Genomic DNA, 46336 nt, shown 5'->3' on the forward strand with positions numbered 1-46336 from the left:
ACCGCATACGCACCGAAGGCATCGAGAAGAACACCCACGACAACCCCTTCGGCGCCGTCCTCTCCTTCCGCGGCACCGTCACCGACACCACCGTCAAGCACGCGCTCTCCGGCAAGGTCATCGAGCTGACCGACACCTTCCCGGTCCCCGACGCCAAGGCGTTCGAAGTCGGTCAGTGGTGGGCCGTCCAGGTGGACCCGGTCGCGGGCGGCGGCGGTGACGAGCGCGAGCTCCAGAAACTCGTCGAGATCACCGAGATCATCGACGCCGGACACATCCGGATCGGCTACCTCAACGGCTGGGAACTCGCTGCGGGCCGCACCCTGACCTGGACCCGCATCGAACCGGTCCGGGGCACCCACATCCGCAACATGGTCTTCGAGGGCGCCGGCCCCGACGAGTACACCGGCTCCCACCCGGTCAGCTTCGAGTACGCCGTGGGCTGCGACGTCTCCGGGATCCACGCCACCGGTACCTTCTGGCCGGTCATCATGCGCCGCTGGTGCACCCGTTTCCGCACCGAGGACTGTTCCCTGAAGAACCCGCCCACCGTCGAGTACGGCGGCGCGGGCTATCTCACCCAGCAGATCTACTGCCTGTACGGACGGGTCGCGGACTGCACGACCAGCAATGTCCGCCATCTCAACGACCTCACCGCCTCCGCCTACTGCACCGTCGTGAACTGCCACGGCGACGGCGACGACGCGGGCGGCAACCCCTTCACCACGCACGGGCAGTACGAGCACGATCTGCTCTTCGACGGCAACTCCGGGCTGATGGACATCGCCAACTCCGGTGCCCAGTGGGGGATTTCGGCGAAGCGGATCACGGTGCGCAGACATGTCTGCTCCTGGTTCACCGCCAACACCAAGATCACCGACCTGACCCTCGAAGACATCACGGTGATCGCCCGCCCCACCTTCGACCAGGCCGGCACCCTCACCGTCAACGCCGACGGCGCCCAGGTGCGCGGCTGTACCGCGAAGACCTTCGCGGTCGCCCAGCGCTCCGCCCGTTCCACCCGGCCCACCACCATCAGCGACTGCTCCTTCGAGCCGCCCGCCGGAGCCGTCCTCGTCCAGACCCCGGTCACCGCGCCCGTGCACTTCGTACGCTGCACGTTCAAGGGTGTCGACGGCGCGATCCTGCGCGGGGCGGGCCCCGTCCGCTTCACCGACTGCACGGTCACCGGCGCCGAGAACGCGGCCCCGCTCTCGGTCGGTTCGGCGGATCTGCGGATCGACGGCGGCAGCTACGAGAACACCGGCATCGAACTCAGCGCCGTGCGCGACCAGCGGATCACCGTCACCGGCGGCGCCCGCCTCACCGGCAGCAACAAGGCCAAGGCCCTGCTCGGCCGGGCCGCCGGCGAGGGGCGGACCACCTGGGACATCAACGGTCTCAGCAGCTCCGCCTCCGGCCCGGACACCGCCCATGTCCGCATCGCCGACGGGACGAACCACTACGCGGCGACCGGCAGCCGCTTCACCGGCGGCGCCCTCCACCTCGCCCCGGACGCCCTGGCCTCGGTCCTGCACACCACATGCGTGGAGGACGGCACGAAGCGCAGCGCGATGCCGGCCAACGGCGACAAGGCGCGCACGGACGGGAACCTGACCCTGTGACCGCCACGATCCGCACCGCCACCCCGGCCGACGAGCCGGCGCTGGCCGCCCTGTGGCGGCGCTGTTTCGACGCCCCGCAGATCGCCGGCCTGCACGCCCTCGATCCGGACCGCCACCGCCACACCTTCGTCGCGCAGAGCGCCGAGGGGGAGGAGATCGACGCGGTCGTCGTCTACGTACCGAGGCTGATCCGCGACGCGGACGGCACCCCGCAGCGGGTCGGCGGCATCGGCAGCGTCGCCACCCGCCCCGAGGCCCGCGGCCAGGGGCTGGTGCGCCGGCTGCTGGAGGCGGCGGAGCACACCATGACGGCCGAAGGGTGTGCCTGGTCGCTGCTGTTCACCGGCACGCCGGGCGTCTACCGGGGCTCGGGATGGCAGGAGTTCGGCAGTACGTACACCGAGGGGACACTCGCGCCCTCGCAGCCCACCGGGGAGTTCCGGGTCCGCCCGGCCACCGTGCGGGACGCCGCCGAGGTGGCGGCCCTGCACCGCGCGTACAACGCGGACCGTCCGCTCAGCTCGGTGCGGGCGGCCGAGGACTGGGCGGTGCGGGTGCCCGCCTGGTACGGGCCGGTCGAGCGGTCGCTGGTGGCCCAGGACCCCGCGTCGGGGGCGCTCGCCGGCTGGCTGGTGGCCCAGCACCAGGGGGAGTACCTGGAGGTTCGGGAGTTCGCGGGCGCCCCCGAGAGCCTGGGCGGGCTGTTCGCCGCCGCCGGCGAACGGGGCCGGGCGGCCGGGCTGAGCCGGGCCCGGGTCCGGCTCCCCGACGGTCCCGGGATCCGGGCCGCGCTGCCGGTACTGCTGGCGGACACCTGGCGGGTGACCGAACGTGTGGGCATGGCACGCCCGCTGCACGCCACCGAGGAATCGGTGCGGGCCACGGTCACGGCACCCGGCGCGGTCCACTGGTACGGCGACTGCTTCTAGTTCTAGGAGGGGTGTACGGCGACTCCTTCCGGAAGGGGCCCGCGGTCAGCGGCAGGGGGTGAGCAGAAAGCGCCCCACCAGCCCCGCCCCCGCGTCCAGCCGGCGGCGGAACTCCTCCGCGAGCAGCGGCACTTCACGCAGCCGCCAGAGGACCAGCGCCGTCGACCAGGCCGCCTCGCGGGCCCGTTCCAGACTCCACGAGCCGAACAGATGGGTGAGCGGGTCCGCCAGTTCCAGCAGATCGGGGCCCGGCATCAGATCTTCCCGGATCCGTTCCTCCAGCATCAGCAGGAGATCGCCCACCCGGTCGAACTCGTCCTCCAGATCCGGCGGGGCGCAGCCCAGCGTGCGGCAGGTGTCCATCACGGCGAGCGGCAGGTCGTGGCCGATGTGCGCGTTGATGCCGGACAGGGCGAACTGCAGTGGCCGTACGCCCGGATGGTGCCGGTACTGGAAGAGCGGATGCCAGCAGTCGGGCGTCCGCTCTCCCGCCGCCGCGGCGTCGACCGCCGACAGGTAGCGCTCGGCGAACCGCACGTCCAGCGTGGCGGCGGCCGGCCGGTCCGGGAACGCACCGCCGTCGATCTGCCGCCGGACGGTCTCGGTGACCGTCAGATAGATGCGGTTGAAGACCGCCACCCCGTCCTCGGCCCCGCCCGTCGGCGGCCGGGCGGAACTGAACGCGCGCATCCGCTCGATCACGGAGGCGATGCCGGGGACGGAGCTGTGCAACTGCTCGAACTGCGCCATGGGTGCAGCGTCCCAGCCCCGGGACCGGGACGGTGCCGACGGGCCCGGGGTTCATCGGAATGGGCGAACGGCCGCGACACATATCCCCTGTCAGCCACCGCCGCCTCGGCCCCCGGGCCGGCACGACTACTTGGCCAGCTTGCCGTTGGGCCGCACGGTGAACCAAGTGCCGTTCACGCCATGGCCGTTGGTGTCACCCGGCTGCTCGTCGCCGGTGTACCAGTAGAGCGGCCAGCAGTCGATGCTGAGCTGCTTCGTACCGTCGGAGCGGGTGTACGGGCTGAGCAGCTTCGGGTCGATGCCCTTGATGTTCTTCTTGTCGACGAGCCCGGCGGGCTTCCACTTCTCCAGACAGGCACCCCGGCAGTTGGACTTCATCGGCCAGGCGGTGTCCTCGGTGAAGCGGTAGAGCGTACGCCCCTTGCCGTCGCGGACGATCGTGCCGCGCTCCTTGTCGTCGACCGTGGACAGGGCGGGCAGGTCCTTCGACTCGCTCGGGGCCTCCTGCGCCTGTGCCTTCGCCTTCGTACCGTCGGGCGCGGCCGAGAACCACGTGCCGCCGACGCCCTGCCCGCGGGTCTGCCGGGGCGCCGTGTCCTGCGCGTAGCGGTACAGCGGCCATCCCGCCAGCGTCAGCTGCCTCGTGCCGTCCGCGCGCTTCACCGAGCCGAGCAGCCCGGGGTCCACGCCGCGGCCCGCCTTCGCACCGTCGGCGAGCACCGGCGGCCAGGCCGCGGCGCAGTCGCCCGAGCAGTTGGAAGCGGGCGGCTTCGCCGTGTCCTTGTCGAAGCGGTAAAGGGTGAAGCCCGCGCCGTCCGTCACGACCGGGCCCAGCTGCCGGCTCTTCCAGACGCTGAGGCGGCCCGCCTGCGAGGGCTGCGCACCGTTGCCCGTCGCGGCGGCGCGCCCGGCGGAGCCGGTGGTGGTCGCCGCCGTGCCCTGGGAGCTCGTGCAGGCCGCCGTCAGCATGACCGCGGCGACGGTGAATACGACCGGGACGTAGGTGAATTTACGCATGGGTATCCCTCTTTCGGAATTCTTGGGAACTTGATTTCGCTGAAGTGCTGAGGTGCTGAAGTGCTGAAGTAATGGCCCGCCCCGGCAGCAGGGGAGGAGTCGGCCGACTGCCGGGGCGGAGTTTCTGGTCCCGGAATTCCTTCTGGCCGGGCAGCATCGCTGTGAAAACGGCCGCTGTGGCGGGGAGGTTCAATTCCCGGGAGAATTTTTTTACCGGGTCGCGAGCCGTCAGACCCGCCCCGTGCCGGCCCCTGCCGACGTCTGCGTGGGAACGACCACCCGCAGGCCGAGTACGCCCAGGTCGACGCTGCCGTCGTTCTCCGCGTACCACCGCCAGTGCGCCCCCGGTACGTCGCCCACCGTCAGCACGATCCAGCCGCCGCCCTCGGACCCGGTGAGGTCCGCGAGCGCCCGCGCCTCCTCGGCGGTCGGCGCGTCCTGGAGGACGACGAACCCGGTGACCTCGCCCGTACGGGCGGCGCCACGCACCAGGCCGACGCCCAGTTCCTCGGCGGAGTTGAGGATCTCCTCGGGGGCCTTGCCCGTAACCTCCGACACGGAGCGGACCCGGACCAGACCATTGAGGCCGGGCAGGGCGCTCGCGCCCGGGTCCACCGAGACCACCACCGTGCTCTGCCGCGGCAGTTCGAGCAGCCCGCGTACCAGCGCCGCCACGGTGTCCTGGGCGACGACGAGGTCACCGCTGACGCTCAGCGCGCCGTTGATCTGCCCGAGGTCCACCATGACCTGCGCGCCCCGCTCGCTCACTCCGATCCGGGCGAGGTGCGGCAGCGCGAGCGTCACGTCGGTCGCCGGGTCGCCCTCGATGACGGAGGGCAGTCCGGTACGCTCCCAGCGATTCGGTTCGAGTGCGGTCCACGGCACGGGTGCCGTGTGCGCCCCCGACACCGACGCGAGCAGCTTCGTGGGTTCGGCGAGGACGCTGTAGACCCGTACCGGACGCTCCGCCCCCGCCGCGTCGGCGGGGATCAGTTCGCGCAGCGCCTGCCGCACCACCACCGGTGTACGGGTGTCCGCCGCGAGCCGCCGCGCGAGCGCCCCCCGCCGACGCCGCCGCAGCGCGAGCGCCAGGCCGCGCGGCAGGCGCGGCCGCAGCACCCGGGCGGCCCGCGCGATCCCGGAGCCGGTGGCGCGCACGGCCCGGCCGATCGGACGCCGCGCGACGATCACCACGGTCAGTACGGCGACGCCGGCGACACCCCCGATCAGCCAGGGCGACCCGACCCGGTCGCCCAGCCCGGCGAACGGTCCCGGGCTCCGGCCGGCCGCGGCGCGCGGCGTGGGGGAGGCGCTGCGCGCGGGGAGCTTCGCCGCGTCGGCGTTCTCCTCGGGCAGGACACCGAACTCCACGCCGGCCCCGTCCGCGTCCTCCGGCAGGATCAGCGGGAAGCCCGGGGTCAGCTGGTCGGGACTGACGAAAGCCGAGCCGTCCGGCAGCTGGCGCCCGCTGTTGAGGACCAGGATCTCCTCGAACCGGTCGCCGTCGCCGAGGGTGCGCTGCGCGATCCCGAACAGCGTCTCCTGCTCGCCGCCGTTCTCCTGCGCGGACTTGACCACGTAGTACTTCGTCACCTCGTCGGCCCGCAGCGCCCGGGAAGGCTGCGCCTGTACAGCGGCCGGAGCCGGTGCGGAGTCCAGAGCCCGTACGGATTCCGGAGTCCGTACGGACCCCAGGGCCTGCGCCGGTGCGGGCAGCGCCAGCCAGGTGACGGCCACCAGGCCGCACACCGCCGTCACCCGTGCCGTCGTGCGCCACGGCGCCGGCCGCCGCACTTCGTTCGTCGTCCTCGGGTCATCGCGCATCCTTCTCGTCCTCCTCCGTACGGGGCCTGGTGACGCGCACTGCTGATGCGTCGGCCGTCACACGCACGGAACCCCGGGGCGGTTCAACGAGCTGAACCGAAACGCCGACCACCCCGTTAGGAGGTGCCGAACGGGCTTGTAGCCGGGAGGAGTTGGATATGGCGCGTCGGCATGCCACGGGCTGGGAGGTGCTCGGGTTCGGGGAGGATCCGACCCCCGGGAACCCGGAGGCGATCAGAACACTTGCCAAGACCTATCAGGAGCTGAGCGACGGGGCGGGCGAGGCGGTCGAGCTGCTGCGCGACGACGGGGCGCTGCGCCGCGGCAAGGGCCAGGCGATGGACGCCCTGAAGACGCGCATCACCAAGGACCTGCCGGGGCTCCTGGAGAAGACCAGGGACTCCTTCCGCACCGCTGCGGGCGCCTACGACGAGTACGCGAACACCCTGACCACCGCCCAGGACCTGCTGGACCGGGCCATCGACCAGGGCCAGGAGGTCGCCGCCACCGCGAAGACGGAGGTCCCGGCGCTCGCGGCGGACGCCACTTTGGAGCAGGCCGAGACACACCAGGCGCAGCAGGGCGAGGTGAACGCCGCGAAGGAGGCGCTGTCCGCCGCCGAGGAGCTCGGCCGCATGGCGCAGCGGGTGCGCGAGGCGGGGTCCGAAAGGGCGACGATCATCCTCGACGACGCCGCCGAACAGGCCATCCCCGCACGGGACTTCGTGAAGGCTTTCGGTGACCTCCTCGCGGACAACCCGCTGGTGGAGATCATCGCCGGTGTCATCATCGGCATCGTCGCCGTGTTCTTCCCGGTCGTGGGTCTCATCCTGGGCGCGATCCTGTTCGCGGTGTCGGTGATCCGGATGGTGTCGCAAGGCAAGATCGACGCCGGTGAGATCATCATCGGCCTGCTCACCCTCGTACCCGGTGGAGTGCTGCTCGGCGGGCTCGGGAAGATCGTCGGGGCGGCGGGCAAGCTGGCGAAGTTCGCGCCGTTCCTGGCCAAGGTGGGCAAGGGCGTCGGGACCGCTTCGGGAGCGGTCTCGGCGGCCCTGAAGAACTCGACGTTCATCCGCAAGACCATCGACCCGCTGGCCAAGGGGCTCGTGGGTCTCAAGTCGTCCCCCGGTCTGGCCCTCGGTGCCAAGTTCGCGATCGACGTGACCACCGAGTTCAGCCTCGGCTTCCTGGCGAGCGGGCTCACGGCGTGGATCGACGGGAAGAAGTTCGACGCGGCCTCGGCCGCCAAGGGCGCCGCGCTCGGCGCCGCCACGGCTGGTGCCCTCACCCTGTTCGGCGGGACGAAGTTCGCCACCAGCATCAAGGACGCCTTCACCACCAAGGGCAAGTTCAAGAGCAACATCGACAAGGCGTTCTCCGTGAACAGCCTCGGTGTGGTCGACGGCAAGTTCAAACCCGGCAACGTCCTGTTCAACGACACCAAGGGCGGGCAGAAGACCGGCTTCCACGGCATCAACGGCACGACCAAGTCGGACCCCACCACGGGCGAGGTCAAGACGAAGGTCACGACCCCCGACGGTGCGAAGACCGAAACGAAGATCACTCCGCCCGGTCCCAAGGCCGACCAGGTCGAAGCCCCCGACGACCTGCCCTTCGGAGTCCCGGGGCCCGCGACATCGACGACCACCACGACACCGGACGGGTTCACGTCGACGACCGCGAACGGCACGAACACCATCAAGAGCCCGGACGGGGACGTCATCACCTCGAACGGCGACACGACGACGATCAGCACCCCGGTTCAGGGCCCGACCACGAAGGAGCAGGTCCTCGGCGGGCTCGGCGGTGAGTTCGCGCCCGCGCAGTCGGAGAAGCCCGCGCTCTCCACGGAACTGGGCCCGAACGGCGGTTTCACGACCTCGGGTCCGTTCGGCCAGGTCTCCAAGGGGCCCGACGGCACCACGACGTTCAGCTCGCCCGGCGGTGACGGCGGTGGTCCCACACCGGAGTTCACCGTGAACAACAACACGATCTCCACCCCGAACGGCCTCACCCTGACCGACAACGGCGGCTCCACGACGGTGGGCGGTGGCGGTCTCACCACGGACAACACGAACGGCGTCAACTCGGTCTTCAACGGCCCCCAGACGGGCCAGCCGGTGGCCACCCACAACCCCGCCGACGGCAACGTCGACATCAACTTCGGCAACACCACACTCAACGGCAACACAGGGAACCCCGGGGGTGGATTCGCCCTGCCGGACGGCACACAGACCAGCGTCGGCAACAACGGCAACGTCAGCGTCGTCAATGGCGACGGTGGCGGCCAGAACGTCAACCTGCCCCCGGCCAACGCGGGCGGCCCGGTCACCTTCACCGACACCAATGTCAGCACCAGCATCCCCCCGGCCGGCGGCGCCACCATCACCACGCCGGGCGGCCCCGCCACCACGCTCGACCACACGGGGTTCACGGTGAACACCGGTGGTCCCACCCCCGACACGGTGCAGTTCAACGGGCCGGGCAACTCGCTCGACGTGACGCCGCCCGGCGGCCGGCCGCAGGTCTCGGTCGGCCCGGACGGCTCCATCACCACGGGCAACATCAACACCGACGGGGGTGGCGGCGGTACGGCCACCGGCGGCGGGGGGAACGTGGAGTTCTCGCCGCTCGACATCAAGTTCAGCACGCCCGACGGCGGGACGATCGCCGTCAGCCCGCAAGGCCAGTTCGATCTGAGCCCCTCCGGCACCCAGCCGCCGGTCACGGTCAACCCGGACGGGGACATCGCCGTGGGCCCGTCCGGCGCGGCCCCGGTCACCTTCAACGGCCCCGACGGCACTGCCGTCACCACCAAGCCGGGTGGCGGCCTCGACGTGACGCCGCCCGGCGGCCAGCCGCAGGTCTCGGCCGGCCCGGACGGCGGTGTCTCCGTCAACGGGATCACCACGGACGGCAACGGCGGCGGCACGGCCACCGGCCCCGGCGGCAAGGTCGACTTCTCGCCGCTCGACATCAAGTTCAGCACCCCGGACGGCACGACGTTCACCATCAACCCCAACGGCAAGTTCCACGTCGACGGGATCAGCCACGGCGCGGACGGCGTCACCATCGGCGGCTCGACCACGGTCCACAACGACGGCTCGGCGAGCATCGCCCACGGCGACCAGGAGATCAAGGTCGCTGCCGACGGCACCATCACGGCCAACGACGCGCAGGGCAACCCGGTCCCGCCGGCCGTGCCGCAGCCGACCCCCGGGAATCCGGTGAACGCGGGCAACACCACCATCTCCGTGGACCACGGCGGCGGCCACTCGGTCACCGTCCACGGCCCGAACGGCACCACGGTGACGGTCGGCAACAACGGAAGCACGACCGTCAGCCATGGCCCGATCCAGGCGAGTCACGGCCCGAACGGCATCGGCGGCAGCGTGGGCACCGGCAGTCCGGTCCAGGTCAGCCAGGGCCCGGACGGCGTCACGACCGTCAGTCAGAACGGTACGTCGGTGAGTACGGGCGGCAACGGCCCGACCACGGTCGGACCGCAGGGCGGGCCCGCCTCGGTCACCGTGAAACCGGCCGACGGAGCCAACCCGACGCAGGTCACCACCTCCGATGGCAGCACCACCAGCGTCCACGGCGACGGCACCGTCACCAAGTCGGCGCCCGCGGGAGCCGGCAGCCAGACGGTCAACACGGGCGGTCCGGACAACACCACGGTGACGGTCGGCGACAACGGAAGCACGACCGTCAGCCATGGCCCGATCCAGGCGAGTCACGGCCCGAACGGCATCGGCGGCAGCGTGGGCACCGGCAGTCCGGTCCAGGTCAGCCAGGGCCCGGACGGCGTCACGACCGTCAGTCAGAACGGTACGTCGGTGAGTACGGGCGGCAACGGCCCGACCACGGTCGGACCGCAGGGCGGGCCCGCCTCGGTCACCGTGAAACCGGCCGACGGAGCCAACCCGACGCAGGTCACCACCTCCGGCGGCAGCAGTACCACCCTGACGGGGAACGGCGCCCGGACGGACGTCAACGGCACCAACACCGCGAACAGCACGATCAACAACGACGGCACCATCAGCAACAACGCCCCAGCGGGCCCCAACAGCACCGTCGTCACCGGAGCGAACGGCACCACCGCCGCTGACAACAACGGCAACTTCAGCGTGGACAACACCGGCACCGTCACCAGCGGCCCGGTCACCATCACCTCCAACACCGACGCCAACAACAACCCCGTGGCCACCTTCACCGACACCGGAGCCGGCGGTGTGCAGGCAGATGTCGGCACCAACGGCGTCGACACCCAGGGCGTCAGCACCACGGTCGACCCGGGCGGCGACGTCACCTTCACCCACCATCAGACACCCGGCGGTCCGGCCACGACCGTCAACTCGGGCCCCGACGGCACGATCACCGCACAGACCCCCGACGGGGCCGAGGCGAAGGTGCCGCCACGCCCGAACCCCGCGGGTGGCGCACCGGCACCCGCACCGGCCCCCAGCACGATCACCAACAACAACGGCGCCACCGTCTCGTCGGACGGGCAGACCACCACGTTCGCCGGCGACGGGTTCACGACCACCATCGGCAACGACGGCACCGGCCCGGCCACCACGACCGTCCACCACGACTCCGGCGTCAGCCACACCGTCGACAACAACGGCCAGGCCACGGTCGGCAACTCGCCGAGCGGCGCCGGCATCACCGGCACCAGCACCCAGGTGACGGTGAACACCCCGCAGCAGGAGGGCTGGGGCCTGTTCGGCAAACCGGACATGACAGGTGGCCAGAACACCCTGTCCAACGGCCCGGACGGCCCCACGATCACCACACATGGCGCCGACCCGATCCACGAGCCCGGCAGCACCGTCGTGCACGGCCCGAACGTGGGCGGACCCGAGGGCGAGTTCTCCGTCACGTACGGACCGGCCACCGGTACCTTCGCGCCCGGCGGCGTCACCGGTCTCGGCCCCTCCGGCACCCACGTCGACCCGGCCACCAACCTTCCCGTCGACACGGCGGGCAACCCCATCGGCAACAACCCCGGCAACACCACCATCAGCACCGTCACCGGCGACGGCAACAGCGGCATCACCGTGCCCACGCCCGGGGGCGGCCCCGTCGTGCACCACGACGGCTTCTTCGGCGGCAACACCGGCGTCGACACCAACAACAGCACCCTCGGCAAGAGCCCCGGCGACGTGGAGAACGCCGGTACGCCGGGCCAGAAGGCCGACATCCTGGACGGCCCGCACAACCCCTTCGATCGCGGCCCCGCCCCGGGCCCCGAGACCTTCACGGTGGGCGGCAACGGCGGCGGGCCCTCCGCGGACGTCCCGGTCGGCGGCAAGGGCGACTCCACCGTCCACGGCGGCCCGTTCGACGTGAAGGCCAACGGCGACGGCTCCTTCGACGTGTCCGTGTCCGGCAGCAACCAGCCCGGCGACAAGGTCACCGTCGGACCGGACGGCAGCCTCACCGGGCCCGGCGTGGCTCCGGCGGCGCAACCCGGAGCGGGGCAGGAGGGGCCCGCCGGACCCCCGCAGGTCACCTTCAGCAACAACACCACCGTCACCGGCGGGCAGGGCACGGTGCCCGTCGTCACCCCCGACGGCGGCGGCGCCACCACCACCTTCGCCAACGGCGCCGCCACCACCACCGACCAGGCGGGCAACGTCACCATCACGCAGAACCCCGACGGCAGCACCGTGTTCAGCAACACCGCGGGCGGCGAGAACACCACGTTCACCGTCACCGAGGACGGCGTGGAAGGCACCGTCACCACGACCGACGACAACGGCAACCAGACCACGTTCGACGTCCTGGTCAACAACAACGGCTCGGTGCAGGTGAAGGACGCCAACGGCAAGACCCTCACCGAGGTCGACGCGAACGGCTCCTTCAACGAGCAGCACACCCCGATCCACGACTACCACGCCTACGCGGGTGGCCCCACCTCCGTCACCGAGCTCCATGAATACGGCTACGAGGCCCTCACCAGCATCCTCAAGGGCGCCGTCGGCCAAGCCGTCAGCGTCGGCTACGAGGTGGGCGCCAACGGCGCCGACGCACAGACCACCCTGGAGAACGCGGGCATCAAACTCGGCTACGGCGTGGGCAATTCCCTGGCCGGCAAGAAGGTCGAGAACGACCACGGATTCAAGACCAAGGGACCTGAGGTGCCCCTCGCCTCGCTTCCCACGAAAACCATCGGCGCCGTCAACTCCAACCAGGACACCGAATTGGCGAATCCGCCGGAAAAGGCCCCCATCAAGGTCTGAACCGAATGGCCGCACCCGCCGTGTGTAGGGCGCGGGTCCACGAAATGGTCCGTGAAACACCCATCCGTACAACCGACTTGGAAACGGGAGACATTCCGATGGCCGATTACATCGTCAACGACGAGAAGACCGGCGCCGCCGCCACGCAGACCATGAACGAGTACGAGATCGCGGTCGCCCAGCTCAACAAGATCAAGGCCGATCTGGACGCGCTCACCGCAGACGGCTACAACACCCCGTCGGCGAGGAACGACTTCCAGCCCTTCGTGCAGGAGTACACGGACAACTACGGCAAGGTCACCGAAGGCCTCACGGGCATCTCCGAGTACATCAAGAAGTACGGCGAGGGCATGACCCAGTTCGACTCCGAGATGGGTTCCAGCCTCCGCAAGTGATCCCGCGCGGACGTCGGCCGGGCCGGCTCCCTCTCCGGTCCGGCCCGGCCGGCATTCCCGCACCACTGGCAACCCCTGATGACCCCCGTGCCCAAGGAGCACTGACGATGCGTCTGACCGTCACCGCCGTCGACCCGGAGCAGGGCCGGACCGCGGACATCATGATCGAGGCCGACCCCGAGGCCCCCGCGGGCGAGCTTGCCGAGCAACTGCACCGGCGGCTGCGCGGCGGCATCCCGAAAGCGCCGCCCGTCCTGTACCACGGGTCCACCCCGCTCCCCGCCGACCGGCCGATGGCCGCCGCCGCCCTGCGCTCCGGCAGCCTGCTGTCCCTGGATTCCCCCGCACCCGAGGCGGGCCCGGAGCCGGATGGCGTGGTGGAGCTGCGCGGCGTCGGCGGCTCCGACGCGGGAGCGGTGTTCCGGCTGCCGCCCGGTGACTACGAGATCGGCTCCGCCGCGTCCTGCCGCATCCAGCTGCGTGCCGAAGGGCTCGCGAAGACCGCGGCGCGCCTGAAGGTGCACGCCGATTCCACCGCGACCGTACGTTCCGTCGACCAGGACGGCGTCACACGGGACGGCACCGAGGTGCGGGACTGGACCACATGGCCGCTCGGCGGCGTCCTCGCCGTCGGCCCGGCCCTGCTCGAACTGGCCGCGCCCTCCGTGCCCGACGCCGCCCTCCAGCCCTCCGACGACGGCGTCGGGCTCGACTACAACCGGCCGCCCCGGCTGCTGCCCCCGCCCGTCAACAACCGCTTCCAGCTCCCCGTGCCGCCCGGCAGACCCACCCGCAACAAGCTTCAACTCATGCTGATATTCGCACCATTGATGATGGCCGGCGTGTCGTTCGTCATCTTCAACAACCCCAGATTCCTGGTCTTCGGCTTCCTCTCCCCGGTCGTCGCCCTCCTCTCCCAGTTCTCCAACAAGCGCCGGGGCAAGGAGAGTTACGAGGATCAGCTCAAGGAGTACGAAGAGAAGAAGGCCGCACTGGAACAGGACGTGGACGAGGCGGTTCTCGCCGAACAGCACGCCCGGCGCCTCGCCGCCTCGGACCCGGCGTCGGCCCTACTGATCGCCACCGGCCCGCGTCAGCGGCTGTGGGAGCGTCGTTGGCGCGACGGCGACTTCCTGCTGATGCGGCTCGGTGTCGCCGACCGCCCCGCCTACGTGGAGCTACAGGACCCCGCCGAGCCGGAACACCGCCGCAGGGTCGACCGCACCACGCACGCCGTGCCCGTGACCGTGCCGCTGCGCACCGCCGGCGTGATGGGCGTCGCCGGCGGTGCCACCGCCGAGCCGCTGGTGCGCTGGCTGATCGCCCAGGCCGCCGTCCTGCACAGCCCCTCCGACCTGCGGATCTGTGTACTGTCCGGCACCAGTGGCGCGGACCGCTGGTCCTGGGTGCACTGGTTGCCGCACTGCGCGCCCCTCGGCGAGGACACCATCTCCCTGGTCGGCGCGAGCGCCGAGTCCGTGGGCCGCCGCATCGCCGAACTCACCGCCGTGATCGCCGCCCGGCAGGCGGCCGGCGACCGGGCACCACGCGGCGGCGCCGCGGGCGAACCCGACGTCCTGGTCGTCCTCGACGGCGCCCGGAGACTGCGCTCCCTGCCCGGCGTCATCCAGATCCTCCGCGACGGACCGGCCGTCGGCGTGTACGCGCTGTGCGTGGACGACGAGGCCCGGCTGCTGCCCGAGGAGTGCCGCGCCGTGGCCGTGGCCGGGCCGAAGTGGCTGCGTGCCGAGCAGGACAGCGCCGACCCCGTCGACGAGGTCCGCATGGACGCGCCGACCGGCTCCTGGTGCGTTGGCGTGGCCCGCGCGCTCGCGCCGATCCGCGACGTGGGCGACGACGCGGATGAGAACCTGCTGCCCGCCTCCGCCCGGCTCCTGGACGTACTCGGTCTCGAACCGCCCACCCCCGACGCCGTCGCCGCGCGCTGGGTGATCGCCGCCCGCAGCACCCGCGCCGTGCTCGGAGAGGGTGTGGACGGTCCGTTCGCCGTCGACCTGGCCGCCGACGGGCCGCACGGTCTGATCGCGGGCACCACCGGATCCGGCAAGTCCGAACTGCTCCAGTCCCTCGTGGCGAGCCTCGCCGTCGCCAACCGGCCGGACGAGCTGAACTTCGTGCTCGTCGACTACAAGGGCGGCAGCGCCTTCGCCGAGTGCGAGGAGCTGCCGCACACCGTCGGCATGGTCACCGACCTGGACACCCACCTCGTGGAACGGGCCCTGGTGTCCCTCGGCGCCGAGCTGAAGCGGCGCGAGCACATCCTCGCGGAGGCCGGGGCCAAGGACATCGACGACTACACCGACAAGCGCACCCGCCATCCCGAGCTCGCCGCCATGGCCCGGCTCGTCCTCGTCATCGACGAGTTCGCGTCGATGGTGCGGGAACTCCCCGACTTCGTCTCCGGGCTCGTCAACATCGCCCAGCGGGGCCGCTCCCTCGGTATCCACCTGATCCTCGCCACCCAGCGGCCCTCCGGCGCGGTCACCGCCGACATCCGCGCCAACACCAACCTGCGGATCGCGCTGCGCACCACCGACACCGGCGAGAGCCGCGACATCATAGACGCCCCCGACTCCGGGCAGCTCTCGCCCCGCACCCCCGGCCGCGCCCATGCCAGGCTCGGCCACGCGGCGCTGCTGCCGTTCCAGACGGGCCGGATCGGTGGCCGCCGCCCCGACGCGTCGGCCACGGACGAGGACCGCCCGGCGCCGGTGCTCACCGAACTCCACTGGGAGGCCCTCGGCGCCCCGATGCCGAGGCTCCAGGCCCAGGAGGACACCTTCCAGCCGGTCACCGACCTGTCGGTCCTGGTCGGCGCGGTACGCGACGCGGCCACCCAGCTCTCCGTACCCCCCGCCCGCCGCCCCTGGCTGCCCCCGCTGCCCGGCATCCTCACCCTCGCCGACCTGCCGGCGCGGCCCGAGGCGGCCGAGGACGGGCGGCTCACCCCGGTGGCGTACGGCCTCGTGGACGTGCCCACCGAGCAGGCGCAGCGTCAACTCGTCCTCGACCTGGACGAGATGGGCCATCTGTACATCATCGGCTCGCCGCGCAGCGGCCGTTCCCAGGCGCTGCGGACCCTCGCCGCCGCACTCGCCGGCGCGCACGGCTGCGCCGATGTCCACCTGTACGGACTCGACTGCGGCAACGGCGCCCTCCAGGCCCTCGGCGGGCTGCCGCACTGCGGTGCCGTGGTGGACCGGGGGCAGGTCGAGCGGGTGGCCCGCCTCCTGAACCGCCTGGTCGCCGAGGTCGGGCGGCGCCGTGAACTCCTCGGCAGGCGGGGCGTCGCCGACCTCACCGAGCTTCGCCGCGTCCTGCCCGGGCCGGTGCGGCCCCCGCACGTCCTGCTGCTCGTCGACCGGTTCGAGGCGTTCGAGCGGGACTTCGCCAACTACGACCAGGGCAGCCTGATGGACGCCATGACCCTGCTGATGCGCGAGGGCGCGAGTGTCGGTCTGCACCTGGTCCTGACCGGTGACCGCATCCTCGGCCAGAACCGGTTCTCCTCCACCACCGAGGACAAGCTGGTCCTGCGCCTCAACGACCGCACCGACTACTCCATGGTGGGCCTCCGCTCCCGCGACGTCCCCGAGGACCTCCCGGCCGGTCGCGGTGTTCTCGCCAAGGACACCAACAGCGCTCAGATCGCGTTGATCCCCGGCAGCGACGGCAGCGACGGCAGCGACGGCAGCGACGGCAGCGACGGCAGCGCCCGCACCGACGCCACCGGCGCGGGCCAGGCCCAGGCACTCGGCGTACTCGCCGAACGGGTCAGGGAACGCGACGCCGACGTGCTCGCCGAGCGCAGGCCGTTCCGCGTGGATGTCCTGCCCGACGAGCTGGACTTCGCGGACGCCCTCGCCCGCAGGCCGCACACCGTCTCCCCGCTGTGGGCGATGATCGGCGTCGGAGGCGACGAACTAGCCGCCATCGGCACCGACTTGTCGCAGGTGCCGTCCTTCGTGGTCGCCGGTCCGCCGAGGTCGGGCCGCAGCACGGTGCTGCTCACCATGGCGAAGTCGCTGACCGCGTCCGGCACGAAGATCGTGGTCATCGCGCCGCGCAACTCGCCGCTGCGCCACCTCGCCGGACAGCCCGGTGTCGTGGAGGTCTTCACCGACGCCGATGTCGCGGTCGCCGACTTCCGCGCCGCACTCGGCAAGGTGGACAGCCCCGCCGGAGCCATCCTGGTCGACGATGCCGAAATGATGATCAACTCCGAGCTCGACACCGACTTCGTCGCGCTCGCCCGTGGCAGCGCCGGGGACGGCTGGGGCCTGATCATGGCCGGCAACAACGAGGCGCTGCTCGGCGGCATCGGCGGCTGGCAGGCCGCCGTACGCCGCAACCGCTGCGGCGCCCTGCTCGCGCCCCGCCTGATGGGCGACGGAGAACTCGTCGGCGCCCGTCTGCCACGCGGCCTGATGGGACAGGACAGCGAACCCGGCCGCGCCCACCTGCAACTCGGCGACGGCCGCTTCACCACGGTCCGCGTGCCCGCGACGACGGTGGACTGACCGACCGCACGGCGCACGGCACCACCGCGCACCGCACCACAGAGCAGGGCCCGGCCTCCACTCCCGTCCGGCCACCGGGGGAGCGGAGGCCTTCCGGCCTCCGGCACACGCGAAGAAGAGGGCTCGGCCGTTCCTCCCAGGAACGGCCGGGCCCTCCGCGAGGCCGGCGTCGATCAGGTGGTCGCCGCGCCGGCGGCCAACGGCTCCTTCTCGCCGAAGGCGAACGTCGACGTGATGGCGTCGAAGAGGTCGTACAGCGGCTCGGCGAGCGGGATGTTCGGGCTGAAGCAGGTGATGACCAGGACCCGCTCGCCACCGGGAACCGGCACGAACGTGTGCGTCATCACCATCTTGTACGAGACACCGTCGGCGATCTCCGTCTCCTCGATGCCGGCCATCCGGCCGACCGGACCGACACCGGGCAGCGTCGCCGTCGTGAGGGTCCGGGTGGTGTTCTCGCGGCGCCGCCCGGTCGCCGAGAACTGCTCGGCGATGCCCTTGGCGGAGAAGTCCTCACCGGGCGGCGGCTTCACGCTGAACACCATGAGCCCGGCCATCAGCAGACCGTCCTCGTACATGGCGGTGGTGCCTGCCGCGTAGACGGCGCCGCGCCTGCGGGCGCCCTCCATGATGCGCCGCGCGCTGCGGAACGTGTGGTTGACGGCGTCCCGGGTCTCCTTCTGCGGAGCGTGCCGCAGCATCTCGGCGCGGCGCTCGGCGAGCGTGTCGCCGTGCAGGTCGTACTCCGTCCAGTTCTCCGGGATGGCGATCCCGAAGGTGTGCGAACCAGTGGTCATGGGACCGTGCTCCTCAGTTCGTTTCGGGCCGGGCTCGTTTCCGGCCGGGCCGACGGGGGGATCGATGAGGCCGTCGTCCTAGGACGGCCGGGCGGCTTTCCCGGCGGGCGGTGCATCGTCGCCGCCGCCCTTGCCGCCGCCTTCCTTCAGCGAGGAGCCCATCTTGGTGTCGAACTCCTCGAAAGCCTTCACGATGGCCGCGCAGGCGTCCTTGAGGTCCTTGCTGTTCCGCTTGACCTGCACGCGCCCGTCCTTCCACGCGTCGTCGAAGTTGGTTCCGGGGCGCACCAGTGGCGGGCCGACGTCCTCGGGGTCGTAGCCCGAGGGCCGGGTGTCGATGAGATCCATCACCCGGCCCAGAAGTTCACCGAGACGCTGCACCTCGTCTCCCGGCATCTCGATCTCGGCCAAGGCTCCTCCCTCGTACGCGTCGTCCGGCGGGTATGTCCCGCCCCGCTCCAGGAACGACCGTGGACGCGGGACGGTTCAACGGCCCGCCGGATCAGGGGCGTACGGGAGGCGGAGCCGCAGGGAGGGTCACGCGGCCTCGCGGACGAGCTTGCCGTCGGGTGCCACGGCGAACCACTCGCCGTCCAGGCCTTGCCCGTTGACGTCACCGGGCGCCGTGTCACCGACGTAGTAGTACAGCGGCCAGTCCCCGTACGTCACGTGGACCGCACCCCCCGACTGCTTCGCCTCGCGCAGCAGCGACCTCCTGACGCCCTGGCCGGCGGTGGCGGGGGCGGGGCTGGTCAGCGCGGGCCATACGGCGATGCACTCCGCGTCGCAGTTGCTCGCGGCGTCCTTGTCCTTGGTGAAGGCGTACAGGGTGCGGCCCTTGCCGTCGACCAGGATGGAGCCGAGCCCGACGTCCGCCACGGTGACCTCGGTGCCGGGCGTGGTCCTGGCCGGCCTCCTGCCGCCGCTGGTGTCGCCGTCGCTCCCGGTACCGCAGGCGACAAGTCCCAGGGCCAGGGGGATCGCGAAAAGAGCATTGCGTGCACGCATGGTGATGACCTCTCTCGTACGTCGTGAAACGCGACGGGGTGAGTGCCCCGTGCCCACACGTGCTGCCTGCCCTCCGGGTTCAGCGCGCGCCGCCCCTTGAGCCCTCCGGCCCCCGACGACGCGGATCGCGGGCGCGTTGAACCGCTCGGGCTGTCCGTCCGTTCGTCGACGCGAAGGGCCCGAACGCAAGCCCCACTCCCGGAAGGACGAAAGTCATGCGCAGGCTCACTGTTGCGGCGGCCGCCGCCGTGCTCGTCGCCGGTCTCACCGGTTTCGCAGGTACGACCCCGGCGTCGGCCGAGGACGGCCCCGACGCCGGGGGTTCCCGTGGCGCCGGAGTCTCACCCGCCACCACCGAAGCGGCGCAGGCACCGGCCGTCTCCCTGGTCGCCCGGCTCACCGGCGACCAGGACGGGCCCACCGCGGGCGACCAGGACGGCAAGGCCGTCGCGCTCGTCAAGGTCAAGGGCGACCGCGTCACCTTCGCCCTCACCTGGAACAGCATCGGCAGGCCGACCCGCGGCCACCTCCACCGGGGCCGGCCCGGCAGCGACGGCGGGGTGAGGGCCGAGCTGTTCGGCACGGCCATGCCCGCCTCGGTGAACTCCGCCGCCGGGCAGACCTCGATGTCCTCCGCCGCGCTCGCCCGACAGCTGCGCACCGATCCTGGCGGCTTCTACGTCGACCTGCACTCCGAGGAGTTCCCCGGCGGCGCGGTGCGCGGCCGGCTCCGGATCCTGGAGAAGCCGGTGAACCCGCTCAGCATCATCAGGGGAGGAAAGCTGCGCGCGCTCGCGGACGGTGGTCAGGAAGTCCCGGGCGACGACCCCGGCAAGGCGGGCGACCCGGACGGGCACAGCACCACGTTCCTGCACCCGAGGACGGGCCGCGTCGACTACTCCATGGCGTGGGTGAACATCGGGGCGCCGCTGGCCGGACATATCCATGAGGGGGTGCTCGGCGAGAACGGCGACGTACGGCTCCCGCTGTTCGTCACTCCCGTACCCAAGAACGTCTTCGCGATCTCCGGCAGCGTCAGCGTCCCCGACGCCGAGGTCATCGCACGCCTCAAGGGGAGCCCGACCGGCTTCTACTCGAACGTGCACACCCGCGAGTTCCCCGACGGCGCCGTACGAGGGCAGTTGTTCCGCTGACGCTCACCGGCAGGAGGTCGACGGAGGTTTCGCGGGTGGCCTGTGGGCAATCTTGATTGCCCCGGCCCCTGGTGACACCCTGCTTCCGTGCGGATCAAGCTGCCCTTCCCCAACTCCCTTCTGCTCTGGGGGATTCTGCCCGTGACACTCGGGCTGGTCGTGTTCCTGGGCGTCATGACGTTCGGCGCCGGCAGGGCCGCCACGGTGTCCGGCGCACCCGCCGACGACAAGTACGTGGACATCGGGACCGTTCTGCCGACGCGGGCGCCCGCAGCCGGACCCGACGCGTCCACCGGCTCGTACACCGTCGACTGCGGGCGCAACGAACAGGGCCACTACAACATGGACAACGTCGTGATCTCCCCGGGTGTCGTGAACGGCGCCCACCACACCCACGACTACGTCGGCAATCTCTCCACCGACGCACTGTCCACCGACCGGAGTCTGGCCGCCGCCGACACCACCTGCGCGGGCGGCGACCGGTCCACGTACTACTGGCCGGTGCTGCGCCGCCTCGACCGCACCGGTGACGCCCACAAGGCCGGCGTCGGCGCCCACGGCAACACCGGCGAGGTCGTCACCGCCTCCTCGGTGAGGGTGGAGTTCCGCGGCAACCCGGTCAGCTCGGTCGTCGGCATGCCCCGCTTCATGCGGCTGATCACGGGCGACCCGGTCGCGGCCACCACGGACAGAGCGAACGTCCGTGCCCAGTGGGGCTGTTCCGGCTACCCGGACCGGTTCACCCAGAACTACGCGCGCTGCCCGCAAGGCAGCGGACCGACCCGCACCCTGGACTTCCCGAGCTGCTGGAACGGCCTCGCCACCGACAGCCCCGACCACCGCGCGCACGCACAGTTCCCCGCCGCCGACGGAACCTGCCCGCGGGCCACGTTCCCCGTGCCGCAACTGCGCGTCACCCTCACCTATGAACTCCCGGAGGGCACACCGTTCGCCGTCGACTCCTTCCCGGAGCAGCTGCGCGATCCGATCACCGACCACGCGATGTTCGTGAACGTGATGACCGGGGACCGCATGGCGGAGCTGGTGCGCTGCATCAACGAGGACCGGCAGTGCAAGTCCGGGTGAACGGGCCCTCGCACGACCCCCGACCGGTCTGTGATTCAGCTCACATCCGCCCCGGATTGAACCGGCCCGGCCCGCCGTCCGTGTTCAGCGCATCGGCCCAGGAGAGGACGGAGAGAATGGATGGCGGCATTGTGGTCCCGCAGTCGGCAGAGACAGGACACCGGTGACGAGGCACTGATCCGGTCCCTCTACGAGGAACACGGCAGAGCCCTGCTCGCGTACGCACAACGCCTGACCGGCGATCGCAGCGCCGCCGAGGACGTGGTCCAGGAAACCCTGATCCGGGCCTGGAAACACCCGGACGCGCTGGTCAACGGCAAGGGCTCGGTGCGCGGCTGGCTGCTCACCGTGGCCCGCAACATCATCACGGACCGGTACCGGGCCAAGGCCGCGCGCCCCACGGAGGTCGCCGAGTCGGTGACCACCCAGCCCGTCGAGCAGGACCACGCGGACGCCGTGGTCGACTCGATGGTCGTCATGGAGGCGCTCGACCGGCTCTCCCCGGACCACCGGGACGTGCTCATGGAAATCTACTTCCAGGGCAGGAGCGTAGCCGAGGCGGCGAACAGACTCGGGATACCACCCGGGACGGTCAAGTCCCGGTCACACTATGCGTTGAAGGCCCTGCGGGACATGTACGCGGACAGACCGAAGGCAGTGAAGCTGGTGGCGTTGAAGGGGGTGGCGGTGTGAGCACCAAGGAACATGACAGCGAACTGCTCGGCGCCTACGTCCTCGGCGCGCTCGATGAGCAGGAGGTGCGAACCGTCGACGAACACATGGCGTCGTGCCAGAAGTGCCGCGACGAACTGGACGGGCTGCGGGACATGGAGTCCGCGCTCGGCGAAGTGCCCCCGGAGGCGTTCCTCGACGGGCCTCCGGAAGGCGGTGACCTGCTGCTCCAGCGCACGCTGAGGCAGGTCCGCAGCGAACGCGCCGGGCAGACGCTGCGGCGAAGAGCGGTCCTGGGCGCGGTCGCGGCGGTCGCGGCGGCAGCCGTCCTCGGCGGCGGCGTCCTGATCGGCCAGAACACCGGCGGACGTACCCACGAGGCGACACCCCCGGCCCCTTCGGTCGCGGCGACCGTGCCACCGGCTCAGCCGGGCGGCATGAAGGTCGTCGAGGGCCGCAGTGCCTCGACCGGCAGCGAGATGAGGCTCCGGGTGACCCCGGCCGTCGACTGGATCCGCCTCAACGTCTCGGCCATGGGCATCCCGGCGGGCGAGCGCTGCCGCGTGGTGGTCGTCGCGAAGGACGGCAGCCGCGAGATCGCGGGCAGCTGGCTCGTCGCCGACGAGAAGAAGGGGGCCAACCTCGACGGCTCGGCGGCCGTCCCCATGGACGACGTGGACAAGGTCGTGATCGAGAACGACAAGGGCAAGGAGTACGTGTCCGTCGATGTCTGAACCCCGCGGGCCCGGACGCGGACCGCGACCTGCCCGGTGGCGTACGGACCGGTGCGGCGAACAGATCAGTGAGGCCGTTCCCCATCGGAACGGCCTCACTGATGGCGGCGCCTGCGATCACGATCCGCCCGGCACGCCCCGGTCGTACCCGGCATTGTCCGGTTCGAGGAGCGGAGGCTCGTCCGTCATGCGGGCGGGGGCCATGACGCGCAGGGCGTGGTAGCCGATGAGGACGGTCAGCGTCCCCAACGCGATGCCGCTGAGCTGGAAGTTGTCCGTGAGCTTCAGGCTCACATTGCCGATGCCGACGATGAGACCCGCGGCCACCGGCACCAGGTGCAGGGGGTTGGAGAGGTCGACCCGGGAACGGACCCAGATCTGGGCGCCCAGCAGGCCGATCATGCCGTAGAGGATGACCGTGATGCCGCCGAGGACACCGCCGGGAATGGCGGCCACGACGGCACCGAACTTGGGGCAGAGCCCGAAGAGGATCGCGAAGCCCGCCGCGCACCAGTAGGCAGCGGTCGAATAGACACGGGTGGCGGCCATGACACCGATGTTCTCGGCGTACGTGGTGGTCGCGGGGCCGCCCACGGACGTCGACAGCACGGTCGCCGCGCCGTCGGCCATGATCGCCGTACCGAGCCGGTCGTCGAGCGGCTCGCCCGTCATCTCGCCGACCGCCTTGACGTGTCCCGCGTTCTCGGCGACGAGGGCGATGACGACGGGCAGGGCGACCAGGACGGCGGAGAGCGAGAAGCTCGGGGCATGGAAATCGGGAAGGCCGATCCAGTCCGCCTTGGACACGCCCGAGAGGTCCAGGCGCCAGTGGTCGACCGACTCGGCGCCGCCCGCGGGGGAGTGGATCTTGCCGAACACGCGGTCGAAGACCCATGAGGCGGCGTACCCGAAGGCCAGCCCGAGGAAGATCGCGATACGGGACCAGAAACCGCGCAGCACGACCAGGGCGAAACCCGTGAACAGCATGGTCAGAAGCGCTGTCCACTGGTCCTGGGGCCAGTAGGTGCCGGCGGTGACCGGCGCCAGGTTGAACCCGATCAGCATGACCACCGCACCTGTGACCACCGGAGGCAGTACCGCGTGGATGATGCGGGCCCCGAGAGCCCGGACGACCGCACCGCACAGGAAGAGGACCGCGCCGACGACCAGCAGGGCGCCGGTGAGGGTCGCCGCGTCACCCCCCTGAGTGCTGATGACGGCGGCGACACCGATGAACGAGAGGCTGCTGCCCAGGTAGCTCGGGATATGACCCCGGGTGATCAGCAGGAAGAGAATGGTGGCCACGCCGGAGGCCATCACGGCGAGGTTGGGGTCGAGCCCCATCAGGACGGGGGCGACGAAGCAGGCTCCGATCATGGAGACCACGTGCTGCGCGCCGAGACCGACCGTGCGCCCCCAGGTGAGCCGCTCGTCCGGCCTCACGACCTCACCCGGTGCGAGGCTCTTGCCGTCGCCGTGCAGCTTCCAGCCGAAGCCCGCCATGGTCTTGCTCCTCGATGTGTTGCTGGGGTGGTGCTGCGATCCGCCGGCCGGGCCGGGGCCCGATGGCTGCTCGATGACTAGCGGAACACGCAGTTCCGGCGCATGCCGACAGGACGGGCCATGAGGGTGGGGATCCGGCCCGCGTCGTCGTGCTCTGCGGCCCTGAGGGCTGCGTCGCCGCCGCGGAAATGAGCAGCGTCATGGTAATGCCCGGCCGCGGAGTGTTCGCGGCCGGGCCGGGCTTCCTGAGCACGGACGGCGCAGGTGAGGCGGGGTACCGGCCGTCCGCCGGTGCGAGGGGTCAGGGACGCGGCTCGGCGGCCGCCGGGTTCGGGGCGCCCGCGTCCGAGGCCGGCACCGGCCTGCGGTCGCCCGCCCGCAGCACCCCCGCCCCCAGCACCAGGCCGAACGCCAGCACCGTCACCAGGCTGAACGACACGACCAGCGAGGTCGCCTCCGCCAGCGAGCCGATCGCGGACGGGGCGATCAGCCCGGAGGTGTACGTGATGGTGGCGACGCCCGCGATCGCCTGGCTCGGGTTCGGACCGCTGCGTCCGGCCGCCGCGAAGGCGAGCGGTACGACCACGGCCACACCGAGGCCGAGGAGCCCGAAGCCGCACATCGCCAGGACCGCGTCGGGCGAGGTGACCACGAGCAGCCCCCCGGCCGTCGCGAGAACCCCGCCGAACCGTACGGTCCGTACCGCTCCGAAGCGGTCGACCACCTTGTCACCGGCGATCCGGGCGACCGCCATGGTCAGCGCGAACGCCGTCGTGGACGCCGCGGCGAGTCCCGCGGAGGTGTCCATGATGTCCCGCAGATACACCGCCGACCAGTCCAGACTGGCGCCCTCCGCGAACACCGCGCAGAAGCCCACCGCGCCGATGATCAGCGCCGACTTCGGCGGCAGCGTGAAGCGCGGCGGCGGCTCCTCGTCCGGTTCGCTGCGCAGATCCAGTACGCCCCGGCAGGCGATCAGGCCGAGCGCGGTGAGCACGAGGGCGGCCAGCGTGTGGTGCAGCCTGGCGTCGGCGCCCAGATGCGCGGCCACCGTGCCCGCCGCCGAACCGATCAGGGCGCCCACGCTCCACATCCCGTGCAGCCCGGACATGATCGACTTGTCGAGACGGTTCTCCACGTCGACGCCGAGGGCGTTCATCGCCACGTCCGACATGCCGGCCGTGGCCCCGTACACGAAGAGCGCGGCGCACAGCGTCAGCAGATTGGGTGCCAGCGCGGGCAGGACCAGCGCCAGTGTCCACAGGGCGAGCAGTCCGCGCAGCGCGGTCCTGGCGCCGAAGCGATGGCTGATCGCGCCGGCCAGTGGCATCGCGAGCGAGGCGCCGATCGCCGGGAAGGCGAGGGCCAGACCGAGCTGGCCCGCGCTGACCCCGGCGTGGTCCTGGATCCAGGGCACCCGGGTGGCGAAGCTGCCGGTCACCGCGCCGTGCACGGTGAAGACCGCGGCGACGGCGAACCTGGCCCGCCTCACCTGCGCCATGCCGAAGCCCGCCTCTGCGCGATCCGCTGTCATACCGCCGTGCCCTCCCTGGGAAATTCTCCCGGAAACCGCCGTCTCCGGCGGCCCCGGTGCCCGTCTCCACGGTGCGCGCCGTAAACTATCAGGAACCCTGCCTGATAAATAGTGTGTCTGTACGTCCGGTACGTCAGCGATCTGGAAGGATCCCGGCATGCCCGCATCACCGAGCACCGCACGGGCCATCAACGACCGGCTCGCCCTGCGACTGCTCCAGCAGGACGGCCCGCTGACGGCCACCCAGTTGAAGACCCTCACCGGCCTCTCCCGGCCCACCGTCGCCGACCTCGTCGACCGGCTCCAGGGAGCCGGTCTGATCAGGGTCGTCGGCGAGACCGGTGCCGAGCGCCGCGGCCCCAACGCCCGGCTGTACGGGATCGCCGCCGACCGCGCCCATCTCGCCGCGCTCGACGTTCGCACCCGCAGCGTCGCCGTGGTCGTCGCCGATCTCATCGGCACCACGCTCGCCGAGGCCACCCTGCCCATCGGCAGCGACACCGACACCGAGGCCGCCGCCGAACGGGCCGCCGCGCTCCTGGAGCGCACCGCGCGCGAGGCCGGTGCCGGCCCGCTGCACAGTGTCGGCATCGGCGCGCCCGGGCTGATCGACCCGGTCACCGGCGAGCTGCGCGACACCAGCGGGCTGCCCGCCTGGCACCGGCGGCTGGTGCGGGTGCTCCAGCAGCGGCTGCCCGCGACCGTGCTGGTCGAGAACGAGACCAACCTCGCCGCTGTCGCCGAACACCGCGGCGGAGCGGCCACCGATCGCGACACCTTCGTGCTCTTCTGGCTCGGCCACGGCGTCGGCGCCGCCGTCATGCTGGACGGGAAGCTCCGCCGGGGAGCCTCCGGCGGAGCGGGCGAGATCGGCTTCCTGCCGGTTCCGGGCACGGCCGGTACGCCGTCGGCGCTCAACTGCGACGGCGGCTTCCACTCCCTGGTCGGCTCCGTCCCGGTCATCGAGCTGGCCGCCGCCCACGGCATCGACGTGCCCCCGGGCACGGCCGAGGGCGACAAGGAACCCGGCGCGGCGTCGGCCGTGCGGGCCGCGCTGGCCGGGGAGGGGGACCACGAGGCGTTCCTGGACGCCCTCGCCGAACGCCTGGCGCTGGGCGCCGCCGCCATCGCCTCGGTCCTCGACCCGGGCTGTGTGCTGCTGGCGGGCGAGGTCGGCCACGCGGGCGGAGCCGCGCTCGCGGCACGGGTCGAGGAACGGCTGACCCTGATGTCACCGCTGCGCACCGAGGTCAGGGCCGGACGGCTGGGCGGCTCGGCGGTGCTCCGCGGCGCGCTGCTCGCCGCCCGGGAAGCGGCCCAGGACGAGCTGTTCACACCGGCCGGTTAGGGCGTGTCCGGCGGATCACGGCCAGGGGCGCGGCGGGACAGGACCCGGACAGCCGGGAGCCCGGCGGTGACCGGGGGCGATCCGGTCACCGCCGGGCGGTACGGGGGAGGGTCAGCAGGCTCCGAGGTCCTGCCAGACACCCCAGTCACCGGTGGAGCCGGGCTCCTCGCCCTTCGTCCACCACTTGGCCTTCCACTGGTGCGTGCCGTGGGCGACCGTCGTACCGGAGCCGTACTCGGAGCCGGCGCTCCAGGCGGGCGCGGTGCAACTGCCGCCGCCGGGCGTCGGGTCCGGCGACGGCGTCGACGTACCCGTGCCGGGGTCGACCAGGGTCGTGCCGCGCGCCAGGTCGGCGGCGAGGGCGTACGACTTGCCGCCGAAGGTCACCGTCCAGTTCGACGGTGTGGAGGTGGGCAGGTAGTAGACGAAGTCGACCTGGACCGAGGCGCCCGGAGCCAGGCTCTGCCAGCCCGGCAGCTTCAGCGAGACCCGGTTGTAGTCGCCCTTGAGCCCGCCCGTGTTGTTGGCGGCGGTGTGATCGCTGCGCACGATCGTCGTGCCGAAGCCCGACTGGTCCTTGGCGTTGGCCGGCGCGGAGGTCGAGTAGTCGAACCGGAACTCGGTGCCGCCGGGCAGGGTCGCCTTCGTGTTGTTGGTGATCTTCAGCTTGGGGCTGATCGGGTAGTTGGAGTCACCGAGCGGGAACTGGTCGAAGGACACGTCGATGTCGAGCGCCTCGGTGGGCAGATCGATGGTGGACCGCTTCGCGCCGTACGGGGTGGCCGACTTGAACTTGTCGTACATCGCCGAGGTGAGCGTCGAGCCCGGCCCGTACTGTCCCTTGGCGGCGTCCCAGCCGTAGTCTCCGGCGAGTTCCCAGATCATGGTGCCGCCGATCCCCTTGTCGACCACGTAGTCGGCCTTCGCGGCGACCGACTGCTCGTCCTCGGTGGACAGGAAGACCTTCTTCTCGGCGTTCCAGAGCCAGGGCGCGACCAGCGTCGAGTCGTACTTGCGGGCGTAGGTGCCGGTGAGCGTGGTGCCGGCCGGGAAGCCGTAGTCGGTGACGTAGTCGCCGACGATGCCCTTCTCCAGGTTCTTCGCGTGCCACATCGGGTTGGAACCGGCCGGTGATTCCTTGCCGTTCGTGTCCAGGTCGTGCCAGAGGTTGTCGATCCCGACGGCGCCGTCGCCGCACTTGGTCAGACCCGCGCCGGCCGGACAGTCGGTGGTGGCGGCCCGGCCCCACAGACCGTCCGTGCCGCCCTGTACGTTCTTGAAGCCGCGGGTGTAGTACGGCAGACCGATGTTGATCCGGCCCGACGGCATCGAACCGCGGAAGTAGTGGTACGCCCAGTCGGTGTTGAGGTAGCCGGTGCCGCCGTACTGCGACGTCGAGTAGACGCTCGCCTGGGCGAGTTCGGCGTCCTTGCCGTCGTCGAAGAGCGCGGCGTTGGGCCCGACGTACTCGTTCCAGGCGCCGTGCAGGTCGTACGACATGATGTTGACGTAGTCCAGGTACTTCTGGACCTGGAAGGTCTCCATCCCGCGCAGCAGATAGCCGGACGAGGGTGCGGCCACGCTCAGCAGGTAGTGGGTGCCGTCGGCGGCGGACGCCCGGTCGAGCTTCTCGCGCAGGGTCTTCATCAGCGCGGCGTAGCCCTTGACCAGACCGGCCCGGCGCGCGTTGGAAAGCGTCCAGTCCAGTGGGTTGCCGGCGTCCTTCATGGTCGTCGGGTACTCGTAGTCGATGTCGACGCCGTTGAAGCCGTACTTCTTGACGAACGCGACGGCCGACTCGGCGAAGGTGTTGATGCCCGCCTGGTTGACCGAGCCGTCGGCGTTGGTCGCCATCGAGTAGAAGCCGCCGGAGTCCACCCGCTCGCCGCTGTCGTCGAAGTAGCCGCCGGTCTCGGCCCAGCCGCCCACCGACACCATGGTCTTCACGTTCGGGTGCTTCTTCTTGAACTTGCTCAGCAGGTTGAAATGGCCCTTGTAGGGGAGGTCCGGGTCCATCTCGGCGCCCGCGACCCCCGGCCAGGTCATGCCGGTCGAGGCGTTGTCCGGGCCGTCGGCGCCGACGGAGAGCTTGTTGCCGCCGTCGACATGGGCGAATGCGTAATTCAAATGGGTGACTTTGTCCCAGGGGATGTCGGGGACGAGATAGGCGGGCTTGCCGTCCTTGCCGGTCCGCCAGTTGGTGAAGTACCCGATGACCCGCCGCTGGTGGTCGGCGCCCATCTTCTCTCGGCCCTCGGTGTCGTAGACGGAGCAGTAGGGGACGGCGACACCGGGCGTCTCGTAGAGCCCGTCGGGGCGGCAGGACTCCTGGTCGGCGGCGGCCGACGGGGTGGCGGCGAGCGAGCCCATCAGCAGACCGGCGACGGCTACGCCGGCTGCGAGCAGGGTGGCTCTCGCACGAGTGGGGGACAGCACGTTCGGTTCCTCCCGGGGAGGTTCGGCAGAACACAACTGGCAAAGGGGTGGGTCGTGTCGGTGCCCCGGGTGTGCGCACACCGCGGGACCGCTCCTCGGAGGTGACGCAGAGATTAAAAGGACTAGACCAGTGCGTCAATAGGTCTGGACCTTTAGGCGTCAACTTCCTTCACCGGGCCGCCCGCCGGAGGCTCCCTGTGAGCCAGTCCACAGACACTCACCCGCATGGCCCACCGCCGGGCGTGGCACACTGATCGTGTACCAGCAGCAGCGCACTCCGGGGTCGGTGTAATTCCGAACCGGCGGTTATAGTCCGCGACCCGTCCGCATCCAGCGGCCGGTTGACCAGGTGGGATTCCTGGACCGACGGTTAAAGTCCGGATGGGAGGCAGTGCGCGGCGGGCCGTTTCGCGGGTACGCCGCCGTCGGCGGATGGTTTTCGGGCGACCGATCCATCCGTGTTTTCCGGCTTTTCCGGCGTTCCCCCGTGGCGTTCCCGCTTCATCTGTCGTCATCGACAGGCCCCGGAGTCCGTGCCCGAAGAGGCAGGAGGACCCGGTGGACACCGCAGCCGACATCACCGCCATGCGTCGTGCGATCACGCTCGCCGCCCGCGGCCTCGGCTCCACCAGCCCCAACCCCGTCGTCGGCTGCGTCATCCTCGACGCCGCGGGCCGCCGGGCCGGAGAAGGCTTCCACCAGCGGGCCGGCGGACCGCACGCCGAGATCCACGCCCTGCGCGACGCGGGCGGCAGGGCCCGGGGCGGCACCGCCTACGTCACCCTCGAACCCTGCAACCACACAGGCCGCACCGGCCCCTGTGCCCAGGCGCTCATCGAGGCCGGCCTCGCCCGCGTCGTCTACGCCGTCGGCGACCCGAACCCGCAGGCCACCGGCGGTGCGGATACCCTGCGCGCGGCCGGGATCAAGGCCGAGCAGGGGCTCCTCGCGGACGAGGCGGAGGCGGGCAACGCGGCCTGGCTCACCTCGGTGCGCCTCGGCCGCCCGTACGTCCTGTGGAAGTACGCGGCGACCCTCGACGGCCGGATCGCGGCCGCCGACGCCACCAGCCGCTGGATCACCTCCGCCGAGTCCCGCGCCGACGTCCACCGGCTGCGCGCCGAGGCCGACGCCGTGGTGGTCGGCTCCGGCACCGCCCGCACCGACGACCCGCAGCTCGGTGTACGCGGCATCGAGGACGCCGTGCAGCCGCTGCGGGTGGTCGTCGACACCGGCGCCGCCGCCGTACGCCCCGGCGCCCGGGTCCTGGACGGCACCGCGCCCACCCTGATCGCCGTCGCCGAGGACGCCGACGCCGGCCACCTGCCCGAGGCCGGCGTTCTGCGGCTGCCGCGCGCCGCCCATGGCCCCGGCCTGGACATCCCCGCCCTGCTCCGAGCCCTGCACGGGCGCGGCATCCGCTCCGTACTCCTCGAAGGCGGCCCGACCCTGGCCGGGGCCTTCGTCGCCGCGGGCACGGTCGACAAGGTCGTCGGCTATCTCGCCCCCGTACTCCTCGGCGCGGGCCCCGCGGCCCTCGCCGACGCCGGAATCTCCACCATCGCCGAGGCGTTGCGCCTCGATGTGACCGAGACCGTCCGCATCGGCCCCGATCTGCGCATCACCGCCGTCCCCGGCCCTGCCCGGAAGGGAAACTGAGTGTTCACCGGAATTGTCGAAGAACTGGGTGAAGTCACCGCCGTCGAGAAGCTCGCCGACGCCTCCCGCTTCCGCCTGCGCGGTCCCGTGGTCACCGAAGGCGCCAAGCACGGCGACTCCATCGCCGTCAACGGCGTCTGCCTCACCGTCGTCGACCTCGGCGACGGCGAATTCACCGCCGACGTCATGGCCGAGACCCTCGACCGGTCCAGCCTCGGCGCCCTGGACACCGGCTCCCGGGTCAACCTGGAACGCCCCATGGCGGTCGGAGGCCGGCTCGGCGGACACATCGTCCAGGGCCACGTCGACGGCACCGGGCGCATCGTCGAGCGCAGGATCTCCGAGAACTGGGAGATCGTGAAGGTCTCCCTCCCCGCGCACCTGAGCCGTTACGTGGTCGAGAAGGGTTCGATCACCGTCGACGGCGTCAGCCTCACCGTGGTGGACGCCGCACCCGACCACTTCACCATCAGCCTCATCCCCACCACTCTCGCCCTGACCACGCTCGGCATCAAGGAGCCCGGCGACCCGGTCAACCTGGAGGTGGACATCATCGCGAAGTACGTCGAGCGGCTGCTCGGCAACACCGCGCAGGAACCCGAGGAGCCGGTCCGGTGACCGCCCTGCACTGGCTGAACTCGGAGGCGTTCACCGTCTTCGGGCAGCACATCATCTGGTCCGACATGATCGGCAACACCGTCGGTCTGATCGCCCTCACCCTGGGCTGGCTCCGCTCGATCTGGACCTGGCCCGCCCAGCTGCTGTCCGGCGTCGTGCTGGTCGCCGCCAACGCCTCCGTGCACCAGGCGGGCAGCGTGGGCAAGCAGCTCGTCGTGATCGCCGTGGCCGTCTGGGGCTGGCAGCAGTGGACCCGGGGCCGGCAGCAGGCCCAGGACGGCTCCATCGCCGTACGGTTCGCCACCTGGCGCGAGCGCGGCTACCTGCTCGGCGGCGCCGCCGTCGGCACCCTCGCCGTCGGCGGCCTGTTCACCGCGTTCCCCTCGCTCTCCTGGAGCCCCTGGGCGGACGCGTACATATTCGCCGGCACGCTCGTGGCGATGCTCGCCCAGGCCCGCGGCATGGTCGAGTTCTGGTTCGCCTGGCTGCTGGTCGACCTGGTCGGCGTACCGCTGAACTTCCACAGCGGGCTGGCCTTCTCCGGTCTCATCTACGTCGTGTACGGCGCCCTGGTCCTGTGGGGCATGCGCGACTGGTGGCTGCGTTCGCGGACACCCGCTCTGGAAGGAGCCACGGCATGACTGCCCAGCCCACCTGGCTGCACCGGGAACACGAGGACGCCGCGGAGGACCTCCGCCTCGACCCCGTCGAGCAGGCGATCGGGGACATCGCCGCCGGACGGCCCGTCGTGGTCGTAGACGACGAGGACCGGGAGAACGAGGGCGACCTCGTCATCGCCGCCGAGAAGGCCACCCCCGAGATCGTCGCGTTCATGATGAGCGAGTGCCGCGGCCTGATCTGCGCACCCATGGAGAACGACGAGCTGGAACGGCTCGAACTCCCGCAGATGGTCGACCACAACACCGAGTCGATGCGCACCGCGTTCACCGTCTCCGTCGACGCGTCCGCCGCCCACGGCGTCACCACCGGCATCTCCGCCGCCGACCGGGCCACCACGCTCCGGCTGCTGGCCGGCGGCGAGGCCGCCCCCGGCGACTTCGTACGTCCCGGCCACATCTTCCCGCTCCGCGCCCGCTCCGGCGGCGTACTGGTCCGCAACGGCCACACCGAGGCCGCCGTCGACCTCGCCCGGCTCGCCGGACTGCGGCCCGCCGGGGCCATCGTGGAGATCGCCGGCGAGGACGGCGTGATGCTGCGGCTGCCCCAGCTCGTCCCGTTCGCCCGCAAGCACGGCCTCACGATCATCTCCATCGAGGACCTGATCGCCTACCGCCGCAGCTCCGAGCCGACCGTCCGCCGCGAGGCCGAGGTGCGGCTGCCGACGGCCTTCGGCGCGTTCACCGCGTACGGCTACCGCTCCACCACCGACGGCGTCGAGCACGTCGCCCTCGTCCACGGCGACCTCGGGGACGGCGACGACGTCCTGGTCCGGATCCACTCCGAGTGCCTGACCGGCGACATCTTCCAGTCCCAGCGCTGCGACTGCGGGCCCCAGCTGCACGCGTCCATGCGCCGGATCACCGAGGAGGGCCGCGGCGTCGTCGTCTATCTGCGCGGCCACGAGGGCCGGGGCATCGGCCTGCTGTCCAAACTGCGCGCCTACGAACTCCAGGAGCGCGGCATCGACACCCTCGACGCCAACCTGGAGCTCGGCCTGCCCGCCGACGCCCGGGACTACGCGGCCGGCGCCCAGATCCTCAAGGACCTCGGCGTGCACAGCCTCCGGCTGATGACCAACAACCCCGACAAGACGGCCGCGATCCTGCGGCACGGGCTCGCCGTCACCGGCCGCGAGCCGATGCCCGTCCAGGCCGGCGAACACAATCTGCGTTACCTGCGCACCAAGCGCGACCGCATGGGGCACGACCTGCCCTGGCTCGACACCGCCAAGGCGTCGACCTGCGGCCACCAGTGACGAATCCCGGAAACGAGCGACAGGAGAGACATGAGCGGCAAGGGCGCACCCGAACTGTCCGTACGCAACTGCGGTGACCTGCGCGTGGCGGTCGTCGCCGCGCAGTGGCACGAGAAGATCATGGACGGCCTCGTCGACGGCGCCCTGCGCGCCCTGCACGAACTCGGCATCGACGAGCCGACCCTGCTCCGGGTGCCCGGCAGCTTCGAACTCCCGGTCGTCGCCAAGGTCCTCGCGGGCCGCGGCTACGACGCGGTCGTCGCCCTCGGCGTGATCATCCGCGGCGGCACCCCCCACTTCGAGTACGTGTCCCACGGCGTCACCAACGGCCTCACCCAGGTCGCCGTCGACACCGGAGTCCCGGTCGGCTTCGGCGTACTCACGTGCGACACGGAGGAGCAGGCGCTCGACCGGGCCGGCCTCGAAGGGTCCAACGAGGACAAGGGGCACGAAGCGGTCACAGCGGCCGTCGCCACCGCCGCCACACTGCGCACGGTCAGCGAGCCCTGGCGCTGAGCACAGGGCACCGACCCCGTACTCTAAGACCATCATGGCGAACAAAACCTTCGAAGAGCTCTTCGCCGAGCTGCAGCTCAAGGCCGCCAACGGCGACCCCTCCACCTCCCGTACCGCCGAGCTCGTGGACAAGGGTGTCCATGCCATCGGCAAGAAGGTCGTCGAGGAGGCCGCCGAAGTCTGGATGGCCGCCGAGCACGAGAGCAAGGACGCCGCCGCCGAGGAGATCTCCCAGCTGCTGTACCACGTCCAGGTGATGATGGTCGCCCGCGGGATCTCGCTCGACGACGTCTACGCCCACCTCTGAGCACCACCCCAGCACCACGTACATCCGCACATCCGCACAGACTCCCTCCTCGCAAAGGAACCTGACCTCATGCTGCGCATCGCCGTCCCCAACAAGGGTTCACTCTCCGGGCCTGCGATGGCGATGCTCCATGAGGCCGGCTACCAGCAGCGCAAGGAGTCCAAGGAACTCGTCCTCGTCGACCCCGAGAACGAGGTCGAGTTCTTCTACCTGCGGCCGCGCGACATCGCGATCTACGTCAGCTCCGGCCGGCTCGACATCGGCATCACCGGCCGCGACCTGCTGCTGGACTCCGGCGCGGACTCCGAGGAGATCCTCCAGCTCGGCTTCGCCCGCTCCACCTTCCGCTACGCCACCAAGCCCGGCACCGCCCAGGGCCCGCAGGACTTCGACGGCAAGACGATCGCCACCTCCTACGAGGGCATCGTCGCCAAGCACCTCGCCGACGTCGGCGTCAACGCCTCCGTCGTCCACCTCGACGGCGCCGTCGAGACCGCCATCGAACTCGGCGTCGCGCAGATCATCGCCGATGTCGTGGAGACCGGCACCAGCCTGCGCAACGCCGGACTCGAAGTCATCGGCGAACCGATCATGAAGTCCGAGGCCGTCGTCATCCGCCGCACCGGCGCACCCGACGACGACCCCAAGGTGCAGCAGTTCCTCCGCCGCCTCCAGGGCGTCCTGGTCGCCCGCTCCTACGTGATGATGGACTACGACTGCCGCGTCGAGCACCTGGAGCGCGCGGTCGCCCTCACCCCGGGCCTGGAGTCGCCGACCATCTCGCCGCTGCACCACGAGGGCTGGGTCGCCGTCCGCTCCATGGTCGCCGCCCGGGAGGCCCAGCGGATCATGGACGATCTGTACGACCTCGGCGCCCGCGCCATCCTCACCACCGCCATCCACGCCTGCCGCCTCTGACGGCCGGCCGACCGCCCGGAAGCAGAAGAACACCATGTCCGCCCCCGCACCCCGGCCCGAACTCCCCACTCTCCCGGTCACCTTCCGGCCGACCCGAACCCGGGTGGTCCTGCTGACCGTGGGGGCGGTGATGTTCCTCGTCATCACCGCCGTCGCGCTGACCCTGGAGCAGCTGAGCCCGGGGGAGCGGGCCAGCTTCGTCTTCACGGCGCTGCTGTTCTTCGGGGTGCTCGCGCTGCTCAGCCGACCGAAGGTCGTCGCGAACGAGGACGGGGTGACCGTGGTCAATCTCACCCGGACGCGCCGGCTGTCCTGGGCGGAGATCCTCCGGGTCAACCTGCGTGTCGGCGACCCCTGGGTATTCCTCGACCTCAGCGACGGGACCAGCATGCCCGCCCTCGGCATCCAGCCGGGAATCGCCAAGCAGCAGGCCATCCGCGATGCCCGGACGCTGCGCGCCCTCGCCGAGAGCCGCGGCACCGGAACGGACATCGGCTGAGCCCCCTGCCCCGTACGGCCTCTTCTTGATTACTCTGGAGGGCGGCGGTGCCCCTGTGCACCCCGCCCCGCACCCAGAGGTCCATGAGACCGGCGGGGCTTTCCTGCGACCCAAGGAGTGACTCCTTCCAGCAATGGACGGATCGTCCGGTAGTACCTGCGCCGCCCCTTCCCCGGAGGCGGCGGCATGACCACCCCCCTGCTGCTTCTCAGTGCGGCATTCCTTCTCATCCTCGCCAACGGATTCTTCGTGGCAGCCGAGTTCGGGCTCGTCACGGTGGAGCGGCCGGACGCCGAGCGCGCCGCCGCCGAGGGCGACCGGCGGGCCCGTACCGTCGTCGAAGCCCTGCGCGAACTCTCCTTCCAGCTCTCCGGCACCCAATTGGGTATCACCATCACCTCACTGGTCGTCGGCATGCTCGCCGAACCGGCGCTCGCCCAGCTCCTGGACGGCCCGCTCACCGCGACCGGGCTGCCCGACGGGGCTGTCCCCGGCATCAGCGTGGTGATCGGGATGATGGTCGCCTCCGCCGTCCAGATGGTGATCGGCGAACTCGTACCGAAGAACTGGGCGGTCTCCCGGCCGCTCCAGGTCGCCCGGTTCGTCGCCGGCCCCCAGCACCGTTTCTCCGCCGTGTTCCGGCCGGTGATCAGTCTGCTGAACACCGTGGCCAACCGGCTGGTGCGGCTGCTGGGAGTCGAGCCCACCGACGAGCTGGCCTCCGCCCGGACCCCCGGGGAGCTGGTCTCCCTGGCCCGGCACTCGGCCGAGGCCGGCACCCTCGAACAGGACACCGCGGACCTCTTCGTACGGACCCTGTCGCTCGCCGGGCTCACCGCCCAGCACGTCATGACCCCACGGGTGAAGGTCAGCGCCCTGCAGTCCTCGGCGACCGCACAGGACGTCCTCAACCTCACCCGTGCCACCGGCCTCTCCCGCTTCCCCGTCTACCGGGAGCGGATCGACGAGGTCGTCGGCATGATCCATCTCAAGGACGCGCTCGCCGTGCCCGCCCAGGAACGGCTGCGCACCCCGGCCGGACGGATCGCCGTACCGCCGCTGCTGGTCCCGGAGACCCTGCCCGTCGAACAGCTGCTCCAGCGGCTGCGCAACGAGCAGCCGATCGCCGTAGTGGTCGACGAGTACGGCGGCACCGCCGGAGTCGTCACCCTGGAGGACATCATCGAGGAACTCGTCGGTGAGGTCAGGGACGAGCACGACGCCGAGGGCGCCGACCGGCCCGAGCTGGCCCCAGCCGCCCCGGAGGACGGCCGCCCGGCCTGGGACGCCGAGGGCAGTTGCCGGGTCCTCACCCTGCGCCGGATAGGACTGGACGTCCCGGACGGACCGTACGAGACCGTGGCCGGGCTCGTCGCCGATCTGCTGGGACGCATCCCCGCCCCCGGCGACCGCGCCGAGCTGCCCGGCTGGCGGATCTCCGTCCGCCAGGTCGGCCACTACCGGGCCGAGAAGGTCCGCTTCGTCCGTACGGCCGAGGCCCCGGTGGCCCAGGACGTCCTGGAGGCCGTGCGATGAGCCTGGTCCAACTGCTCTTCGCCGCACTCCTCGTGCTGGCGAACGGCTTCTTCGTCGGCGCCGAGTTCGCCCTCGTCTCCGTACGGCGCAGCCAGGTCGAGCCTCTCGCGGCGGCCGGTTCGGGCCGGGCCCGCCAGGTGCTGTACGGGCTGGAGAACCTGCCGCAGATGATGGCGGCCGCCCAGTTCGGCATCACCGTCTGCTCACTGACCCTCGGCGCCGTCGCCGAACCGACCGTCGCCCATCTGCTGGAGCCGGTCTTCCAGGCGGTTCACCTGCCCGAGGGCCTCATTCACCCGCTCGGCTACGTCCTGGCGCTCGTCTTCGTGGTCTTCCTCCACCTCGTCATCGGCGAGATGGTCCCGAAGAACCTCGCGATGGCGGCGCCGGAGAAGACCGCGCTCTGGCTCAGCCCCGGCCTCGTCGGCTTCGCCCGCGTCTGCCGCCCGGTCACCGCCGCGCTGGGCGCCTGCGCCCGGCTGGTGCTCCGGATCTTCGGCGTCGAACCGAAGGACGAGGTCGAGGCCGTCTTCACCAGCGAGCAGCTCAACCGGCTCGTCGAGGACTCCGGCCAGGCCGGACTGCTGGAGCCGGAGGCGCAGGAGCGCCTGGAGGACGCACTGGAGCTGGGCAGCAGGCCCGTCACCGATGTGCTGCTCCGCCGGGCCTCCCTGGTGACCGTGGACCCGTCCGTCACCCCGCACCGGATCGAGGAGCTGACCGTACGCACCGGCTACTCGCGCTTCCCCGTGTGCGCGGAGGGCGGCGGTCCGTTCATGGGATATCTGCACGTCAAGGACGTGCTGGACCTGGAGGACGGCGAGCGGGCCGTCCCCCAGCACGTCTGGCGTCCGATGGCGACCGTACGGGCCGAGCTGCCCCTGGACGACGCCCTGACCGTGATGCGCAGGGCGGCCACGCACCTGGCACAGGTCGCCGACGCGTCCGGCCGGATCCTCGGCCTGGTCGCCATGGAGGACGTCCTGGAGATGCTCGTCGGCGAGGTGCGCGACCCGGCCCACCGGATCGCGGTACCGCGCCGTGCGACGGAACCCGCGGGCACCACGACCGGCTACGGCGAACTCACCGCAGCGGTCCGCTGACCGCGCCGTCCAGGTCGGCCGGAGGGGCCGTCGCCCGGTCCCTCCGGCCACCGGGGCTCACAGGGCCGGCGGCTCCTGCTGCCCCCGGTCCACCGGCCCCCGGCCGGACAGCACCTCGCCGTACGCCTGCATCAGGTCCGGCAACCGCAGCGTGGCGAGATCGTCCCGGCTCGGCACGGCCGCGTAGCCGGAGAGCCGCAGATCGCGGTAGGCGCAGCTCTTCTCGTACAGGGTGCGCAGGAACCGGCCGTTGCCCAGCTCGTCGATCCAGCCCTGCTCGACGACATGGCCGCTGATGGAACGCAGCTCGTCCAGGGACTCCTCGTCCCACGCGTCGCCGTTCTCCGCCGCCAGCACCTCACCGATCGAGGTGAGCTCCAGCGGCCGGTAGCTCGGGAAGTCCACCCGGGTGGTGAAACGCGAGGAGAGCCCCGGATTGGTGGCCAGCAGCCGGTCCATGCCCTCCGGGTAGCCCGCGAGGATGACGACGAGATGGTCCCGGTTGTCCTCCGCGCGCTTGAGGAGAACCTGCAGTGCCTCGTCGCCGTACGCGTCGCCCTTGCTGTAACCGCTGTTGGCGAGGCTGTACGCCTCGTCGACGAAGAGCACCCCGCCGAGCGCCGAGTCGATCAGCTCATTGGCCTTGACCGCGGTCTGGCCGAGGAACTCACCCACCAGATCGGCCCGTTGGGCCTCGACCAGATGGTCGCCGCCGAGCAGCCCCAGTGCGTAGAAGACCCGGCCCAGGATGCGGGCCACCGTGGTCTTGCCGGTGCCGGACGGGCCCGAGAAGACGAAATGGCGCTTCGGCGGCTGCACCGGCAGCCCCTGTCCGGCCCGCAGCCGTGCCATGTTCAGCTGCGCGGACAAGGCTTTGACCTGGCGCTTCACCGGCTCCAGCCCCACCATCCGCTCCAGCTCGGCCAGCGCCTCGGCCAGCAGCACCGGATCGCTGGGCCCCGCCGGGAACGGGGACGCCGGCTGACCTGGCACCGCCGCCCTGCGCCGCGTCCCGCCGGTCGGCGGCGGCATCCCGACATCCACGAAGCCGGGCACTTCACCGCCGGACCGCAGCTCCCGCCCGTCCACCGGATCGGCGCCGAGCAGCGGATCCGCGTCCGGCTGCGCCTCCGAAACGGTGCCGTCGGTGCCGAGCCCGGCCAGCGACACGGCGGCCAGGCCGGCCGCCTCGTCGGAGCCCTCCAGGCCGTCGTAGTCCGCGATGGCGGCGAGCCGTGCCGAGGTGTCCATGAACGCGGGATCGATCCGGTGCACCGCCCGGTACAGCGGCAGGGCGGCGGCGCTGCGACCGGTCCCCTCGTGCGCACGGGCCAGCCAGTAGCGCAGTTCCTTGCGCTGCGGCTGCTCGCTGCGGCAGCGCATCAGCGCGGTGGAGAGCAGCGGCTCGGCCTGCCCGTACATCTCCAGACGCACCCGGGCCATGCCGCCGAACAGCCCCGCCTCGATGCCCAGCAGCGGATCGTCCACCAACTGCTCGGTGTTGCGTACGAGCTGCTCCCAGTCCTTGACCAGGTACGAGCGGCAGGCGTGCAGAAAACGCACCTGCGGGTCGGCGTCCACCGGCGGCAGGCCCGCGAGCGCCCGGTCCAGTTCGGGAACGTGGCGGCCGTCCAGCCAGTGCGAGGCGTGCGCCAGCAGCAGGTCCCGTGCGCTCTCCAGCACCGGCTGCACCCACCAGCCCAGCCAGTACCAGGAGTTGAGCGTGCGCCGGTGCCGGGCGCGCTGCTCGCCGAAGCGCTCGCGATGGCGGTACATGCGCAGCAGCGCCGTCGTCGTGTCGACCCTCAGCGCATGGAGGCCGAGCCAGCCGTCCGCCATGCCGGGATCGAGCCGGACCGCGGCCCTGAACTCCTCCTCGGCCTGTGGGTAGGCGCCCATGGTGTAGGCGTCCACGCCGCGCACCCAGGCGAGGTCGGCCGGGGCCTGTGCGCCCTGCGTGCCGATGTCCATCTGGTCCCCCACAAACCGTGCCCCCGGGATGTCCCGCCGCACGATTCTGCCCACCCGGGCGCACCGAATCACTTTGCCACGGACGGGAATTGACCGCACCGAGAGGCATCGTACCTGCGCAGGGAGTGTGCGACTAAGAGCGCCGCAGGCCGAAGGGAGACCGTGACCCAGGGTGAGCGGAATCCGTCGGACGGGTGTGGGGGAGGGGGCGCGAGGGCAGAACGAAGCCCCCGATCACGGGGGAACAACCGGGGGCTTCGTGTCTGTGGGGGCTCCGAAAAGCCGCACATTGAGAACGTAAGACCTGTACCGCCCCCGGGTCAAGCGGAGTTGAGGTACTTGCGGGGCGATTTCTCACCATTCAGTACGACGGCGCCACGCGCTCACGGTCCGTGACGGAATGGTTCGTTCCTGCTGCTGTTCCGGGCCCCTCCAGCAACTCGTACCCCACCGGCAACTGCCGCACCAGAGTGCCCGCGTGGGGGCGGGAAGGGTCGGCCGAGAAGTGCTCCGCCTCGGCCGCCGTCCACCCGTCCCAGAACTCCGAGAGCGCGGGCCCGTCCCTGCGGCGGCCACGCTCCCAGGACTGTGCGGCGGGCAGGTCCATCCACAGCAGCCGGGCCAGGTGCGGCCGCAGCGCCCGGCGGCCGGCCCCGACCCCCTCGACCAGGACCACCGGCGCGGGCTCCAGGGCGCGCGGGGCCCCGAAGCTCCGCGCGGTCCAGTCGTACGGCGCGTACCGCGCGCACTCGCCGCGCTCCAGCGGTGCGAGCACCTGCTCCCGCAGCCGGTCCACCCAGGTGAAGAAGGAGTCGTGCGTGGCCACGTCGTCCAGGTGCAGGACGGGGGCGTCCCCGAGAGCGGCGGCCAGGCGGGCGGCGAAGGTGCTCTTCCCCGAGCCCGCGTGGCCGTCGACGGCGATCAGCCGGACCGGTCCGCAGGACGGCGCCAGGGTACGCAGCCGCCGGGCGAGGAGCGAGAGGTCGTTCATGGTCACCAGCCTACGAGCCGGTCCCCGGCGACCGCCGCCCGCGTCCGGGACAGCCGCAGGTCACGCCAGTGGACCAGACCAATATTGGTTTATCGACGCGAGCCGAATCGCTGGCCGGATCCCGCCACGACCCGCGATAGTTGGCGCACTGTCGTGCACATCGCAGCCCCATTCCGCTTACGACCGGGGGTCTCGCCCATGAACAGACCGACCTCACGCAGGACCGTGCTGACCGCCGCGATCGCGGCAGCGGCCGCCGCCGGAGCGGTGTCGTCCGCCGGCTCCGCGACCGCCGCCGCCCCGCCCCACGCCCCCTGGGCGAAGGCCCCTGCCGTGGACAACCGCTTCTGGCACACCTACACCGACTGGCGCTCCGGCTCCGCCGCCGGGACACGGGTCGTCGCGGGCCGCCGCCCCGGGCTGGTGATCGGCCACGCCGCGGGACGCACCGACTACACCGACCCGCACACGGGTGCGACCGGCACCTGGGAGTACGCGACCTGGACCTCACCGGTCCACCGGTCCTCGGTCCCGGCGACGGAGGTGATCGCCTCCTGGAACGCGGAGACCCCTGCGGGCACCTGGATCCAGATCGAGCTCCAGGGCAGCTACTCGGACGGCGCCCCGACGCCCTGGTACGTGATGGGCCGCTGGGCCGCGGGCGACGGCGACATCCGCCGTACCTCCGTCGACGACCAGAGCGACGGCAAGAGCTCGATCTGGACCGACACCTTCTCGGTGGACGACGCGGCGAGCGGACTGCGGCTGGTCTCCTACCGGCTGCGGCTCACCCTGTACCGCATCCCGGGCAGCCGTCAGACCCCCACCGTCCGACGGATCGGCGCGATGGCCTCCGACATCCCGGACCGCTTCACCGTGCCGGCCACCACCCCCGGCCTCGTCCGCGAGCTGCGGGTGCCGCGCTACTCGCAGAACGTCCACGCGGGCCAGTACCCCGAGTACGACAACGGCGGCGAGGCCTGGTGCAGCCCCACCTCCTCGCAGATGATCATCGAGTACTGGGGACGCCGGCCGACCGCCGAGGACCTCGCCTGGGTCAAGCCCGGCCTGGCGGACCCGCAGGTCTGCCATGCCGCCCGGTTCACCTACGACTACCAGTACGAGGGCTGCGGCAACTGGCCGTTCAACGCCGCCTACGCCGCGACGTACGACGAGATGAGCTCGGCGGTGACCCGGCTGGGCTCGCTCGGGGACCTGGAGACGCTGGTCCGCGCGGGCATCCCGGTCATAACGTCGCAGTCCTTCCTCAAGGAGGAGCTGACCGGCGCCGGGTACGGGACCTCCGGTCACCTGATGACCGTGATCGGCTTCACCGCGGACGGCGACGTGATCGCGAACGACCCCGCCTCGCCGGACAACGAGGCGGTGCGCCGGATCTACCGGCGCCGGGAGTGGGAGAACATCTGGCTCCGCACCAAGCGCTACGACGCGAACGGCAAGGTCAGGAGCGGTACGGGCGGGGTCTGTTACCTCTACTGGCCGGCGATGCCGACCGCGCAGCAGCGCCGGGTCCTGAGGTCGTTCGGCCTGCTGTGATCATGTGCGGCGCCTCGGCCGCGGGGTGGCGGGGTTCCCGGCCGTCCGGTGGCCGAGGCGGCCGTGGGTCAGGCCAGGAGCGCGGCGTGCTCCCGTGCGGACTCGGCGGCTCGCGCCAGTGACTGCCGCGCCGACTCCTCGGCCTGCGGCACCAGTTCGGCCATGGCGGGGTTGACGGGGGCCTTCGTCAACTCGCGCGATATCACCTCGACCTGAAGGCCGAGCCCGCCGCCCAGCACCTTCTCCAGGTAGTTGGTGTCGAACTCGAAGCCCGCCCGTGGCGTGCCGGGGCGGTACGAGCCGCCGCGCGAGGACGCGATCACGACGCGCCTGCCGGACGGGGCCACGCCCTCGCCGAAGGTCCGCCCCGCCAGGATGATCTGGTCGAGCCAGGCCTTCAGGGTCGAGGGGATCGTGAAGTTGTACATGGGTGCGCCGATGAGGATGACATCGGCCTTCTCGAATTCGGCTATGAGCTCCTCGCGCCGGGCCGGGACGGACTCGGCGGTGACGGTGGCGGCGTCCAGGTGCGGCACGGGAGCGGCGGCCAGATCGCGGTAGATGACGCTGCCCTGTGGGTGAGCCTCCTCCCAGGCCTTGCGGAAAGCATCGGTGACCTGGCGGGAGCCGGAGTCCTTCAGCGGGAACAGGGACGAGTCGATGTGCAGCAGAACGGCCATGGCGGGCGCTCCTCAAGGTGGCCGCGCGGTGCGCGGATTCGGTGAAACCGGCACGGGAAAGCACCGGCATCAGCTTCGTAAGCTGCTTGTGAATCAACAGTAGCTTACTTTTCGGAAGTCCTCTGACGGGTGGCGATACCATGGGCGCATGGCAAACGGGCAGCAGGACGCGAGGCAGTGCGCGGGAGCGGGCGGGGCGGTGGAAGGCGTCTTCGTCCTTCTGGGCAAGCGCTGGAACGGCGTCATCCTCGCCAGCCTGATGAGCGGTCCGGGTCGTTTCGCCGAACTGCGCCGCGCCGTCAGCGGAATCAGCGAGCGCATGCTCTCCGACCGCCTCGCCGAACTCGGTGAGGCCGGTCTCGTGAGCCGGGAGGTGGACGCCGGCCCGCCGCTGCGCGTCACCTACCGGCTGACCCCGGCGGGCGAAGCGCTGAGGCCGGCCCTGGAAGAGCTCGGCAGCTGGGCGGAACGGTTCCTCGGCACGGCCGGGCACGGTGACTGCCCCGGCGTGCGGCAGCCGGAAGTCGCGGACCCCCGGAGCGTGTGACGCCCCGAACGGAACCCGCTTCGCGTGGGCGTACCAAAGGTGCCTCCCGGCCGAAGTGCGCGGCGGCGGCCGGTTCGTCCGCTTCCCGGGTGGCCGCCCGGCAGGCCCTGCGCTCCGCCCGCCCCGGCGGCGATGTCGGCTTCGTCGGCGTCCCTCGCGTCGTCGGCATCGACGGGCAGGAACTGTTCTTCTCCCACGTCGGCCTGCGCGGCGGCCCCGCCCCGTACGCCGTTGCCTGCCCGACCGCATCAGCCTCGTCCGGTCGGGCCGGACATGACGAATCCCCGGCCCCGTCGGCATGTCGCGTGTGCCGACGGGACCGGGGCGGTACCCCGAGGGGTCAGCGGACCCGGAGCGCCTCGCGGAGCGTGGTGAACAGGTCGGTCTGGTCGGTGACGCCCAGGACGCGGTAGGCCTGCGGGCCCTGCGCCGCGATCCGGACCTCGGTGCCGGTGTGCTCCTGCGACTGGCCGGGCGTGTTGGTCGAGTAGTTGACCTTGATCTGCTGGCCCTCGTCGGTGACCAGCGTGGAGCTCAGGCCGGGCGGCTGGGCCTCCAGGGGCACGATCTGGCTGCTGTGGCCGTGGTCGGCGGTGGTGACGACGAGGGTGTCGGGGTGCTTGGCAGCGTAGGCGCGCGCCGTCTTCACCGCGCGGTCGAACGCGGCGGTCTCGCCGATCTGGCCGCACGGGTCGGCGGCGTGGTCCTGCTTGTCGATCGACGCGCCCTCGACCTGGAGGAAGAAGCCCTTCTTGCTGTGGCTGCGCTTCTGCTTCGCTTCCAGGAGCTGGATGGCCTTGGTGGTCTGGTCGGCGAGGTTCGGGGTGCCGGCGGGGCGGCTCGGGTTGGAGGTGACGCAGCGCTGCGGGGCGGTGCCGCCGACCGCGGCGGGCTTGCCGGTCCACTCGGTGGCGACGTTGCCGGGCGCGAAGAGCCCGAGCACCGGCTTGCCGCTCTTGACCGCCTTCAGCGAGGCGTTGTCGGTGACGACCCGGTAGCCCAGCTTCCGGGCCTGCTCGGTGACGGTCAGGCCCTTGTAGCGGCCCTCGGTGATCTTCTGGTCGAAGCGCTGCTTGCCGCCGCCGAGGAGGACGTCGACCTTGTGGTTCACGCTCTGCTCGGCGATGGAGCCGGGGCCGCCCTTGGCGATGGTGTCCGTGGGGCACTTGGCCATGTCGGCGGGGCCCTGGCAGGAGCGGTCGGTGGCGTGCGAGGCGAGGACGGCCGGGGTGGCGTCGGTCAGCTCGGCGGTGGTCACCGAGCCGGTCGCGTACCCGCCCTTCTGCGCCAGCTCCAGAATGGTCGGCACGGCCTTGTCCTTGCCCGGTGTCTTGGAGATCCGGCCGTTGACGGTCTTCACACCGGTCGCCCAGCCGGTGCCGCTGGCCGCGGAGTCGGTGACGTAGTCCGGCGTGCCGTCGGCGTGCACGGCGTACGTCGTGTACGCGCCCGTCAGCGGGAACTTGTCCATGTTGAGGCGGCCGGCCGCGCCCACCGTGTAGTCGCGGGCGAGGGTGATCTCCGAGTCGCCCATGCCGTCACCGATGAGCAGGATGACGTTCTTCGCCTTGCCGCCCTTGATGGCGTCCTTGGCGTGCTCCTTCGTGTCGGACGCACCGGCCGTCGCCGTGAGGGCGACAGCGGCGGTGGCGGTGGCGACGAGGACCGCACCGGTGGCTATCAGGTGACTGCGGGAAAGGCGCTTACTGGGCATGGAATCTCCTTGATCCGGCCGGCGGGGAGCACCGACGAGGATCACCTCACCAGCGGTGGGTGAACCATCGGTGACGCGGAAACCGCGTTCGGCCTGCCGGAACATGGCATCGCAGGCGCGTGCCCGGTCGCCGTACGGAAGCGGGGCGCCCCCGAAGGGCAGTCACCCGGGGCCCCAGAC

General features: G+C 71.3%; 35 protein-coding genes, 1 pseudogene and 1 riboswitch. Of the genes and pseudogenes, 23 read left to right on the plus strand and 13 right to left on the minus strand.

Going from position 1 to position 46336, the window contains the following annotated elements; translation table 11 throughout:
• Positions 1–1625, plus strand: a 1625-nt coding sequence (locus tag ACFVH0_RS26975) for a peptidase C14 (RefSeq protein WP_385824210.1), incomplete at its 5' end; no start/stop codon positions are given.
• The gene (locus ACFVH0_RS26980; RefSeq protein WP_385824212.1) at positions 1622–2554 is read left to right on the plus strand and encodes a GNAT family N-acetyltransferase; all 933 of its coding nucleotides are present in this window, start codon (positions 1622–1624) and stop codon (positions 2552–2554) included. The genes ACFVH0_RS26975 and ACFVH0_RS26980, both read left to right, overlap by 4 nt.
• Before the next feature lie 45 nt (positions 2555–2599).
• Here the strand turns inward: ACFVH0_RS26980 and ACFVH0_RS26985 are convergent, their stop codons facing one another.
• From ACFVH0_RS26985 to ACFVH0_RS26995, 3 genes are all read right to left on the minus strand, one after another.
• Positions 2600–3304: a DUF5995 family protein gene (locus ACFVH0_RS26985; RefSeq protein WP_385824214.1), complete on the minus strand. Its 705-nt coding sequence runs from the start codon at positions 3302–3304 to the stop codon at positions 2600–2602.
• A gap of 126 nt (positions 3305–3430) precedes the next feature.
• A complete protein-coding gene (locus tag ACFVH0_RS26990) occupies positions 3431–4321 on the minus strand; it encodes an SCO0930 family lipoprotein (protein WP_385824216.1) in 891 nt (296 codons plus the stop codon).
• A gap of 228 nt (positions 4322–4549) precedes the next feature.
• Positions 4550–6145, minus strand: a complete 1596-nt coding sequence (locus ACFVH0_RS26995) for a hypothetical protein (RefSeq protein ID WP_385824218.1) — start codon at positions 6143–6145, stop codon at positions 4550–4552.
• A 158-nt stretch (positions 6146–6303) separates the two neighbouring features.
• Between ACFVH0_RS26995 and ACFVH0_RS27000 the strand changes: the two genes are divergently transcribed.
• From ACFVH0_RS27000 to ACFVH0_RS27010, 3 genes are all read left to right on the plus strand, one after another.
• A complete protein-coding gene (locus tag ACFVH0_RS27000) occupies positions 6304–12396 on the plus strand; it encodes a hypothetical protein (RefSeq protein WP_385824220.1) in 6093 nt (2030 codons plus the stop codon).
• Between the two features lie 98 nt (positions 12397–12494).
• Positions 12495–12791 (plus strand): WXG100 family type VII secretion target, encoded by a 297-nt coding sequence (locus tag ACFVH0_RS27005; RefSeq protein WP_266735754.1) that lies wholly within the window; start codon positions 12495–12497, stop codon positions 12789–12791.
• 107 nt (positions 12792–12898) lie between these two features.
• On the plus strand, positions 12899–17332 hold the full coding sequence (locus tag ACFVH0_RS27010; protein WP_385824222.1) for an FtsK/SpoIIIE domain-containing protein: 4434 nt from the start codon (positions 12899–12901) through the stop codon (positions 17330–17332).
• A 173-nt stretch (positions 17333–17505) separates the two neighbouring features.
• Here ACFVH0_RS27010 and ACFVH0_RS27015 read toward each other — a convergent pair whose 3' ends face one another.
• The 3 genes from ACFVH0_RS27015 to ACFVH0_RS27025 form a co-directional block, all read right to left on the minus strand.
• Positions 17506–18129: a hypothetical protein gene (locus ACFVH0_RS27015; protein ID WP_385824224.1), complete on the minus strand. Its 624-nt coding sequence runs from the start codon at positions 18127–18129 to the stop codon at positions 17506–17508.
• A 78-nt stretch (positions 18130–18207) separates the two neighbouring features.
• Positions 18208–18540, minus strand: coding sequence for a hypothetical protein (locus ACFVH0_RS27020; protein ID WP_385824226.1), 333 nt, complete (start codon positions 18538–18540; stop codon positions 18208–18210).
• Between the two features lie 126 nt (positions 18541–18666).
• Entirely contained in the window at positions 18667–19137 is a 471-nt protein-coding gene (locus tag ACFVH0_RS27025; RefSeq protein ID WP_385824228.1) for a hypothetical protein, read from the minus strand.
• 215 nt (positions 19138–19352) lie between these two features.
• Here ACFVH0_RS27025 and ACFVH0_RS27030 point away from each other — a divergent pair, with 215 nt between their 5' ends.
• The 4 genes from ACFVH0_RS27030 to ACFVH0_RS27045 all read left to right on the plus strand — a co-directional run bounded on the left by ACFVH0_RS27030 (position 19353) and on the right by ACFVH0_RS27045 (position 22783).
• Positions 19353–20291, plus strand: a complete 939-nt coding sequence (locus ACFVH0_RS27030) for a CHRD domain-containing protein (RefSeq protein WP_385824230.1) — start codon at positions 19353–19355, stop codon at positions 20289–20291.
• A gap of 87 nt (positions 20292–20378) precedes the next feature.
• A complete protein-coding gene (locus ACFVH0_RS27035) occupies positions 20379–21377 on the plus strand; it encodes a DUF1996 domain-containing protein (protein WP_385824232.1) in 999 nt (332 codons plus the stop codon).
• 120 nt (positions 21378–21497) lie between these two features.
• Positions 21498–22070, plus strand: a complete 573-nt coding sequence (locus ACFVH0_RS27040; protein ID WP_072489594.1) for a sigma-70 family RNA polymerase sigma factor — start codon at positions 21498–21500, stop codon at positions 22068–22070.
• Positions 22067–22783 (plus strand): zf-HC2 domain-containing protein, encoded by a 717-nt coding sequence (locus ACFVH0_RS27045; RefSeq protein ID WP_385824234.1) that lies wholly within the window; start codon positions 22067–22069, stop codon positions 22781–22783. Before ACFVH0_RS27040 ends, ACFVH0_RS27045 begins: the two co-directional genes overlap by 4 nt.
• A gap of 117 nt (positions 22784–22900) precedes the next feature.
• Here ACFVH0_RS27045 and ACFVH0_RS27050 read toward each other — a convergent pair whose 3' ends face one another.
• Together ACFVH0_RS27050 and ACFVH0_RS27055 are read right to left on the minus strand one after the other, a co-directional pair.
• Complete coding sequence (locus tag ACFVH0_RS27050) at positions 22901–24286, minus strand: uracil-xanthine permease family protein (RefSeq protein ID WP_385824236.1); 1386 nt, start codon at positions 24284–24286, stop codon at positions 22901–22903.
• Between the two features lie 301 nt (positions 24287–24587).
• Positions 24588–25820, minus strand: a complete 1233-nt coding sequence (locus tag ACFVH0_RS27055; protein WP_385824238.1) for an MFS transporter — start codon at positions 25818–25820, stop codon at positions 24588–24590.
• Positions 25821–25977: 157 nt separating this feature from the next.
• On the opposite strand from ACFVH0_RS27055, the gene ACFVH0_RS27060 reads away from it, so the two are divergent.
• Positions 25978–27168, plus strand: coding sequence for an ROK family protein (locus ACFVH0_RS27060; RefSeq protein ID WP_385824240.1), 1191 nt, complete (start codon positions 25978–25980; stop codon positions 27166–27168).
• 111 nt (positions 27169–27279) lie between these two features.
• Here the strand turns inward: ACFVH0_RS27060 and ACFVH0_RS27065 are convergent, their stop codons facing one another.
• Positions 27280–29604, minus strand: a complete 2325-nt coding sequence (locus ACFVH0_RS27065) for a chitinase C-terminal domain-containing protein (protein ID WP_385824242.1) — start codon at positions 29602–29604, stop codon at positions 27280–27282.
• A 268-nt stretch (positions 29605–29872) separates the two neighbouring features.
• A riboswitch (FMN riboswitch) is annotated at positions 29873–30003 on the plus strand.
• 159 nt (positions 30004–30162) lie between these two features.
• Between ACFVH0_RS27065 and ribD the strand changes: the two genes are divergently transcribed.
• The 10 genes from ribD to ACFVH0_RS27115 all read left to right on the plus strand — a co-directional run bounded on the left by ribD (position 30163) and on the right by ACFVH0_RS27115 (position 38696).
• Entirely contained in the window at positions 30163–31263 is a 1101-nt protein-coding gene (ribD, locus tag ACFVH0_RS27070) for a bifunctional diaminohydroxyphosphoribosylaminopyrimidine deaminase/5-amino-6-(5-phosphoribosylamino)uracil reductase RibD (protein ID WP_385824244.1), read from the plus strand.
• Positions 31264–31881 (plus strand): riboflavin synthase, encoded by a 618-nt coding sequence (locus tag ACFVH0_RS27075; protein WP_385824246.1) that lies wholly within the window; start codon positions 31264–31266, stop codon positions 31879–31881.
• On the plus strand, positions 31878–32522 hold the full coding sequence (locus ACFVH0_RS27080; RefSeq protein ID WP_259929994.1) for a nicotinamide mononucleotide transporter family protein: 645 nt from the start codon (positions 31878–31880) through the stop codon (positions 32520–32522). The genes ACFVH0_RS27075 and ACFVH0_RS27080 overlap by 4 nt, the downstream gene beginning before the upstream one ends.
• Positions 32519–33817, plus strand: a complete 1299-nt coding sequence (locus ACFVH0_RS27085) for a bifunctional 3,4-dihydroxy-2-butanone-4-phosphate synthase/GTP cyclohydrolase II (RefSeq protein ID WP_385824248.1) — start codon at positions 32519–32521, stop codon at positions 33815–33817. Before ACFVH0_RS27080 ends, ACFVH0_RS27085 begins: the two co-directional genes overlap by 4 nt.
• Positions 33818–33847: 30 nt before the next feature.
• Positions 33848–34333 (plus strand): 6,7-dimethyl-8-ribityllumazine synthase, encoded by a 486-nt coding sequence (gene ribH, locus ACFVH0_RS27090; RefSeq protein ID WP_124718909.1) that lies wholly within the window; start codon positions 33848–33850, stop codon positions 34331–34333.
• Positions 34334–34367: 34 nt separating this feature from the next.
• Complete coding sequence (locus tag ACFVH0_RS27095) at positions 34368–34640, plus strand: phosphoribosyl-ATP diphosphatase (protein WP_018524273.1); 273 nt, start codon at positions 34368–34370, stop codon at positions 34638–34640.
• Positions 34641–34709: 69 nt separating this feature from the next.
• Complete coding sequence (gene hisG, locus ACFVH0_RS27100; protein WP_385824250.1) at positions 34710–35558, plus strand: ATP phosphoribosyltransferase; 849 nt, start codon at positions 34710–34712, stop codon at positions 35556–35558.
• Positions 35559–35592: 34 nt separating this feature from the next.
• Positions 35593–36057, plus strand: coding sequence for a PH domain-containing protein (locus tag ACFVH0_RS27105; RefSeq protein ID WP_385824252.1), 465 nt, complete (start codon positions 35593–35595; stop codon positions 36055–36057).
• A gap of 186 nt (positions 36058–36243) precedes the next feature.
• Positions 36244–37593 (plus strand): hemolysin family protein, encoded by a 1350-nt coding sequence (locus ACFVH0_RS27110; RefSeq protein WP_385824254.1) that lies wholly within the window; start codon positions 36244–36246, stop codon positions 37591–37593.
• Positions 37590–38696: a hemolysin family protein gene (locus ACFVH0_RS27115; protein ID WP_385824256.1), complete on the plus strand. Its 1107-nt coding sequence runs from the start codon at positions 37590–37592 to the stop codon at positions 38694–38696. Before ACFVH0_RS27110 ends, ACFVH0_RS27115 begins: the two co-directional genes overlap by 4 nt.
• Positions 38697–38753: 57 nt before the next feature.
• Here ACFVH0_RS27115 and ACFVH0_RS27120 read toward each other — a convergent pair whose 3' ends face one another.
• Both ACFVH0_RS27120 and ACFVH0_RS27125 read right to left on the minus strand, forming a co-directional pair.
• A complete protein-coding gene (locus ACFVH0_RS27120) occupies positions 38754–40667 on the minus strand; it encodes an AAA family ATPase (RefSeq protein WP_385824258.1) in 1914 nt (637 codons plus the stop codon).
• Positions 40668–41028: 361 nt separating this feature from the next.
• Positions 41029–41658 carry a uridine kinase gene (locus tag ACFVH0_RS27125; protein ID WP_385824261.1) on the minus strand — a complete coding sequence of 210 codons (630 nt, stop codon included), beginning with the start codon at positions 41656–41658 and terminating at the stop codon, positions 41029–41031.
• A 198-nt stretch (positions 41659–41856) separates the two neighbouring features.
• Here ACFVH0_RS27125 and ACFVH0_RS27130 point away from each other — a divergent pair, with 198 nt between their 5' ends.
• Positions 41857–43215 (plus strand): peptidase C39 family protein, encoded by a 1359-nt coding sequence (locus ACFVH0_RS27130; protein ID WP_385824263.1) that lies wholly within the window; start codon positions 41857–41859, stop codon positions 43213–43215.
• Positions 43216–43283: 68 nt separating this feature from the next.
• Here the strand turns inward: ACFVH0_RS27130 and ACFVH0_RS27135 are convergent, their stop codons facing one another.
• Positions 43284–43895: an FMN-dependent NADH-azoreductase gene (locus ACFVH0_RS27135; RefSeq protein ID WP_385824265.1), complete on the minus strand. Its 612-nt coding sequence runs from the start codon at positions 43893–43895 to the stop codon at positions 43284–43286.
• Between the two features lie 148 nt (positions 43896–44043).
• On the opposite strand from ACFVH0_RS27135, the gene ACFVH0_RS27140 reads away from it, so the two are divergent.
• The gene (locus ACFVH0_RS27140; RefSeq protein WP_385824267.1) at positions 44044–44442 is read left to right on the plus strand and encodes a winged helix-turn-helix transcriptional regulator; all 399 of its coding nucleotides are present in this window, start codon (positions 44044–44046) and stop codon (positions 44440–44442) included.
• Positions 44443–44534: 92 nt separating this feature from the next.
• A pseudogene (locus tag ACFVH0_RS27145) lies at positions 44535–44713 on the plus strand (IMP dehydrogenase); the annotation flags it as partial.
• A 69-nt stretch (positions 44714–44782) separates the two neighbouring features.
• Here the strand turns inward: ACFVH0_RS27145 and ACFVH0_RS27150 are convergent.
• Positions 44783–46156: an alkaline phosphatase gene (locus ACFVH0_RS27150; RefSeq protein ID WP_385824269.1), complete on the minus strand. Its 1374-nt coding sequence runs from the start codon at positions 46154–46156 to the stop codon at positions 44783–44785.
• Positions 46157–46336: the final 180 nt, after the last annotated feature.

The sequence above is a fragment of the Streptomyces sp. NPDC127117 genome, assembly GCF_042677325.1.
GTDB lineage: Bacteria > Actinomycetota > Actinomycetes > Streptomycetales > Streptomycetaceae > Streptomyces.

Bases quoted from the DNA above. Each gene is read 5' to 3' on its own strand.
- ACFVH0_RS26985 (WP_385824214.1), bottom strand. From the start codon at position 3,304: ATGGCGCAGTTCGAGCAGTTGCACAGCTCCGTCCCCGGCATCGCCTCC.
- ACFVH0_RS26990 (WP_385824216.1), bottom strand. From the start codon at position 4,321: ATGCGTAAATTCACCTACGTCCCGGTCGTATTCACCGTCGCCGCGGTC.
- ACFVH0_RS26995 (WP_385824218.1), bottom strand. From the start codon at position 6,145: ATGCGCGATGACCCGAGGACGACGAACGAAGTGCGGCGGCCGGCGCCG.
- ACFVH0_RS27000 (WP_385824220.1), top strand. From the start codon at position 6,304: ATGGCGCGTCGGCATGCCACGGGCTGGGAGGTGCTCGGGTTCGGGGAG.
- ACFVH0_RS27005 (WP_266735754.1), top strand. From the start codon at position 12,495: ATGGCCGATTACATCGTCAACGACGAGAAGACCGGCGCCGCCGCCACG.
- ACFVH0_RS27010 (WP_385824222.1), top strand. From the start codon at position 12,899: ATGCGTCTGACCGTCACCGCCGTCGACCCGGAGCAGGGCCGGACCGCG.
- ACFVH0_RS27015 (WP_385824224.1), bottom strand. From the start codon at position 18,129: ATGACCACTGGTTCGCACACCTTCGGGATCGCCATCCCGGAGAACTGG.
- ACFVH0_RS27025 (WP_385824228.1), bottom strand. From the start codon at position 19,137: ATGCGTGCACGCAATGCTCTTTTCGCGATCCCCCTGGCCCTGGGACTT.
- ACFVH0_RS27030 (WP_385824230.1), top strand. From the start codon at position 19,353: ATGCGCAGGCTCACTGTTGCGGCGGCCGCCGCCGTGCTCGTCGCCGGT.
- ACFVH0_RS27040 (WP_072489594.1), top strand. From the start codon at position 21,498: ATGGCGGCATTGTGGTCCCGCAGTCGGCAGAGACAGGACACCGGTGAC.
- ACFVH0_RS27050 (WP_385824236.1), bottom strand. From the start codon at position 24,286: ATGGCGGGCTTCGGCTGGAAGCTGCACGGCGACGGCAAGAGCCTCGCA.
- ACFVH0_RS27055 (WP_385824238.1), bottom strand. From the start codon at position 25,820: ATGACAGCGGATCGCGCAGAGGCGGGCTTCGGCATGGCGCAGGTGAGG.
- ACFVH0_RS27060 (WP_385824240.1), top strand. From the start codon at position 25,978: ATGCCCGCATCACCGAGCACCGCACGGGCCATCAACGACCGGCTCGCC.
- ACFVH0_RS27085 (WP_385824248.1), top strand. From the start codon at position 32,519: ATGACTGCCCAGCCCACCTGGCTGCACCGGGAACACGAGGACGCCGCG.
- ribH (WP_124718909.1), top strand. From the start codon at position 33,848: ATGAGCGGCAAGGGCGCACCCGAACTGTCCGTACGCAACTGCGGTGAC.
- ACFVH0_RS27095 (WP_018524273.1), top strand. From the start codon at position 34,368: ATGGCGAACAAAACCTTCGAAGAGCTCTTCGCCGAGCTGCAGCTCAAG.
- hisG (WP_385824250.1), top strand. From the start codon at position 34,710: ATGCTGCGCATCGCCGTCCCCAACAAGGGTTCACTCTCCGGGCCTGCG.
- ACFVH0_RS27105 (WP_385824252.1), top strand. From the start codon at position 35,593: ATGTCCGCCCCCGCACCCCGGCCCGAACTCCCCACTCTCCCGGTCACC.
- ACFVH0_RS27110 (WP_385824254.1), top strand. From the start codon at position 36,244: ATGACCACCCCCCTGCTGCTTCTCAGTGCGGCATTCCTTCTCATCCTC.
- ACFVH0_RS27115 (WP_385824256.1), top strand. From the start codon at position 37,590: ATGAGCCTGGTCCAACTGCTCTTCGCCGCACTCCTCGTGCTGGCGAAC.
- ACFVH0_RS27120 (WP_385824258.1), bottom strand. From the start codon at position 40,667: ATGGACATCGGCACGCAGGGCGCACAGGCCCCGGCCGACCTCGCCTGG.
- ACFVH0_RS27125 (WP_385824261.1), bottom strand. From the start codon at position 41,658: ATGAACGACCTCTCGCTCCTCGCCCGGCGGCTGCGTACCCTGGCGCCG.
- ACFVH0_RS27130 (WP_385824263.1), top strand. From the start codon at position 41,857: ATGAACAGACCGACCTCACGCAGGACCGTGCTGACCGCCGCGATCGCG.
- ACFVH0_RS27135 (WP_385824265.1), bottom strand. From the start codon at position 43,895: ATGGCCGTTCTGCTGCACATCGACTCGTCCCTGTTCCCGCTGAAGGAC.
- ACFVH0_RS27140 (WP_385824267.1), top strand. From the start codon at position 44,044: ATGGCAAACGGGCAGCAGGACGCGAGGCAGTGCGCGGGAGCGGGCGGG.
- ACFVH0_RS27150 (WP_385824269.1), bottom strand. From the start codon at position 46,156: ATGCCCAGTAAGCGCCTTTCCCGCAGTCACCTGATAGCCACCGGTGCG.